This window comes from Ochrobactrum sp. SFR4 (assembly GCF_019730395.1).
Lineage (GTDB): Bacteria > Pseudomonadota > Alphaproteobacteria > Rhizobiales > Rhizobiaceae > Pseudochrobactrum.
In genome coordinates this window covers 173,014-230,684 of record NZ_JAAPBB010000001.1, presented here as the reverse complement: position 1 = coordinate 230,684, position 57,671 = coordinate 173,014, and the positions used below count along the sequence as shown (strand labels likewise).

General features: G+C 53.0%; 50 protein-coding genes and 1 pseudogene (2 of these 51 only partly in view). 36 read left to right on the top strand and 15 right to left on the bottom strand.

All coding sequences use genetic code 11. The annotated features are described in order from the left end of the window. Positions 1–504, top strand: partial view of an ABC transporter ATP-binding protein gene (locus HBA93_RS00975; protein WP_221722023.1) — the 3' portion only. Its footprint begins 576 nt before the window's first position; only the last 504 of its 1,080 coding nucleotides appear in the window; its start codon lies off the left edge, out of view; the stop codon is at positions 502–504. Between the two features lie 65 nt (positions 505–569). On the opposite strand, the gene HBA93_RS00970 is transcribed toward HBA93_RS00975, so the two are convergent. The 9 genes and pseudogenes from HBA93_RS00970 to HBA93_RS00935 form a co-directional block, all read right to left on the bottom strand. Next, positions 570–1,967, bottom strand: a complete 1,398-nt coding sequence (locus tag HBA93_RS00970; protein ID WP_221722022.1) for an alanine/glycine:cation symporter family protein — start codon at positions 1,965–1,967, stop codon at positions 570–572. 261 nt (positions 1,968–2,228) lie between these two features. Next, positions 2,229–3,053, bottom strand: coding sequence for a bifunctional allantoicase/(S)-ureidoglycine aminohydrolase (locus HBA93_RS00965; RefSeq protein WP_113943436.1), 825 nt, complete (start codon positions 3,051–3,053; stop codon positions 2,229–2,231). Positions 3,054–3,212: 159 nt separating this feature from the next. Beyond that, positions 3,213–3,371, bottom strand: coding sequence for a PI-PLC domain-containing protein (locus HBA93_RS24095; RefSeq protein WP_286201687.1), 159 nt, complete (start codon positions 3,369–3,371; stop codon positions 3,213–3,215). A 39-nt stretch (positions 3,372–3,410) separates the two neighbouring features. After that, positions 3,411–3,929: a glycerophosphodiester phosphodiesterase family protein gene (locus HBA93_RS00960; protein ID WP_286201686.1), complete on the bottom strand. Its 519-nt coding sequence runs from the start codon at positions 3,927–3,929 to the stop codon at positions 3,411–3,413. Between the two features lie 14 nt (positions 3,930–3,943). Further along, entirely contained in the window at positions 3,944–4,819 is an 876-nt protein-coding gene (locus tag HBA93_RS00955) for an ABC transporter permease (protein ID WP_221722021.1), read from the bottom strand. A gap of 12 nt (positions 4,820–4,831) precedes the next feature. Further along, complete coding sequence (locus tag HBA93_RS00950) at positions 4,832–5,761, bottom strand: ABC transporter permease (protein ID WP_122005186.1); 930 nt, start codon at positions 5,759–5,761, stop codon at positions 4,832–4,834. Positions 5,762–5,773: 12 nt separating this feature from the next. Beyond that, positions 5,774–6,793 carry an ABC transporter ATP-binding protein gene (locus HBA93_RS00945; RefSeq protein ID WP_221722020.1) on the bottom strand — a complete coding sequence of 340 codons (1,020 nt, stop codon included), beginning with the start codon at positions 6,791–6,793 and terminating at the stop codon, positions 5,774–5,776. Then, positions 6,790–7,824, bottom strand: coding sequence for an ABC transporter ATP-binding protein (locus HBA93_RS00940; protein ID WP_221722019.1), 1,035 nt, complete (start codon positions 7,822–7,824; stop codon positions 6,790–6,792). The genes HBA93_RS00945 and HBA93_RS00940 overlap by 4 nt, the downstream gene beginning before the upstream one ends. A gap of 96 nt (positions 7,825–7,920) precedes the next feature. Then, positions 7,921–9,557: pseudogene (locus HBA93_RS00935) on the bottom strand (ABC transporter substrate-binding protein). 382 nt (positions 9,558–9,939) lie between these two features. On the opposite strand from HBA93_RS00935, the gene HBA93_RS00930 reads away from it, so the two are divergent. The 6 genes from HBA93_RS00930 (at position 9,940) to HBA93_RS00905 (ending at position 16,170) form a co-directional block, all read left to right on the top strand. Then, positions 9,940–10,758, top strand: coding sequence for a sugar phosphate isomerase/epimerase family protein (locus HBA93_RS00930; protein ID WP_121994006.1), 819 nt, complete (start codon positions 9,940–9,942; stop codon positions 10,756–10,758). Positions 10,759–10,838: 80 nt separating this feature from the next. Further along, positions 10,839–11,756 carry a hypothetical protein gene (locus tag HBA93_RS00925; protein ID WP_221722018.1) on the top strand — a complete coding sequence of 306 codons (918 nt, stop codon included), beginning with the start codon at positions 10,839–10,841 and terminating at the stop codon, positions 11,754–11,756. Positions 11,757–11,922: 166 nt separating this feature from the next. Next, on the top strand, positions 11,923–12,738 hold the full coding sequence (locus tag HBA93_RS00920) for a hypothetical protein (protein ID WP_221722017.1): 816 nt from the start codon (positions 11,923–11,925) through the stop codon (positions 12,736–12,738). Positions 12,739–13,009: 271 nt separating this feature from the next. Continuing rightward, positions 13,010–13,708: a response regulator transcription factor gene (locus tag HBA93_RS00915; protein ID WP_022710844.1), complete on the top strand. Its 699-nt coding sequence runs from the start codon at positions 13,010–13,012 to the stop codon at positions 13,706–13,708. Continuing rightward, positions 13,705–14,895 carry an ATP-binding protein gene (locus HBA93_RS00910; protein WP_221722016.1) on the top strand — a complete coding sequence of 397 codons (1,191 nt, stop codon included), beginning with the start codon at positions 13,705–13,707 and terminating at the stop codon, positions 14,893–14,895. The genes HBA93_RS00915 and HBA93_RS00910 overlap by 4 nt, the downstream gene beginning before the upstream one ends. Positions 14,896–15,384: 489 nt before the next feature. Further along, positions 15,385–16,170: a phosphatase PAP2 family protein gene (locus tag HBA93_RS00905; protein ID WP_221722015.1), complete on the top strand. Its 786-nt coding sequence runs from the start codon at positions 15,385–15,387 to the stop codon at positions 16,168–16,170. Positions 16,171–16,180: 10 nt separating this feature from the next. On the opposite strand, the gene HBA93_RS00900 is transcribed toward HBA93_RS00905, so the two are convergent. Beyond that, positions 16,181–17,170 carry an AraC family transcriptional regulator gene (locus tag HBA93_RS00900; protein WP_221722014.1) on the bottom strand — a complete coding sequence of 330 codons (990 nt, stop codon included), beginning with the start codon at positions 17,168–17,170 and terminating at the stop codon, positions 16,181–16,183. 133 nt (positions 17,171–17,303) lie between these two features. On the opposite strand from HBA93_RS00900, the gene HBA93_RS00895 reads away from it, so the two are divergent. The 18 genes from HBA93_RS00895 to lpdA all read left to right on the top strand — a co-directional run bounded on the left by HBA93_RS00895 (position 17,304) and on the right by lpdA (position 38,075). Beyond that, positions 17,304–18,494 carry an acetyl-CoA C-acyltransferase gene (locus tag HBA93_RS00895; protein WP_221722013.1) on the top strand — a complete coding sequence of 397 codons (1,191 nt, stop codon included), beginning with the start codon at positions 17,304–17,306 and terminating at the stop codon, positions 18,492–18,494. A gap of 60 nt (positions 18,495–18,554) precedes the next feature. Further along, on the top strand, positions 18,555–20,330 hold the full coding sequence (locus HBA93_RS00890) for an AMP-binding protein (protein WP_221722012.1): 1,776 nt from the start codon (positions 18,555–18,557) through the stop codon (positions 20,328–20,330). After that, on the top strand, positions 20,320–21,480 hold the full coding sequence (locus HBA93_RS00885) for an isobutyryl-CoA dehydrogenase (protein WP_221722011.1): 1,161 nt from the start codon (positions 20,320–20,322) through the stop codon (positions 21,478–21,480). The genes HBA93_RS00890 and HBA93_RS00885 overlap by 11 nt, the downstream gene beginning before the upstream one ends. A gap of 48 nt (positions 21,481–21,528) precedes the next feature. After that, positions 21,529–22,425, top strand: a complete 897-nt coding sequence (gene mmsB, locus HBA93_RS00880; RefSeq protein WP_221722010.1) for a 3-hydroxyisobutyrate dehydrogenase — start codon at positions 21,529–21,531, stop codon at positions 22,423–22,425. Then, positions 22,422–23,195, top strand: a complete 774-nt coding sequence (locus HBA93_RS00875) for an enoyl-CoA hydratase (RefSeq protein ID WP_221722009.1) — start codon at positions 22,422–22,424, stop codon at positions 23,193–23,195. The genes mmsB and HBA93_RS00875 overlap by 4 nt, the downstream gene beginning before the upstream one ends. A gap of 127 nt (positions 23,196–23,322) precedes the next feature. Then, on the top strand, positions 23,323–24,012 hold the full coding sequence (locus HBA93_RS00870) for a GntR family transcriptional regulator (RefSeq protein ID WP_221722008.1): 690 nt from the start codon (positions 23,323–23,325) through the stop codon (positions 24,010–24,012). Position 24,013: 1 nt separating this feature from the next. After that, positions 24,014–25,477, top strand: coding sequence for an aldehyde dehydrogenase family protein (locus HBA93_RS00865; protein WP_286201684.1), 1,464 nt, complete (start codon positions 24,014–24,016; stop codon positions 25,475–25,477). A 33-nt stretch (positions 25,478–25,510) separates the two neighbouring features. Continuing rightward, positions 25,511–26,263 carry a glucose 1-dehydrogenase gene (locus HBA93_RS00860; protein WP_213596397.1) on the top strand — a complete coding sequence of 251 codons (753 nt, stop codon included), beginning with the start codon at positions 25,511–25,513 and terminating at the stop codon, positions 26,261–26,263. A 179-nt stretch (positions 26,264–26,442) separates the two neighbouring features. Beyond that, on the top strand, positions 26,443–27,909 hold the full coding sequence (locus HBA93_RS00855) for an ABC transporter substrate-binding protein (RefSeq protein WP_221722181.1): 1,467 nt from the start codon (positions 26,443–26,445) through the stop codon (positions 27,907–27,909). A 39-nt stretch (positions 27,910–27,948) separates the two neighbouring features. Next, positions 27,949–28,902: an ABC transporter permease gene (locus HBA93_RS00850; RefSeq protein WP_221722006.1), complete on the top strand. Its 954-nt coding sequence runs from the start codon at positions 27,949–27,951 to the stop codon at positions 28,900–28,902. A gap of 2 nt (positions 28,903–28,904) precedes the next feature. Beyond that, a complete protein-coding gene (locus tag HBA93_RS00845) occupies positions 28,905–29,765 on the top strand; it encodes an ABC transporter permease (protein ID WP_502910008.1) in 861 nt (286 codons plus the stop codon). Continuing rightward, positions 29,762–30,778 (top strand): ABC transporter ATP-binding protein, encoded by a 1,017-nt coding sequence (locus HBA93_RS00840; RefSeq protein ID WP_221722004.1) that lies wholly within the window; start codon positions 29,762–29,764, stop codon positions 30,776–30,778. Before HBA93_RS00845 ends, HBA93_RS00840 begins: the two co-directional genes overlap by 4 nt. After that, positions 30,775–31,599, top strand: a complete 825-nt coding sequence (locus tag HBA93_RS00835; protein WP_221722003.1) for an ATP-binding cassette domain-containing protein — start codon at positions 30,775–30,777, stop codon at positions 31,597–31,599. The genes HBA93_RS00840 and HBA93_RS00835 overlap by 4 nt, the downstream gene beginning before the upstream one ends. Before the next feature lie 74 nt (positions 31,600–31,673). Continuing rightward, positions 31,674–33,059, top strand: a complete 1,386-nt coding sequence (locus HBA93_RS00830) for an amidase (RefSeq protein ID WP_221722002.1) — start codon at positions 31,674–31,676, stop codon at positions 33,057–33,059. A gap of 102 nt (positions 33,060–33,161) precedes the next feature. Beyond that, positions 33,162–34,391 carry a thiamine pyrophosphate-dependent dehydrogenase E1 component subunit alpha gene (locus HBA93_RS00825; protein WP_122092376.1) on the top strand — a complete coding sequence of 410 codons (1,230 nt, stop codon included), beginning with the start codon at positions 33,162–33,164 and terminating at the stop codon, positions 34,389–34,391. 17 nt (positions 34,392–34,408) lie between these two features. Further along, the gene (locus HBA93_RS00820; protein ID WP_075654752.1) at positions 34,409–35,422 is read left to right on the top strand and encodes an alpha-ketoacid dehydrogenase subunit beta; all 1,014 of its coding nucleotides are present in this window, start codon (positions 34,409–34,411) and stop codon (positions 35,420–35,422) included. Next, a complete protein-coding gene (locus HBA93_RS00815; protein WP_221722001.1) occupies positions 35,423–36,676 on the top strand; it encodes a dihydrolipoamide acetyltransferase family protein in 1,254 nt (417 codons plus the stop codon). A gap of 1 nt (position 36,677) precedes the next feature. Next, a complete protein-coding gene (gene lpdA / locus HBA93_RS00810) occupies positions 36,678–38,075 on the top strand; it encodes a dihydrolipoyl dehydrogenase (RefSeq protein WP_221722000.1) in 1,398 nt (465 codons plus the stop codon). A gap of 43 nt (positions 38,076–38,118) precedes the next feature. Here lpdA and HBA93_RS00805 read toward each other — a convergent pair whose 3' ends face one another. Both HBA93_RS00805 and HBA93_RS00800 read right to left on the bottom strand, forming a co-directional pair. Next, a complete protein-coding gene (locus HBA93_RS00805; protein WP_221721999.1) occupies positions 38,119–39,774 on the bottom strand; it encodes an alpha/beta hydrolase in 1,656 nt (551 codons plus the stop codon). 20 nt (positions 39,775–39,794) lie between these two features. Next, entirely contained in the window at positions 39,795–40,580 is a 786-nt protein-coding gene (locus HBA93_RS00800) for a hypothetical protein (RefSeq protein WP_122092371.1), read from the bottom strand. Between the two features lie 269 nt (positions 40,581–40,849). On the opposite strand from HBA93_RS00800, the gene bioB reads away from it, so the two are divergent. The 8 genes from bioB to HBA93_RS00760 all read left to right on the top strand — a co-directional run bounded on the left by bioB (position 40,850) and on the right by HBA93_RS00760 (position 49,391). Then, complete coding sequence (gene bioB / locus HBA93_RS00795; RefSeq protein WP_221721998.1) at positions 40,850–41,842, top strand: biotin synthase BioB; 993 nt, start codon at positions 40,850–40,852, stop codon at positions 41,840–41,842. Continuing rightward, the gene (locus HBA93_RS00790) at positions 41,836–42,951 is read left to right on the top strand and encodes an 8-amino-7-oxononanoate synthase (protein ID WP_221721997.1); all 1,116 of its coding nucleotides are present in this window, start codon (positions 41,836–41,838) and stop codon (positions 42,949–42,951) included. Before bioB ends, HBA93_RS00790 begins: the two co-directional genes overlap by 7 nt. After that, positions 42,944–43,579, top strand: a complete 636-nt coding sequence (gene bioD / locus HBA93_RS00785; RefSeq protein WP_221721996.1) for a dethiobiotin synthase — start codon at positions 42,944–42,946, stop codon at positions 43,577–43,579. Before HBA93_RS00790 ends, bioD begins: the two co-directional genes overlap by 8 nt. Continuing rightward, positions 43,576–44,850 carry an adenosylmethionine--8-amino-7-oxononanoate transaminase gene (locus tag HBA93_RS00780; RefSeq protein ID WP_221721995.1) on the top strand — a complete coding sequence of 425 codons (1,275 nt, stop codon included), beginning with the start codon at positions 43,576–43,578 and terminating at the stop codon, positions 44,848–44,850. Before bioD ends, HBA93_RS00780 begins: the two co-directional genes overlap by 4 nt. Next, positions 44,847–45,797, top strand: a complete 951-nt coding sequence (locus HBA93_RS00775; RefSeq protein ID WP_221721994.1) for a beta-ketoacyl-ACP synthase III — start codon at positions 44,847–44,849, stop codon at positions 45,795–45,797. Before HBA93_RS00780 ends, HBA93_RS00775 begins: the two co-directional genes overlap by 4 nt. A 91-nt stretch (positions 45,798–45,888) precedes the next feature. Next, positions 45,889–47,082 carry a CaiB/BaiF CoA transferase family protein gene (locus tag HBA93_RS00770; protein WP_221721993.1) on the top strand — a complete coding sequence of 398 codons (1,194 nt, stop codon included), beginning with the start codon at positions 45,889–45,891 and terminating at the stop codon, positions 47,080–47,082. A 33-nt stretch (positions 47,083–47,115) separates the two neighbouring features. Beyond that, positions 47,116–48,291 carry an acyl-CoA dehydrogenase family protein gene (locus HBA93_RS00765; RefSeq protein ID WP_221721992.1) on the top strand — a complete coding sequence of 392 codons (1,176 nt, stop codon included), beginning with the start codon at positions 47,116–47,118 and terminating at the stop codon, positions 48,289–48,291. Positions 48,292–48,302: 11 nt separating this feature from the next. Beyond that, positions 48,303–49,391 carry an acyl-CoA dehydrogenase family protein gene (locus HBA93_RS00760; protein WP_221721991.1) on the top strand — a complete coding sequence of 363 codons (1,089 nt, stop codon included), beginning with the start codon at positions 48,303–48,305 and terminating at the stop codon, positions 49,389–49,391. Here the strand turns inward: HBA93_RS00760 and HBA93_RS00755 are convergent. From HBA93_RS00755 to HBA93_RS00745, 3 genes are all read right to left on the bottom strand, one after another. After that, positions 49,376–51,139 carry a LysR family transcriptional regulator gene (locus tag HBA93_RS00755; RefSeq protein WP_221721990.1) on the bottom strand — a complete coding sequence of 588 codons (1,764 nt, stop codon included), beginning with the start codon at positions 51,137–51,139 and terminating at the stop codon, positions 49,376–49,378. The two genes, HBA93_RS00760 and HBA93_RS00755, sit on opposite strands and share 16 nt — an antisense overlap. 146 nt (positions 51,140–51,285) lie before the next feature. Continuing rightward, positions 51,286–52,812 (bottom strand): M81 family metallopeptidase, encoded by a 1,527-nt coding sequence (locus HBA93_RS00750; protein ID WP_221721989.1) that lies wholly within the window; start codon positions 52,810–52,812, stop codon positions 51,286–51,288. A 117-nt stretch (positions 52,813–52,929) separates the two neighbouring features. Beyond that, on the bottom strand, positions 52,930–53,724 hold the full coding sequence (locus HBA93_RS00745) for a transporter substrate-binding domain-containing protein (RefSeq protein WP_286201683.1): 795 nt from the start codon (positions 53,722–53,724) through the stop codon (positions 52,930–52,932). A 240-nt stretch (positions 53,725–53,964) separates the two neighbouring features. Between HBA93_RS00745 and HBA93_RS00740 the strand changes: the two genes are divergently transcribed. The 3 genes from HBA93_RS00740 to HBA93_RS00730 form a co-directional block, all read left to right on the top strand. Then, the gene (locus HBA93_RS00740; RefSeq protein WP_221721988.1) at positions 53,965–54,876 is read left to right on the top strand and encodes a LysR substrate-binding domain-containing protein; all 912 of its coding nucleotides are present in this window, start codon (positions 53,965–53,967) and stop codon (positions 54,874–54,876) included. Between the two features lie 391 nt (positions 54,877–55,267). Beyond that, positions 55,268–55,954, top strand: coding sequence for a GntR family transcriptional regulator (locus HBA93_RS00735; RefSeq protein WP_221721987.1), 687 nt, complete (start codon positions 55,268–55,270; stop codon positions 55,952–55,954). Positions 55,955–56,144: 190 nt separating this feature from the next. Continuing rightward, positions 56,145–57,671: the 5' portion of an ABC transporter substrate-binding protein gene (locus HBA93_RS00730; RefSeq protein ID WP_221721986.1), read on the top strand. 39 nt of this gene lie beyond the right edge of the window; only the first 1,527 of its 1,566 coding nucleotides appear in the window; the start codon lies at positions 56,145–56,147; the stop codon falls past the right edge of the window.

The window sequence follows — 57,671 nt, the reverse complement described above, 5'->3', positions numbered from 1 at the left end:
GCGCAGGTGGTCAATCTGCTCAAAGATTTGCAGAAAGAAATGGGACTGTCCTACCTGTTCATTTCGCACGGGCTGCCGGTGGTCAAACATATGGCTGATCGTGTGGCAGTGATGTATCTCGGACAGGTGGTGGAGATCGCGGACAAGCATCAGCTTTATAACAATCCGCGCCATCCTTATACGCAGGCTTTGCTGTCTGCCGCGCCGCAGCCTGATCCGGCCTCACGCGGTTCGTGGAATGTGCTGGGCGGCGATGTGCCGAGCCCGCTCAATCCGCCGTCCGGTTGCCGTTTTCACACCCGTTGTCCGCTGGCGCAGGATTTGTGCAAACAGCAGGTGCCTGAATTGAAGGATTTAGGAACCGGCCAGCAGGTCGCCTGCCATTTTGAAGCGCAGGTGCCTGTCTTCAAACATGCGGCACATTTCGCTTCCGGTGCGGAGAAGTTGCAGCAGCGTTTAGGGCTTTTCGCCAAGAAACGCGCTGAAAAAGAACAGGCTGCTTAAAAACTATCAGACTAAATAAAAACAGGCCGCTTCAGTTCTGAAGCGGCCTGTTTTTTGATTGGCGGTTATTTCCAGATTTCGCCGTCGACTTTGCCTTTCAGCTCAGGATAGTCCTTGAGCGTGAAATGTGGTGTGCCGAATTTCTGCTGGTCGAAATAATCCTTGGTCACTTTCACAACCGTGCCGGAAAGCAGTGCAATGGCAATCAGGTTGATGGTTGCCATCAGACCCATGGCCGCATCAGCTGCATTGAACACGGTGAGAATGCTTTCGTAAGCACCCCAGACGACCATCAACAATGTGCCGCAACGCAGCAATGATATCCACAAACGTTTACCGGCACCGAGATAAATCATGGCATTTTCCGCATAGGCGTAATTACCGATGATCGAGGTGAAGGCGAAGAAGAAGATTGCAATACTGATGAAATAGCTGCCGAACCAGCCGATATGCACAGTCATGGCTTCCTGTGTCAGAAGCGTGCCGGTGAGACCGGAATTTGGTGCCAGTTTGTGCGACAGCAGGATCATGATCGCTGTTGCAGTACAAATCAGAATTGTATCAATGAACACGCCGAGCGCCTGCACAAAACCCTGTGAGGACGGGTGGTGCGGGTTGGGCGTAGCAGATGCCGCGATATTCGGTGCAGAGCCCATACCGGCTTCATTGGAGAACAGCCCGCGTTTCACGCCATTCATCAGCGCACCGGCGATACCGCCTGCCGCGGCTTCCACACCAAAGGCACTTTTGACAATCAGCGCAAGCAAAGCCGGAACTTCGGTAATATTGGCGATCAGTACGTAGAGCGCAACGCCGAGGTAAATGGCCGCCATAAACGGCACAACCAGTTCGGCCACACGGGCAATCTGACGGATACCACCGAAAATGACGATACCGGCAAGTGCCGCGATCACAATGCCGACCACTATTTTGGAGAAGCCGAAGGAGCCGTTCATGGCATCGGCAATGGCATTAGCCTGCACAGCATTAAACACAAGACCAAAGGCGAGGATCAGACAGACCGAAAAGATGACAGCGATCCACGGGGCTTTCAGACCTTTGGAAATATAATAGGCTGGGCCGCCACGGAACTGGCCATTCGCATCACGGATTTTATAAAGCTGCGCCAGAGTGCTTTCAGAATAGGCTGTTGCCATACCGACGAAAGCGACAATCCACATCCAGAAAATCGCTCCGGCACCGCCGAGATAAAGGGCAACCGCTACGCCGGCAATATTGCCGGTACCGACACGGGAAGCAAGGCTGGTACACAATGCCTGAAACGGGGTAATCCCGCTGTCGTCACGCTTTGGAGCGCGCATGACCGAGCGGAAAAACTCAGGAAAATGCAGAAGCTGAATGAATTTAAGCCTGACCGAGAAGTAAATCCCGACAGCAAGCAACCCGTAAATCAGGACATAGTCCCAGAGGATCGTGTTTATAAAGGCAATAATTGTCGTCATTTGTATGATACGCTCCGGTCACACCTCAGCTGAGGTGACGATGTCGTTTTACGGTAAATATGACTTAATAAATCGTTTTTGCTTATATTCAGATTCATTGCTGAGAGCATTGCATTCAACATGAATGTAAACCGCTCTGGTTCTTTAGCAAGGACTGAAGAGTGGTGCTTTTGCCAATTAAATCCGGCGCTGTCAAAAAATACAGCCGCACGGTCTGTGTAAAACCGGCGGCTGTCGTGTGAAAAATGATTGTTTAGCTGGTCAGATTTTAAGTTTTACATGACGGTTGACGTCTTTGTAGAGCAGGTAGCGGAACTTGCCCGGACCACCGGCATAGCAGGCCTGCGGACAGAAAGCGCGCAGCCACATATAGTCACCGGCCTCAACCTCAACCCAATCCTGATTGAGACGATAAACCGCTTTACCTTCAAGTACATAAAGACCATGCTCCATCACATGGGTCTCGGCAAAAGGAATGATGGCACCCGGTTCAAAAGTGACGATATTGACATGCATATCGTGGCGCAGATCGCTTGGGTCAACAAAGCGGGTGGTTGCCCATTTGCCGTCGGTGTCCGGCATAGCAACCGGTTCAACTTCGGACTCATGTTTGAAGAAGGCTTCCGGTACATCCAGACCGTTCACATATTCAAAACTCTTGCGAATCCAGTGGAAACGGGCAGTGGCATCGCTTTTATTGCGCACGGTCCAGAGGCTTTTCGGCGGCAGAAACGCATAACTTCCTGCGCGCATGGCATGGTCTTTGCCGTCAAGCGTAATGACGATATTGCCCTCGACCACGAAAATACCGGCTTCGGCATCCGGATCAGGTTCAGGCTTGTCACTGCCGCCCTGCGGTTCCAGTTCGACAATATATTGCGCAAAGCTTTCGGCAAAGCCGGATAACGGGCGCGATAAAATCCAGACCCGTGTCTTATCCCAGAATGGCAGACAGGAGGTGACAATATCCATCATCACACCTTTAGGGATAACCGCATAGGCCTCAGTGAATACGGCACGGTCGCTCAGCAATTGTGTCTGCTTGGGTGCGCCGCCGGTTGGCGCGTAATAAGTACGGTCAGTCATAATATCTCCCGTTTCCGTTTTCCTCTGCAACAGTCAGGCCGGTTTTCGGTAATTCTGCAAGAGGGCTTAGCGGGATTATCACCGAAATTTATAAATTGTCGACAATATTGTATATAATTTCCCGTTTATCGGATAAATAAACGGGAAATTGCTCTGCGGTCAGACGAGATCAGGCCGGTCTGTGGTGATCTGACGGATTGGTGTGTTTTTCCAGAACTCCAGTTCAGGCTCAGTATTCGGTACCCAAACGCCAAGACGTTCCGGCGCGATCCGGCTGGTGATGGCGTCCCAGTTATGAGAGAGCAGGGCTTTTTCCACGGCGAGAATATCGGCATGCGTGTCGAAATAATCGAGTGTTTACTGCAAGCCGCCGAGAATAGTGGCGCTGAAAGCATTGAGTGAGGCGAGGCGGCGCATTTCCGGTGCAATATCTTTCACTTGCTCCAATACCTGACGGGTAAAGCCGGTAAGTATGCACTGGTCTTCCATACCCTGTGCGCGGATGATCTGCACAACGGCATCGGTGAGGCCGTCATAGAGATCGCCATTGGCGCGGTTTTTTAGTTCCACATGCAATTCCATGCCGGTCGGTTTGAAGATTTCCAAAACCTCTTCAAACAGCGGAATATGCTCCTCCATGCTTTCGCGCAGAAACGTATTCACTCGCGCTGTTTTGGAAAGCTCTGCGACATCGCCGATACCGTTGGTGGTGCGCTCCAGTGTCGGATCATGCAGCACAATCACTTCACCGGCATTGGTCAGATGCAGATCAAATTCCACACCGGCAATATTGAGATCAGCGGTTTTGCGAAAACCGGAGAGGGAGTTTTCAGGCCAGAGATTGCGCGCACCGCGATGGCCGATAATACGTGTCATGACAGATATTCCTTTTAACGAATGGTCGGATCAAGTTTGTCGCGCAGCCAGTCACCAAGGATGGAAATCGACAGCGTGGTGAACATGATCACAAAGGCCGGTGCCAGCATGATCCATGGCGCGGTGGTCAGATATTCGCGCCCGTAGCCGACCATATTGCCGAGGCTGGATTTGGGTGGCTGCACGCCGAGACCTAAGAAGGACAGGCTGCTTTCCAGAAGAATAATCTCAGGGAAAGTCAGGGTCATGGAGACGATCAGGGTTGAAGCAATATTCGGCAGAATATGGCGCAGATAGACCCATGATTGTTTTGCCCCAAGCTGTGTAACCGCTGCGGCATAGCCCTGCGAACTGGCGGAAATCGCCAGACCACGGGCGATACGCGCATAGCGCTCCCAGCCGTAAAACCCCATCAGGCAAACCAGTAGAACCATGGAATTGCCGAAGAAAGCCAGCACCGACAAAGCGAGGATCAGGAACGGCAATGCCGCCTGAAAATCTGCCAGTGTCAGCACCACTTGTTCCACGGTCTTGCGGAAATTTGCAGCAAGAAAGCCGACTGTGGTGCCGAGCAGGGTGGAAATAATCGTGGCACCAAAAGCGATGAGCAGCGAAACGCGGATGGATTCAATCAGGCGGGACAGCACATCGCGCCCGACCTCATCCGTGCCGAGCCAGTGTTGCGGGTGACCGGGCATCACAAGGCGGCTTTTGAGATCCATCGCGGTAATGCTGTAAGGGCGGATCCAGTCAGCGGTAATGGCAATGATAATCATTGCTGCAAACCAGACAAGCGACAGTACCACTAATAGCGGTATGCGTTTCTTTTTGCGTTTATGGGCATTCACCGCAGGCACAACGGCACTGTCACTGATTGAGAGTTCAGACATTAGCCGGTTCCTTTACGCTTTGGCCTGATTATCGCGCAGGCGCGGATCGAGAAAACCATAGAGCAGGTCAACAATAAGATTGGAGAGCACCATGGTGGAGGCAATCAGCAGCAGAATGCACTGCACCACCGCGAGATCACGGTTGGAGACCGCAACCACCAGCAGGCGGCCGACACCCGGCCATGAGAACAGGGATTCAATCACCACTGCGCCAGCCACCAGTGAGCCGACCATGAAGCCGACCAGTGTCACAATCGGGATAGCCGCGTTGGGCAATGCGTGATTGCGAATCACATCGCCCCAGCGCACGCCTTTGGCACTGGCTGTGCGGATATAGGGTTGGCCGAGAATTTCGATCATCGCACTGCGGGCAAAACGGGCGAGAATAGCGGCACCGGCAATGCTCATGGTGAGCACCGGCAGAATGGCATGCATCCATGTATCACTGCCGCCCGATGGCAGCCATTTGAGTGTCACGGAGAAGATCAGCACCAGCACCAGACCGAGCACGAAATTCGGCAGGGTAAAACCGATAATGGCGGTCATCATCACCAGCCGGTCGATGATACTGTCACGATGGAGTGCTGCATATACACCGGCAGGAATGCCGATTGCCAGATTGAGCAGCAAGGTCGGAATAGTCAGCATCAGCGTGGCCGGAATACGCTCGGCAACCAGATCAATCGCTTTCTGCCCGTCGCGCATGGAGACACCGAGATCGCCCTGAAAGATCGCCCCGAAATAGCTGAAATATTGCACGAGGATCGGCTGATCCAGCCCCCATGCCTTGCGGAAGGCCTCAATCGCCTGCGGCGGTGCATCGGGGCCGAGAATGATTTGTGCCGGATCGCCGGACATGCGCAGCACGATAAAGGCAAAGGTCACAACCAGCATGACTGTAATAAAAGCCCGTAACAGACGGGTTAGGAAAAATGAAATCATCAGTCTGTCCTGTTATCCGGCTAATGCTACGGGTTGCGTTTGGCCATCGTATAAGTGGCTTGTTTGCCTCTTGTCATAGAGATGACAGGCAACACTATTCTCTTTGCCGGTATGCAAGGTTTCCGGCACATCGGTGCGGCAGCGCTCCGAGGCAAAACGGCAACGCGGATGAAAGGCACAGCCGCTTGGTCTGGCTGCCGGATTTGGCGGTTCGCCCTGCAGGATAATACGATTGCTCAGGAGCGTGCCGGGCACCGGAATGCTGGAAACCAGTGCCTGCGTATAAGGATGCTGGGGTGCCTGAAAAATCACATCGGACGGCGCTTCCTCAACAATCCGTCCCAGATACATCACGGCCACGCGGTCGCTGATATTGCGCACTACTTTCAGATCATGGCTGATAAACACCATGGCAATGCCGTTTTTCTCCTGCAGGTCGCGCAGCAGATTGACTACCTGCGCCTGAATGGAAACATCCAATGCAGAGACGGCTTCATCGCAAACCAGCAACTCGGGATTGCAGGCAATGGCACGGGCAATCACCACACGCTGGCGCTGCCCGCCGGAAAGCTCATGCGGGAACCGTGCCGCATGATGCGGCATCAGGCCAACAGACTGCATCAGTTCTTTCACCCGTGCGGCACGGCTTTCTTTGTCGCCAATACCGTGGATCAGCAGCGGTTCTTCAATCTGTGTGGCGATGGTCAGGCGGCGGTCGAGGGCAGCCAGAGGGTCTTGATAAACAAGCTGCATGCGTTTGCGCAAAGCCCGCCATTCATTGGTGCGGGCAGGCGGCAGAACATCGTCGTCAAAACGCACTTCACCGGTACTGGGACGCTCCAAACCGAGCAGCAGGCGACCGGTGGTAGATTTGCCGGAACCGCTTTCACCGACAATGCCCAGCGTTTTGCCTTTTTGTAAGGACAGGCTCACCGCATCAACGGCTTTAACCTCTGTTGGTTTGGCAAACAACCCACGTTTTGACGTATATATTTTGCTTAAATTTTTAGCTTCGAGCAGCGGCTTGTTCATGACAGCACCTGCTGCTGTGTTGCCGGAGCAGGGGCAGTGAATGCGGCAGGCACAACCGGTGCCGCAGGAATAACAGTGTCGCGTATTTCGACAGGACGGAAACAGGCGACATAACGATCATCCTGATTGCCGGTCAAAGGTGGCAGATCACTTTTGCAACGATTTTCCGCACGGTTGCAGCGCGGAGAAAAGGCACAGCCTTTCGGCAGTTTTCCCGGTTCCGGCACCGTGCCTTCAATCGGGATAAGACGCTCGCGGCCACCGTCAATGCGCGGGATCGCATCAAACAGCCCGCGTGTATAGGGATGACGCGGCTGGGCGAACAGAGCTTCTGTCGAGCTTTTCTCGATCATGCGACCGGCATACATAACGCAGACGCGTTCGCAGATTTGCGACACGGCACCCAGATCATGGCTGATAAATACAATCGCCATGCCGGTTTCCTGACGGATACGGGCAAGCAGGTCGAGCACTTGTGCCTGAATAGTGGCGTCCAGTGCCGTGGTTGGCTCATCGGCAATCAGCAAATCCGGCTCACCGGCGAGCGCCATGGCAATCATCAGGCGCTGGTTCTGCCCGCCGGAAAACTCATGCGGAAAATTATCAAGGCGGCGGGCAGCATCCGGAATGCCGACCAGTTCCAGTAGGCGCAGCGCTTCTTTGCGCGCAGCCGTACCGGAAATACCGCGATGCAGTTTCACTGCTTCTTCGATCTGCTTACCGACACGGATCACCGGATTGAGCGAAGAGGACGGGTCCTGAAAAATCATGGCAATGCGTGATCCGCGCACGGATTCCAGTTTACGCCGTGGCGCACCAACCAGATTGGCACCATCGATCATGACAGAGCCGGAGACCGTGGCTTTCTTCGGCAATAGTCCGAGTGCTGCCAGCCATGTCACAGATTTGCCGCAACCGGATTCCCCGACCAGCCCGACGGCTTCGCCTTTTTCGATTTTCAGATTGATACCGTGCAAAACCTGCACGCCGTCAAAAGCCACTTTCAGATCGGCGATCTCGACCAAAGCCATCGACGCGCTCCTGTCATAAATAACGGCATCAGATGCCGAAGCAGAGAATGAAACAAAAAGCCATGCGGATGGTGACACCCGCATGGCTCACAGGGCTTAGCCCCAGTTGTTGCTACGGAATTCCATGGCGAAGGCCGGTGCGGCTTTCCACTTCACGGATTTACGTTTGGCGGTGAAGGTCGCGTTCTGATGCAGCAGCGTATAGGCCGGATCTTCACGCTCACAGATTTCCAGCATCCGCTTGAAGGCTTCACGGCGCTTGGCCTGATCCATGCTGGTTTCAAGGAAACCGGACAATTCGTTCATTTCCTTATTAGTCCATTCGCCGACCTGCTGCTGCTGGCCGTTCGGGCCATGCTGGCTGACAATGGAGGAAACCGGATCATTGAACGGAGCCGAGTTTGACCAGTCACGCACAGCGCGGGTCGGGGTCTGTTCCAGAATCTGTTGCCAGTTTTCCTTCATTTCGATCTCAACATTGAGACCGGCCTGCTGCCACATCTCCACCAGAATCTGACCGGTTGCGGTCTGGTTGGTGTAGTAATTGTTGAGCAGACGATAAGGGATAGGATCGCCTTTATAACCGGCTTCTTTGAGCAGCTGACGGGCGAGGTCCGGATTATATTCCGGTACAGTCCAGTCCTTGATGAACATGTCATCATAATAAGACCATTGCAGCCCGGCCGGAATTTCTGTGCGGCCTGCCCAGAGGCTGTCCACGATAGCCTGGCGGTCAATCGCATGGGTGAAAGCACGACGGATCAGCGGATTGGCAAGCTGCGGATGGTTCTTGTCAAACACAGTCAGACGATGATTGAGCACCGCGCCGCCGAGCACTTCGAATTCCGGATTCTTCTCGATTGTTTCGATCTGATCCGGCGGAATATCGCAGGCGAAATCATATTCACCGGAAAGCAAGCCGTTGACGCGGGAGGCCACTTCCGGCACTTCCACAAAGCGGATGCTTTTCAGCGGCGGGCGACCACCCCAATATTCATATCATGGGCTTCAAGCTGCAGATAATTATCCGGCTTGAATTCAACAATCTTATAAGGGCCGGTTGTTACAGGTTTACGTGCCCAATCGAGATAGCTGCTGGCTTCTTCAAAAGAACGGCGGTTCATAATCTGGCTGCCGTAACGGGAAATGCGGCCTTCCAGCGTGATATCCGGCGTACCGTTTTTGAAGCGGACGGTATATTTGTCAACGATTTCAACACCGAGCAGCGACGGGAAATTGCGGCGCGCTGTGGCCGGCACTTCCGGCGGCAGTTCTTTGCTCTCGCGGTTGGTCGGGTTCATTTCCAGAACGCGTAGCGTCTCGCCGGTATTCGGCTTGGTGTCGCCGAACATACGATCCGTGCTGAAGGTGAAGGCCACATCTTCGGCTGTCATTTCATCGCCGTTGTGGAATTTCACGCCTTGGCGCAGTTTCAGTTCAACAGTCTGATCGTCAATACGTTTCCACTCGGTCGCCAGTGCAGGGGCGCGTACGAGATTATTCATATAATCAAGACCGATGAGCGCTTCCCACAATTGCGAGAAGAAGACACGTTCGCCCACATTGGACTGCTCGCGCAATACATCAAGCGTATTGGAGTTGGATACTTTCTGCACCGCAATAGTGATGGAAGGACGGTCATTGCTCTGCGCAATGGCAAAGCGTGGCAGGGTCAGAGAGGCTGCGCCGAAGCCGATCAGGCCGAGTGCATTACGCCGGTTAATCGAAACCATCAAAGGTCTCCCGTTGTTGACAGAAATGTCATGCCGTCCGGCCGTTAAAAGCAGGGGTAAAGACCATGCCGGCATGGGCTGGCAGCGGAATAGGCTCTCTGTATGACAGGGGTATAAATCTGATTTTATCTTTTCATGACGTTCTGTTGACGGTGGTTCTCTGTGTTGCAACGGCATGAATTATTTATGAAATTTTGATTTTTGAGCAATTTTGCACAAGGCTGTAAAATGCCTGACATATAATGCAGGCAAGAGCGCGCCCATGCGGTTGGCGGCAGAGTTGCCGCGCCGCTCTGTCGATGCATATTATGGAATTGTGCATCGCGTTTTGGCGCCATCCTTCAACGAGTGTGGCTATCTGATTATTATCGAGGACGAGACAATGTCTGAACTGCCGATTATTGGTGCTGCCCTGCTGGTTGAGGAAATGCCTGTTCATCGCGACTGGTATCTGGAAAAGCCGCGTGATCTGGAAATCCAGAGCTTTATCAATGCTGATGTTTTGATCGGCGACTGGAAGCCGATGGCTGAAGAAATCAAGAAACAGCTGGATGGGCATCAGGGGCGTCTGGGCATTCACGGCCCGTTCTGGGGTTTCACTATTGATACACCGGATCCTGATGTGCGTACCGTTGTACAGAAACGTCTCGATCAGGCGCTGGATGTTTGTGAATTCCTCGGCGCCGATCAGGTCGTGATCCACAGCCCGTTCACCACATGGTCGCATAACCATCTGGATGACGGTTTTAAAGGCCGTGAAGAAATCACAGAAAACACCCATCTCACTCTGGCACCGGCTATTCGCCGTGCAGAAAATATGGGCGTGACTTTTGTGATTGAAAATATTGAAGATATCAATCCGTTTGAGCGCCTGAAACTGGCTGACAGTTTCAATTCCTCTGCCGTGGCGGTTTCTATCGATACCGGCCATGCGCATTATGCCCATGGTAATACCGGTGCGGCACCGGTTGACCATTTTGTTCACGCCGCAGCCAACCGTTTGCAGCATGTGCATTTGCAGGATGCGGATGGCTATGCAGACCGCCATTGGGCAACCGGTGACGGTACAGTCAACTGGAAAGCCGTCTTTGCAGCACTCAAGCAATATGACAGCAATCCGCGCCTGATTTTGGAAATGCGCGATCATAATGATATTAAAAAATCGATGAAATATCTGGAAGCAACTGGATTGGGACAGTAAGTTTCATCGACTTAATAGGAATTGTTGTTGAGTCCCGCCGGTGTTACACCGGCGGGATATTGCATTTTTAGGAGCCGCTTATGTCTGTTTTACGCCCGCTGTTATCCGCTTGTGTCATGCTGCCTTTATGGTCAGGTACAGCCCTTGCAGAACAAAGTTCAGCAGAGCCGGTAAAACAGGCGGAAGTTAAAGCGGAGGGTCCTTGTGCAGTGATTTTTTCCGAGCCGTCTTCGCTTTTGAATGATGCAGAAATTACCTATCGTGCAGATGGCTGTACACTGACTAATGTTACATTCAATTCCGGTATGTATCAGAGCTGGACAGCGCAAAAAGTGGAAATCAGCAGTGCTGCGCTGGATGAAAAGGCTCAAACCTTACCGGAATGGGGCGAGGTGCATATTCAGTCTGTCGGCTTCTGGCCGAGCAATCTTCCTGCGATGCGTTATCTGAGTAAGATCAAGGACGATGGTTTTAGTCTCAAAGTGGCCTATCACTGGGATAAAGACAGCAAAATCCTGAATGTGAATGAGGTTCGTTTATACGGCAAATATATTGGTGAGGTTCTGCTATCGGGCAGTGCCGAATTGCCTGAATTGCCAAAATTTGATGCTCTGGATGCGCCAACCCCGCCGGTTGAAAACATCAAACTCCGTGAGATTTCAGCAAAGCTCGACGATCAGGGTTTCTTCGTAAATTACGTGATGATGACCCTTGTCGGGCTGATCGGGTATGATCATGATCCGGAGCCTGAGATTGAAAAATACCGCTCTATGGCGCTGGCTTTCGTGGCTGGTTTATCACCGGATATGATCGCGAAGGATGATAAACAGGCGATCAGCCGGTTCATTACAGATTTGCCGAGACCGAAAACCCCCGCAGAAATCCATCTGAATTTTGATCCGGCCTTTGCTTTGGCGCCTGCCGAGCAGGAGCCGTTGAAGCTGCTGGGTGATATTCAGAAGGTTTTGAAAATTAAGGCGGCTTATGCAGGGCAATAAGCTTTTTAGCATCATTTTCTGAACCGGACCGGCATTAAGATGACCAGGTTCGTCTACACGTTTGGTTACGCGAACTTGTGTTTTGTGAAGCTGTTTTGATGGTTTCAGGAAATGTTTTTCGTTATAGCGGCCAAACTATTTCGCATCAGACAGTAGGAAAATATTTATGCAGGCTCTTGAACAGGCGTTTCCGCGTCGTGCAATTCAGGTTAAAAATTCCGGCCTCTCAGGCGGTATCGTGCTTTCTTTCGCCATGGTGGTTTGTATGGCACTTGGCGCTTTTCTGCTCTGGTATCAGGGGCCGGGCATTCTGCGCGATTATAAAATCAGCCAGAACCCGATTGTGGATGAGAATGCCAGTTTGCGCAAAGGCGAGTGCAAAACCCGCCAGCTAATTATGACCGATTGTAAAGCCGATATTGTTTTCAAGGACAGCACCGGTAAATCTGTTCAGGAGAGCGTCAGCTTCATGTTTTTTGATATGAAAAGTGGCGGTTATGATGTGGAAATCGTTCGCTCTGGTGATGATCCGTCTCTGGTGACACTGGATCTGGGGGTTGAAAAGCTTTGGGATCGTATTTTTACGCTTGCCGTTTTCACTGTGCTTCTGATCGGTGGTGCGATAGCAGTGTTTGTGGCTATGCTAAGAACACGCGGATTGAATAAGAAAATGCGCAAGCCGTTGTCTCTGAAACCTGTTGCTGTCTCCGTGACCGGTATTCAGAAGAATTACGGTATTCGTAACGTATTTTACAGCTACATAAATGAAGCAGGTAAGAAGAAAAAGCGTGCAAGCCGCTTCTCGAAAAAAGAAGAGCCGTTCTATCTGAGCGTTGCAGCTGGTGCCAATGCAAATGAAACACCTGCACTCGCAGTGTTGCCTCAAGGGTGCGATGTACCGGTTTTGCTGGATGAAAATCTTGATCGTCTTGATTTGACTGCAGATGAAAAACAGGCGATCCAGAACGCACTAACAGTCTGAATATGATGCCACAATGCCGGCTGTGAAGAGATCTTGTTCTTTTGGACAAGGTCTCGTTTACTGGTGAAAATCAGGTAATTTGCAGGGCAATAATGTTTCCCGGCAATATGCAGGCACTTTATTAAGAGTGCATCTTTTGATGCTTGGCGTGACGCACACAAAATCTTGACATTCAGCTTATACTGGCAATTGTTTTCCTGTGCAGGCGATGGTTGATGTTGAAAATATCAAACGGTATTGCCTTGGATGAACCCGGTTCAAAAGGTGCGGAATGCTTGACAAAGGCCTGATACTGATTGTTGAAGATGAACCGGCAATTGCCGGTATTCTTGAAGCTTACCTCATCCGTGACGGGTTCCGCACAGTCTGTGCTTCTGACGGCGAAATAGCATTGCGCCATCATGCGATGCTGTCGCCGGATCTTATCCTGCTGGATGTCAAAATGCCCAAATATGACGGTTTCGAAGTCCTGGCACGCATAAGGCGGGAAAGTAATATTCCGGTGATTATGATCAGCGCACTGGCAGAAGATCTGGACCGTCTCTCAGGTTTGCGTCTCGGTGCGGATGATTATGTGATTAAACCGTTCAACCCGCAGGAGGTTGTGGCACGGGTGAATGCCGTGTTGCGCCGTACCCGCAATAATGCGGCCAATGCCGCTATCAGGTTTGAGAATATTCTGGTTGATTTTGATGCCCATGCAGCTTTCACAGACACGGATGAGGAGCGGCAGTTACTGCCGTTAACATTGAGCGAATTTCGTATTCTCGCTCATATGATCCGGCGTCCGACCCATGCATTTCCGCGTAATGATCTGCTGGATGCCTGCCTGCCGCAAAGTGATGCTCTGGTTCGTACCATTGATACGCATATTGCTAATCTGCGCCGTAAAATTGAAGCATCCGGCGGACCGTCCGGCCTGTTTCCGGCGGTGCGCGGTATTGGCTACCGTCTGGCAGAACCACGATGAAAATATCCCGCTTGTCTCTGAGCACAGTTTCGGCCTTGGTAACCGCCGCGATGTTGTTGCTGAGTTTGGGTATTATTTTCTTTGGCATCATGTGGGTACAAAGCCTGTATGAACAGAAATATCTGAGCCAGATCAGTGATAATGCCCGCCTCGCCTATGATATGCTGGACAGGGGAGAGCTTCCGAAAGAGGCAGATTTTCTGGCGCTGGTACAACAGCTGACCCCTTTATACGAAGACGGAGAGGCGGAGCTCTATCTTTTGGTGCTGAAATTCGGGCTTGGAGCTGCTTTGATTTGCAGTCTGATCGGTTTCTGGCTTGCCCGTAAAGTTAGTAGTCCTCTGGAAAAGCTCACACGGGTGGTTAATAACCTGCGTGAGGGTGATTTTTCCGTCCGTGTTCCTGAGGCGTTTAAAGGAACGAGCGAAGTTGTGATGCTTGTTGAGCGTTTCAATGCGCTGGCAGAAGAGCTGGAAAATATGGAGCGCCGTCTGCGCTTCAACACAATGGCTGTTGCCCACGAGTTGCGTACCCCTCTGACCATTGTTCAGGGGGTATTGCAGGGGATGGCTGATAAAATTTTCCCGCGTGATGATGACCGGATTGAAGATCTCCTGATGCAGGTTGAAGGTTTGACCCGTCTGGTCAATGACCTGCGTACATTGTCGCTTGCGGCAAGTCAGAAACTGGTCACCGAACGCTGTAATACAGATATTGCGCTGGCTGCCGAACAGGTCTTGCAGGCTTCACGCTCATTGCTGGCCGAAGCGGGTATGGTGCTGGAAACAAATTTGAAGCGGGCTATTATTCCGGCGGACAATCAGCGTCTGCGTCAGGCCATGCTGGCCGTTCTGGAAAATGCCTGCCGTTATGCTGCATCCGGCAAATATTTGCGCTGTGAAAGCGGATATCTGAATAAAGAAGAGGCTTTCCTGCGTATTATTGACCGCGGACCCGGCTTCGAGCAGGAGTTTTCGGGTTATACGATTGATGTATTCTGGCGTGGTGAGCCGTCCCGTGCAAGGGCAACCGGCGGCTCAGGTTTGGGCCTGTCAATTGTCCATGCAATTGTGACTGCCCATGGCGGCAGGGTGGAACAGACCAGTCTGGCTGAGGGTGGTGCTTGTGTGACGATGATTTTTCCGCGCAAGCTGGCGGAGAATAAGTCGGACGGGGCAGCAGGTTAGACTCAAAATATATCTGAATTTGTTGTTCCTTGTTCTGGAGTAATGTTTTTATGAGCTGGTTATAAAATACAGTTGTCATCTGTGAAGCGCAAAAATATTATTAAATATATTTCCGGACAATAAGTCTTAAACCGGATCACATATTCTTCCGGTTAAATCTTGACAATTCTTCTGCATATCAACGCGTATAATAAACGTGAGTGAGAATTGTTTAGTGTTACATCATGCAGGGTCTCAGTCAGAATTTCACGATAAGCAGAATCTGTCCGTAAAGCCGCGACAGCGATTACAATCGCTTGTGTCTTTATCATTGCCTGCACGGAATACAGAATTTCTGCACTCCGCGAGATACTATCTTCGCAAAATTGAATTTTTACTGGCCGACCGACGCATGATGGCTATCGGACGGAGTGTCGTCACATGAGAAAGCGACCTCATGATTTACATTTATGTTTTGTTTTTATTGTATTTATTCGTGCGTGAATTCTTATGGGTATAAATAATAATCCTTCTGCACTGATACGCAGTTCTGCCGGTACATTGCACGGCAATGCTTCTGCCATTCGTCATGGTAATTACAGTCTTAACACCCTGATAAGACTGGCAGTGATTGTCAGCTTCATCTTCATGGTGATGCCGGTCATTGATATTACGGTTTCCGGTTGGTTTGCAGATCGTGCAGGCCAGTTTCCGCTGCATGAAAACTGGTTTTTACTGACATTGCGTGATCTGCACCGTGCTTTGCCGGCGATTATCGTGCCTGCACTGCTTGCTTGTCTGATGATACAGGTGCTTTTCAACCGGCATTGGCTGCCTGCTCCGCATAAGCTGCTTTATATTCTGTCTGTTTATGCCATTGGCGCAGCTGCTATTGTTCATGGTTTGAAATATCTTGTCGGTCGTGCACGCCCGAATGAAATTATGGAATTCGGCGGCACAATGTTTTTTAGTCCCGCATGGCAAATTGCCAGAAGCTGCCAGAATAGTTGCTCATTTCCATCGGGTGAATCAGCGAGTGCTATGGCAATGCTTGCTATTCCGCTGGTATTAGGCGGAGCTAACCGAAGACCGTTGCTGATTGTGACCGGTTTTGCAGCTTTGGTTTTTTCACTGAACAGGGTTGTTATGGGCGCGCATTTTCTGTCGGATGTAACGCTGTCATGGCTGTTTGTCGCGATTACTATGGCGTGGTTCTGGCCTGTTTTTCAGCGCTATGGTGCCGGTATTGACCGCTTTGTTTTTAAAGCCGGTCAGCGTATCCGTAAGCGCGGATAAGAATTTCTGATTACAGTCGGGATGATCTGTATTGGGCGGGGCTGGTGCCGGTCCATTTTTTAAAGGCACGGTGAAAGGCACTTGGCTCCGTATAGCCGAGCTCCGCCGCAATCATACCGACTGGCTTGTCTGTATCCTGCAACCAGCTCAATGCATATTGGCGGCGTAGCTCTTCCTTGAGACTGCTATAGCTCATGCCGTCTGCACGCAGATGACGACGTAATGTCGGCTCGGATATGTGCAGGTGTTGCGCCGCTTGTGCAAAATCCGGCCAGCTGACAGGGGGCGTTTCACGTAGCAATTTATGGATCGCTGAGGCACTGCCGCGATCATAGCGATAGCGTAGCAGAATATTGGCTGGTGCCTGTGCCAGAAACTGCCGTAAGGCTGTTTTGCTACGGTGGATTTTCAGTGACAACAGAGCAGGATCAAAGGAAAGGCTGGTTTCCTGGCTGAAGAAACGGACTTTGGTGCTGAAAAAATCCAGATAGTCCGGCCGGTCAACGGGTGGCACGCCGCGAAAAGCAATATCGTGAATTGGCAGGCGCCGTTTCACCAGCCAGCACAGCACGCCGTAAAGAATGAGAAAAAAGGTGCGGTAGGCAAAGGCAGGGCGTGCAGGGCTGACCTCACGCAATATAATAACAGCCAGCCCGTCGCGCTGGATCAGTTCCCCCCGCGGCTCGCCGATCAGCAAGGTAAAAAAGCGCAGGGAACGGCGGATGGCATGTTCGAGATTATCGCTGGAAAGTGCTGCATGGCAGAGCATGGCAAAGCTGCCGGGTGGCATCGGGCGCTGACCGAAACGGAAAAACTCACATTGAATTTCCTCGGCAATGGCCAACCAGAGGCGGCTGTAATGTGCAGCATCCAGTTTGAAGTCAGGCTGTTGCAAAGCGCGGGCATCAATACCGGCGGTCGCCAGCACAAGCGGTATTTTTGCAGGCGCATAGTGCTGTAAAGCTGCGAGTGCATCATCAACAAAACCTCTGCCGATCATGGTTTCCTCCTGCTACTGAAAAACAGAATATGGCAAAACCGATCATAAAATAAAGTCCAAACTGTCATTCTGTACCATAGACCTTAGGGCTAGGCTCAAAGTTCTTCATCTGAATTTGCAGTTTTGGGAGGAAGTGCAGATGGCAGATCCGGTGGTTATTGTCGGCATGGCGCGCACACCTTTAGGGGCGTTTCAGGGCAGTTTCAGTACCTTGCAGGCACCGCAACTGGGTGCGGTCGCTATTCAGACGGCTGTTGAGCGGGCGGGTATTTCACAAGCGGATATTGATGAGACTTTGCTCGGCTGTGTCCTGTCTGCGGGACAGGGGCAGGCACCGGCACGTCAGGCCGCTATTGCTGCCGGCATTCCCGTGGCGTCAGGAGCAACGACGATCAATAAAATGTGCGGTTCCGGTATGAAGGCGGTGATGCTGGCGCATGATATGCTGGCCGGTGGCAGTGCGAATATTATCGTGGCCGGTGGCATGGAGAGCATGACCAATGCGCCATATCTGTTGGATAAAGCCCGCGGCGGTTATCGCATGGGGCATGGCAAAATCACGGATCATATGTTTCTCGACGGGCTGGAAGATGCCTATGAGAAAGGCCGCTTGATGGGCAGCTTCGCCGAAGATTGTGCCGAGGCCTTTCAGTTCAGCCGCACCGCACAGGATGAATTTGCACTGCGCTCCCTGAAGCGTGCGCAGACGGCGTTGGAGCGCGGTTATTTCTCGCAGGAGATTGCGCCGGTTGTGACCGGAAACGGCAACTCCGCCCATCTGATTGATATGGATGAACAGCCTGCCAAGGCACGACCGGAGAAAATTCCATTTCTGCGTCCTGCCTTTCGTGAGGACGGCACCGTTACAGCAGCTAATTCCAGCTCGATTTCTGATGGTGCGGCGGCACTGGTGCTGATGCGCATGTCTGAAGCGGAAAAATGCGGGCTGACACCGCTTGCCCGCATTGTTGCACAAACCTCTTATGCCCATGAGCCGCGCCTGTTCGCCACGGCGCCGATTGGGGCAATGCGCAAACTCTATGAGAAAACCGGTTGGACAGCGGATGATGTCGATCTTTTCGAGATCAATGAGGCCTTTGCCGTCGTGACAATGGCTGCAATGCAGGAGCTCAATCTGCCAGCGGAGAAGGTGAATATTCATGGCGGTGCCTGTGCGCTCGGCCATCCGATCGGCGCATCAGGCGCCCGTATTCTGGTGACATTGCTGGCAGCGTTGCAAACCCATGATCTGCAACGTGGCATTGCCAGTATCTGTATCGGTGGCGGTGAGGCAACAGCCATAGGGGTGGAGCGTTTCACCTGATAATCAGCGCGGTTTTATGAAACCGCGGATACAGTGATTTATGCTTTTTGGGAGGATGGCATGAGGCAGCTGAGTACGGAGAATTTCAAGCAGGCACGTGATTTTCTTTTGCAGCATCGCGAGGATTATCAGGCTGCAAAAGCTGGTTTTGTCTGGCCGGAGGCATTGCCCTTTAACTGGGCGCTGGATTGGTTTGATGCCGAGCTTGCCACGAATCCGCAGAGCCGTGATCAGGCTGCTTTATGGATTGTCGATACGGTTTCCCAAACTGATGTGAGACTGAGCTTTGCTGAACTGAGCAAGCGTTCTTCACAGGTCGCCAATTATCTGCGCGGGCTGGGTCTGAAGCGCGGCGATCACCTGTTGGTACTGCTCGGCAATGTGCCAGCTTTGTGGGAGGTGATGCTGGCCGCGATGAAACTGGGCATTATCGTCATTCCCGCGACCACTTTGCTGACACCGGATGAATTGTCTGACCGGTTGGAACGCGGCCATGCCCGCGCTATTCTCGCAACCGGCGATCAGCTTTTAAAATGCGAAGGACTGGCAGGCGCAGATGTGTTGCGCATACAGGTGCCGAATGGTCATGTCGCAGAAAACAGTAACTGGCACGATTATAACGAAGCCTTCAACCAATCTTCCGCGTTTCAGCCGGATAGTGAAACACAGCCGCATGATCCGATGCTGCTTTATTTCACCTCCGGCACCACCGCCAAACCGAAGCTGGTGCGTCATAGCCATCGCAGCTATCCGGTTGGCTCGCTCTCGACCATGTATTGGGTTGGCCTGCAACCGGCAGATATTCATCTCAATGTATCTTCCCCCGGTTGGGCGAAACATGCATGGAGTTCGCTTTTTGCACCGTGGAATGCGGGAGCAACAGTGCTGATTATCAATCAGCCTGCATTCAGCGCCAAAGTGCTGCTGGCAGAAATGCAGCGCTGTGCAGTGACCACGATGTGTGCTCCGCCAACCGTCTGGCGTATGCTGATACAGGAAGACCTCAAAGCCTGTAAAATGAGCTTGCGTGAAGTGGTGGGTGCCGGTGAACCGCTCAACCCTGAAATTATTGAGCAGGTGCGTGAGGCATGGGGGCTGACAATCCGCGATGGTTATGGCCAGACAGAAACCACGGCACAGGTGGCGAATAGTCCCGCGCAGAATGTGAAAAGCGGCGCTATGGGCAGGCCGTTGCCGGGCTATGAGGTGGTGATCCTTGATGCAGATGGCCATCCGGCACAGGAAGGCGAAGTCTGTCTGCTGCTGGGTAACAAACATCCGGCAGGGCTGATGCAGGGCTATCAGGAAACGGACGGCAGTCTCAGCGGCACTGATGGTCGTGTCTATCGTACCGGTGATGTCGCCTATCAGGATGAGGACGGCTATCTGCATTTTGTCGGCCGTGCCGATGATGTGTTTAAATCCTCCGATTATCGTATCAGCCCGTTTGAACTGGAAAGCGTGTTGCTGGAACATGATGCAGTGATTGAGGCCGCGGTTATTCCGGTAGATGACCCTATCCGCTTGTCTGTTCCCAAAGCCTATATTTTGCTGCGCGCCGGTGAAGAGCCTTCCCGTGCGCTCGCGCTTTCAGTTTTGCAATATACCAATGAACGTCTGGCGCCATTCAAACGCATCCGCTCGCTGGAATTTGTGCAAGAATTGCCCAAGACAATCTCCGGAAAAATCCGCCGCGTGCAACTGCGGCGGCTGGAGCGGGAGGGCATCGAGGATGATGTGTTCCGTGGTGTGGCATTTTGTGAAACCGAATTTTCAGAACTGAGTGTCGGGCGCAACCGAACCACACAAAGTGAAGGAGAGAACCATGTCCGGTGAACTCAATGAGGAGCAGGGCAGTATTTTCGCCATGGCTGCGGATTTTGCCGCGCAGGAGCTGGCACCTCATGCTCTGGAATGGGATGAACAGAAGCATTTCCCCGTAGATGTATTGCGCAAGGCGGCAGCTTTGGGCATGGGCGGTATTTATATTCGTGACGATGTGGGTGGCTCCGGCCTGACCCGTATGGATGCAGCATTGATTTTTGAAGCATTGTCGCAAGGCTGTCCGGGGATCGCATCGTTCCTGTCGATCCATAATATGTGCGCATGGGTGATTGATGCCTATGGCTCGGAGGCACAACGGCAAAAATGGTTGCCGCAACTGACACTTATGGAGTTGATCGCCAGCTATTGTCTGACCGAACCGGCCTGTGGTTCTGACGCCGCTAATCTCAGCACCAAAGCCGTGCGCGATGGTGATGATTATCTGATTACAGGACAGAAACAGTTTATCTCTGGTGCCGGTGCGAGTGATATTTATATCGTGATGGCACGAACCGGCGTGGCGGGCGCCAAAGGCATCTCGGCCTTTATCGTGCCGAAGGATGCAGTTGGTTTGTCCTTTGGTGCCAATGAAAAGAAAATGGGCTGGAATGCCCAACCGACCCGCACGGTGATGTTCGATAATGTGCGCGTACAGGCGGAAAACCTGATTGGTCAGGAAGGCATCGGCTTTAAAATTGCCATGTCTGCGTTGGATGGCGGGCGGCTGAATATTGCCGCCTGTTCGCTCGGTGGTGCGCAGGCCGCCTTTGACAAGGCGCTGACCTATATGGATGAGCGTAAGGCTTTCGGCTCGAAACTGCACCAGTTTCAGGCACTGCAATTCCGTCTTGCCGATATGGCCACGGAACTGGAAGTGTCACGTACATTTTTGCACCGTGCCGCCCGTGCGCTCGACCGTCATGATGCCGATGCGGTGAAGCTTTGCGCTATGGCCAAACGTTTTGTCACTGATGCCGGATTTAACGTCGTCAATCAGGCGCTGCAACTGCATGGCGGCTACGGTTATCTGAGCGAATATGGCGTGGAAAAACTAGTGCGCGATCTGCGTGTACACCAGATTCTGGAAGGCACCAATGAGATCATGCGGGTGATTATCGCTCGTGAGCTGCTGAGCGGCCGAGCACTTTCAGGAAAAGTGTGAAACGGTTTTCCGCCCGGAAATGCGATATTTAAAAGAGGAAAGCGGCAAATGAGCACTCAAACTATTGGTTTTGTCGGCCTCGGTCATATGGGCGGGCCTATGGCGGCCAATCTCGTCAAAGGCGGATTTAACGTGCGCGGCTTTGATCTGGTTGAGGCATCAAAACAAGCAGCTAAATCAAACGGCGTTCAGATTACGGATAATATTGCACAGCTTGTGCAGGGTGCGACTGTAATTATCACCATGTTGCCCGCCGGTTCGCATGTTTTGAGCGTCTGGCGCGAATTGGCGGCGCTGGTAGTGCCGGATACATTGCTGATTGATTGCTCGACCATTGATGTCGACAGTGCCCGCAAAGCACATGAAATGGCGGCAGAGCATAAATTATTGAGCATTGATGCGCCGGTTTCCGGCGGTGTGGTTGGTGCAACGGCAGCAACGCTCACCTTTATGGCCGGTGGTGAAAAAGCTGCTTTTGACAAAGCCGAACCTGTGCTGGCTGCAATGGGAAAACGCATTGTGCATTGTGGCGAGGCTGGTGCAGGGCAGGCGGCAAAAATCTGCAACAACATGATCCTCGGCATTTCCATGATCGGGGTGTGCGAGGCTTTCGCTTTGGGTGAAAAACTGGGTCTGTCGCAGCAGGCTTTGTTTGATGTTGCCTCCACTTCATCCGGCCAGTGTTGGGCGCTCACCACCAATTGTCCGGTGCCGGGTCCGGTTCCTGCATCGCCTGCCAACAGGGGGTATCAGCCGGGCTTTGCCGCAAGCTTAATGCTGAAAGATTTGAAACTGGCGCAGGCAGCCGCGGCCTCGGTCGGAGCGACAACACCATTGGGAGCAGAAGCGGCACAGCTCTATAATCTGTTCAATGCACTTGGTTCCGGCGGGGAGGACTTCTCCGCTATTATCCGCCTGTTGCGCGGCAAGGAGGGACAGTCATGACTTATGAAACAATCCTGACAGCAATGCATGGCCGTGTCCGGCTGATAACGCTGAATCGCCCGCAGGCGCTGAATGCATTGAACCGGCAGCTTGCGGCAGAGCTGATCGCGGCGGCGGAGGCCGCAGACAAAGACCCTGCAGTGGGCTGTATTGTTTTGACCGGATCGGCGAAAGCATTTGCTGCCGGTGCGGATATCAAGGAAATGCAGGCGCAGGATTTCAGCACCATGTTCGCGGCAGACTGGTTCGGCGAGTGGGAGCGTTTTACCTCCGTGCGCAAACCGATTATCGCAGCCGTGGCAGGCTATGCGCTGGGCGGCGGCTGTGAACTGGCGATGATGTGCGATTTTATTCTGGCGGCCGATACTGCCCGCTTTGGTCAGCCGGAAATCCGTCTTGGTGTTATTCCGGGTATGGGCGGCTCACAGCGGCTTACCCGTTTTGTTGGTAAATCCAAGGCAATGGATATGTGCCTGACAGGGCGGATGATGGACGCCGAAGAGGCCGAGCGCTGTGGTCTGGTTTCGCGTATCGTGCCAGTGGATCAACTGCTTGAAGCAGCTTTGAGTGTGGCATCCTCCATCGCAGAGAAATCCTTGCCGGTATCCATGATGGCGAAAGAGGCGGTGAATGCGGCCTATGAAACAACCCTGACTCAGGGGGTGAAATTCGAGCGCCGCCTGTTCCATTCGGGCTTCGCCAGTCACGATCAGAAAGAAGGCATGAGCTCCTTTATTGAAAAGCGCGATCCGTTTTTTCTGCACCGCTGAGACCGGAGCACGCATTCAGTTCAGGCGTGAGAAGCCTGTGAAAACAAATATCGGCTGAGAAGATTTTTTGGCTTGATCAATTTTGTATCCTGGATAATCATAGTAAAAAATATAAGGGAACACAGGCTTGTCCAGCTATAAATGGAGCAGCCAAACGAGGCTGCTGGACGAAGTTGCGCAAGCACTTCGTGAGAGCATCTATGCGGGTCAATATGCGCCGGGCACCATTTTGCGGCAGGAGCATATTGCCGCCGAATTCGGTATCAGCCGCACGCCGCTGCGCGAAGCATTACGGATGCTCGAGCGCGATGGTCTGATCGTTCATCTCCCTGGTCGCGGTGTGCGTGTGGCAAGCGTTGATCTGCCGCATCTGCTTGATGCCTATGCCGTGCGCGAGGTGATCGATGGTGTTGCCGCGCGTTTCGCTGCGGAACGCGCCGATGCTGCAGCGATTGCCGCTCTTGAAAAACTCATCATGCATCAGCGCTCGATTATCGAGCCTTGGGATTCAAAAGCCTATACGCAATCCAATGTGGATTTTCATCTGGCAGTGATGGCAGCAGGCGGTAATGTCTCTCTGGAGAATTTTGTGCCTTTGCTGCGCATGACCTCGCAGGTTTTTGCGCCAGCATTTGCGCTCAGTGCAGAGCGGGCAAAAAACGCCATTGAGGAACATGCCCTGATCGTTGAAGCGATTGCGCGCAAAGACGGTGCAGGGGCTGAGGAATTGGCACGACAACATATCCGCAAGACCATCGACAGCCTTCAGCAGATACAAAATAAAAATGAGCAGGAAACATCCTGCGGGAGAGAATGACATGGCACACGGGATAGAGAACGGACAGTGGCGCTACGGCAATTTCATCAATGGTGTGTGGCAGGACGCCGTGCAGGGTGAGGTTTTGGCGCTGAAAAATCCGTCGGATGGTAGTGATCTGGCATTGATCGCCTGTGGTACGCAGGCCGATATTGATCTCGCAGTAACCTCTGCCCGTAATGCTCTGTCCGGTGCATGGGGCAAGCTGACCGCAACCGAGCGTGGCCGTATTCTTCATAAAATCTCAGAAGCAGTATTGCGTGAGATTGATCTTCTGACCGTGCTGGAAGCGCGTGATGTCGGCAAACCTTTAACGCAGGCGCGCGCTGATGTGTTGGCGCTGGCGCGTTATCTGGAATTTTACGGTGCTTCCGCAGATAAGGTGCATGGAGATACGCTGCCTTATCAGAACGGCTTCACGGTTTTTTCGGTCTATGAACCGCACGGTGTGACGGGGCATATTATCCCGTGGAATTATCCGATGCAGATCCTTGGCCGCAGCCTTGGTGCGGCTCTGGCTATGGGCAATGCTGCGGTGGTTAAACCCGCGGAAGAAGCCTGCCTGACTATTCTCGAATTTGCGCGGATTGCCCACGAGGCCGGATTGCCAACCGGTGCGCTGAATGTGGTGACAGGACTGGGGGCGGAAGCCGGAGCGGCTTTGTCTTCGCATCCTGATATCAATCATGTTTCTTTTACCGGTTCTTTGCGTACCGGTGAGGCAGTGCAGGCGGCAGCGGCTAAAAATGCTGTGCCGGTAACTTTGGAACTCGGCGGTAAATCCCCGCAGATTGTGTTCGCTGATGCGGATATTGAGCGTGCATTGCCGTTTTTGGTCAATGCAGGCATTCAGAATGCGGGGCAGACCTGTTCTGCATCCTCACGTATTCTGGTACAGCGCGAAGTCTATGAACAGGTTATCGCCGGTATGAGTGAGCGCTATCGTGCACTTAAAGTTGGCGCGGCGGAAGCTGATCTGTCGCTGGGGCCGGTTGTTTCCGCCCGCCAGAAAGCCATTATCGAAGATTATCTGAAACTGGCAGAACAAGACGGTTTGCAGATTGCCGCGCAAGGCGAGCTGAGCGCTGATGCACCGGAAAATGGCGCCTATGTGCGCCCGACTTTACTGCGTGATGTGCCGCCGAAACACCGGCTGGCGCAGGAAGAAATATTCGGCCCCGTGCAGGTGATCATGCCGTTCGATACGGAAGAGGAAGCTGTGGCTCTGGCCAACAGCACACCTTACGGGCTGGTTTGCGGTGTCTGGACAAAGGACGGTGCACGGCAATTGCGTATGGCGCATGCAGTGCAGGCCGGACAGGTATTTATCAATAATTACGGGGCAGGCGGCGGTATTGAGCTGCCTTTCGGCGGGGTGAAACGCTCCGGCCACGGTCGTGAGAAAGGTTTTGAGGCGCTTTATGGCTTTGCTTCGCTGAAAACCATTTCGGTCTATCACGGCTGATCTGCAGAAAATCGCATGGGAGAATACCGCATAATGACTGGTTCGCTTGAGAATAAAACCGCAATCATCACCGGCGCAGGTTCGGGTTTTGGTGAGGCTATGGCGCGTAAATTTGCCCGCGAAGGTGCAAATGTGGTCGTCGTTGATCGCGATGCTGCGGGTGCAAAGCGCGTGGCAGGAGAGCTTGGAGGCAAGGGACTGGCGGTTGAAGCGGACATTGCATCGGAAAATGGTGTGGCGGAAGCGGTACGTCAGGCGCAGATGCAGTTCGGGCGGATTGATATTCTCATCAACAATGCCGGTATCGGTCATAAACCACAACCGGCGGAAAATGTGCAGCCCGATGAATTTGACCGCATTGTCGGGGTAAATATTCGCGGTATTTATCTGATGAGCCGCGCTTTGATCCCGCATTTTAAAGACAATGGCGGCGGCGTTATTCTCAATATTGCTTCGACGGGCGCTGCCCGTCCGCGCCCTAATCTGACATGGTATAATGCCACTAAGGGCTGGGTTGTTTCCGCCACTAAGGCGCTGGCAATTGAGCTGGCACCGGAGAATATCCGCGTCAATGCGCTCAATCCGGTTGCCGGTGAAACCCCGTTGCTCACGACATTCATGGGTGAGGATACGGAAGAAATACGACAGAAATTCCGCGCTTCCATCCCGCTTGGCCGCTTGCTGAAACCGGAAGATCTGGCAGAAAGTGCTGCATTCCTGTGCTCACCGGCAGCCAGTATGATCACGGGGGTTGCATTGGATGTGGATGGCGGCCGTTCAATCTGAAATGATGGCTTCGGACAAGATATGCGTAAAAACAAAAAGATAGAGCATTTTCTAAGGTTCAAGATAAGCTGAAAATGCTCTAAAGTTGGCCAGCTCTATTCCGGTAATTCCTGAGCATGATCAGGATGTGATAAATAAGGGGACAGGCAATGCGATATAAATATTTGACCGGACAGCTCATGCTGGCAGCAATGACGGGGATTGCTGTTGTGGCTACGAGCGGTTCAGGGCTGGCAAAAGATACATTGGCAATCGGCGAAGTTCTGGAGCCTCCGGGTATGGATCCGACAGCAAATGCTGCGGCTTCTATCCGCCGGCTGACCTATAATAATCTCTATGAAGGTCTGGTGCGTATTGATGAAGAGGGCGCTGTTAAGCCGAACCTCGCAGAAAGCTGGACGATTTCGCCGGATAATCTGACCTATACATTCAAGCTGCGTCAGGGCGTGAAATTTCATAACGGCACGGCATTCGACTGTTCCGTGGTGAAATTCACCTATGATCGCGCCATAGCGCCGGATTCCACCAATGCGCAAAAGGCACTGTTTGCGCCGATTGAAAAGACCGAATGTCCTGATCCGGCGACCGCGGTTGTGACACTCAAGCGTCCGTCTTCCACCTTCCTGTTCGGGATGGGCTGGGGCGATGCGGTGATGATGGCGCCGGATACGATTGCCACCAACAAGACCAATCCGGTTGGCACTGGGCCGTTCAAATTCAAACGCTGGCTGCAGGGTGACCGGATCGAGTTCGAGCGCAATCCTGATTACTGGGGTGAGCCTGCGAAACTCTCCGCTGTGACTTTCCGCTTTATCAGTGATCCGTCAGCGGCTGCCGCTGCGGTTATGGCCGGTGACGTCGATGCATTTCCTGAATTTCCGGCACCGGAGCTGATCAGCCGCCTGCAAAGCGATGAACGTCTTAGCGTTGAAATCGGCTCGACAGCTGGCAAAGTGATTATGTCACTTAACAACGCACGCAAGCCATTTGATGATGTGCGGGTGCGCCGTGCGCTTGCCCATGCCATCGATCGCAATGTCGTGCAGGAAGCGATCACCACTGGTCTCGCCAAGACCATCGGTGCCCATTACACGCCTGCCGAACCGGGCTATGTCGATCTGAGCGATACCTATCCTTATGATGTGGCTAAGGCCAAAGCATTGCTGGCAGAAGCCGGTGTCGCTGCCGGTACATCGATCACCATCATGTTGCCGCCGCCTGCTTATGCACGTCGTGGCGGTGAGGTGATTGCGGCAATGCTGGCAGAAGTTGGCATTGAGGTGAAGCTGGTGCCGGTTGAATTCGCGCAATGGCTGGATCAGGTCTTCGCCCGTAGCGATTTCGACGCGACGATCATCGCTCATGTGGAAACCCGCGACCTCGATATCTATGCACGGGACAAATACTACTTCAACTATAACAGCCCTGAATATAAGGCGATCTACAAGCAGTTCGCAGAAGCGACAGACGACAAGCAGCAGCTTGAATTGCTTGGCCAGTTGCAGCGCAAACTCGCTGAAGACGAGCCGAATGTGTTTCTCTATGCCCTGCCGAAAATCGGTGTCTGGGACAAGAAGCTCAAAGGTATGTGGAAAAATCAGACCATTCCGGCCAATGACCTGACCAGTGTGTACTGGGCAGACTGACCCTGTTGATGCTGAAATGAAGATTGAAGGAGGCCGCATTTGCTGCGTTATTTTACAGGGCGTCTGATCTCTCTGATCCTGACGACGCTGGCGGCCTCAGTCATCGTTTTCTTGCTGATGCAGGTGCTTCCGGGTGATCCGGCCGCGATTATGCTCGGCATTAATGCGCAACCGGACACTTTGGCGGCTTTGCAAAAACAACTCGGTCTCGATGCCCCGCTGATTGTCCGTTACTTCAACTGGATTACCGGCTTTCCGGTTGGTGATTTCGGCGCCAGCTATACTTATTCTGTGCCAATCAGTGAACTGATCGGGCCACGCTTGCAGGTGACTTTGCCACTTGCTGTGCTGGCAATGATCCTCTCGGTGGTGATTGCTATTCCTCTTGGTGTGATCGCCGCTTCAAAGCGCGGCAGTGCGACCGATGTGGTGGGGATGGGCGTTGCACAGATCGGTGTGGCAATTCCGAATTTTTGGCTCGGTTTGCTACTGATCTTGTTTTTCGCCCTTACGCTTGGCTGGTTTCCGGCTTCCGGTTTTGCCGGTTGGGAAAATGGTCTGTGGGCAGGCACCCGCTCGCTGATCCTGCCAGCCGTGGCGCTGGCCTTGCCGCTGGCTGCCATTCTGGCGCGCGTTACCCGTTCCGCAGTGTTGGAAACCCTGAGCGAAGATTTTGTGCGTACAGCCCGCGCCAAAGGTTTGAGCCGCAATGCAGCCTTGTGGAAACATGCGACGCCCAATGCCCTGATCCCTGTGGTGACGATCTTGGGTCTGCAATTCTCATTCCTGCTGGCCGGTACGATCATTATAGAAAACGTGTTCAATTTGCCGGGGCTTGGCCGTCTGATTTTCCAGTCAATTGCGCAGCGCGATTTGGTCACGGTGCAGTCGCTGGTGACTTTACTGGCAGCCAGTGTGATTGCGGTGAATTTCTTGGTGGATATGGCCTATGGCTTTCTTGATCCGCGCCTGTCGACAGGAGTGCGGGCATGAGCATGGCAGAGAATTTCTCCCGTCGCAGCCGGATGGTCTTGCTGTCTTTCGGACTGAGCCGAAGCCTGATGATCGGGACAATCATTACCGGCCTTCTGATCGGGCTGGCCGTGCTGTCACTGGTCTGGACGCCTTACAGTCCCACGGGCATGAATATCCTGCGCAAATTGCAGGGGCCGTCGATGCAGCATTGGCTGGGCACCGATGCGCTTGGCCGTGATGTGCTGTCGATGGTCATGGTTGGTGCGCGCAACTCTTTGTCAGTGGCTTTAATTGCCGTTGCGGTTGGTATGGGGCTTGGCGTGCCGCTCGGTGCCTATGCGGCTGCACGGGGCGGTATGATTGACGGTTTTGTCATGCGCATGACTGATCTGGCTTTTGCTTTTCCGGCACTGCTGACAGCCGTGATTATCACTGCCGTTTTCGGCCCTGGTGCGGTTAATGCAATGATCGCTATTGGTATTTTCAACATTCCGGTTTTCGCCCGTATTACCCGTGGCGCATCGATGGGGCTGTGGAAGCGCGATTATGTGCTGGCAGCCCGCTGTGCGGGGCGTGGTGATGTGGCGATTACGCTGGATCACATTCTGCCGAATATCGGCCACGTGCTGATCGTACAGGCGACCATTCAGTTTGCCTTGGCGATCGTTGCGGAAGCCGGTTTGTCCTATGTCGGCCTTGGTACGCAGCCGCCGATGCCAAGCTGGGGCAAGATGCTCAATGATGCGCAGACCTATATTTATGATGCACCACATCTGGCGATTTTTCCGGGGCTGGCCATTACTTTTGCGGTTCTCGGACTGAATATGCTGGGGGATGGTTTGCGTGATATACTCGACCCGCGTGTCAGGAGAGAGAGATGACTACACCGCTTCTCGAAATCCGTGATTTGGGCGTGCATTTGCAAGCCGGAGGCAGACAAGCTGAAATCCTGTCCGGCATCACACTGACACTGAACCGTGGTGAACGTCTGGGCATTGTCGGGGAATCCGGCTCAGGCAAATCAATCACTGCATTGGCGGTGATGGGTTTACTGCCGCATCGTATGGCTTTAAGCGGAACCTTGCGCTTTGACGGGCAGGATCTGACGACGATTTCAGAGGCTGCCCATTGCACTATGCGCGGCCGGCAGATGGCGATGATATTTCAGGAGCCGATGACGGCACTGAACCCGATCAAAACCATCGGTGCGCAGATCAGTGAAGGCCGTCGCCTGCATCTGAGAGAAAACCGCGCCGATGCTGACAAAACCGCACGGCGTTTGCTGGATCGCGTCGGTCTTGCTGCCCCGCGTTTTGATCTGGAGCTTTATCCGCACCAATTATCCGGCGGTCAGCGCCAGCGCGTGATGATTGCTATGGCACTGGCCTGCGAGCCGGAATTGCTGATCGCTGACGAGCCGACCACGGCACTGGACGTGACCGTTCAGGCGCAAATTCTTGATCTGCTGGATGAGCTGATCGACGAGAGCGGCACAGCACTGCTGCTGATTACCCATGATCTCGGTGTAGTCTCGGAAATGACAGATCGCATTGCAGTGATGTATGCAGGACGCGTGGTTGAAACCGGCGATACGCAGGATGTTTTCCGTCACATGGCGCATCCCTATGCGCGCGGGCTTTTTGCAGCCTCTCCCCATAGTCTGACAATGCGGCCAAAGCCGGAAAACACGGATAAACGCCAGCGTCTGACCACGATTGCCGGTGTGGTGCCCGATCCGTTCAGTCGTTTGCCACAATGTGGCTTTGCTGACCGCTGTCGTTTTGTACAGGCGGATTGCCGTGCAACTGTCCCGCCATTAGGCAATACGGATTTTCTCGACGTGACACATCGGGTCGCCTGTTTTCATCCGCTGACAGATGAGGTGATGGTATGACCGCTCTTCTGGAAGTGCGTGATCTGGTGCGTGATTATACGCTGCCAAAACAATCCTTGCTTTCCAAGCCGCAAAATTTGCGGGTGCTGCATGGTGTCAGCCTCAGCCTGAAGCAGGGTGAAAGTCTCGGCATTGTCGGCGAGTCCGGTTCCGGCAAATCCACATTGGCACGTTCAGTGATGGGGCTGGAAAAGCCGCAATCCGGTAGTGTGACCATCAATGGTAAGGATATTTACAGTCTGGGACGGGGAGAGCTGAAAGCCGCCCGCAAAGAGTTTCAGGCGATTTTTCAGGATCCTTACGGTTCGCTCGATCCGCGTCATTCTGTGCGCCGTATTCTGGCAGAGCCGGTTGTATCACTGGAGGATGCCACAACGGCAGAAAGCCGCGAGGAGCGTATCCGTCAGGTACTGGAGGCGGTTGGCCTGCCCGCATCTGCAGCGGATAAATATCCGCATGAATTTTCCGGTGGACAGCGCCAGCGTATTGCGATTGCCCGCGCACTGATCACGCGTCCAAAACTGATTGTTGCCGATGAGCCGGTTTCGGCACTGGATGTTTCCATTCAGGCGCAGGTGCTCAACCTGATGATGGATTTACAGGAGCAATTCGGACTGTCTTATTTGTTTATCAGCCACGATCTGGGCGTGATGCGGGTGATTACAGACCGTGTGGCAGTGATCCATCTGGGCAGAATTGTTGAGGAAGGGCCGACCAATGAAGTCTTTGACAATCCGCAGCATCCATACACACAAGCACTGGTGAATGCTGTGCCAAAACCGTTTTCAGGTCGCCGTAAAATGCGGGTGAAAACTTTGTAATGAAAAACTGAATGTCTGCCTGACCATCAAAGCCCGTTAAGAGGTTTGCGTCAGACAGGGAAATGGGAGCAGATATGTCCGAGCTTGCTGATTTAAGCGCTGTGGAAATGGTCGCCGGTTATAAGGCGGGTACGCTGTCGCCGGTGGAAGTGGCAGAATCCGTGATCGACCGGGTTGAGCGCTGCGAGCCGCAGCTTCATGCGATGTGGGCTTTTGAGCCGGAGGCGGCACTGGCTGCGGCAACCTTGTCGGAAGGTCGCTGGAGGCGGAAAGAAGAACGCGGGCCGATTGACGGCGTGCCGCTGACAATCAAAGAAAATATCGCCACAAAAGGTCTGCCAGTGCCGCTCGGCTGCGCCGCAATAGCATTGAACCCCGCTGCAAAAGATGCGCCGCCAGCTGCCCGTTCCCGTGAGAGCGGCGGTATTATTTTGGGTAAAACGACCATGCCTGATCTCGGCATGTTGTCGTCCGGCTTGTCGAGTTTCCATGAGCTGGCACGCAATCCGTGGGATCTGGCCACCAATCCCGGCGGTTCCAGTGCAGGGGCGGGAACGGCAGCTGCTGCCGGTTACGGCCCTTTGCATATCGGTACAGATATTGGCGGTTCTATTCGCCTGCCTGCCGGTTGGTGCGGTGTGGTCGGGCTCAAACCGTCTTTTGGACGTATCCCGATTGATCCGCCTTTTATCGGTCGCGTTGCGGGGCCGATGACACGGACAGTTGCAGATGCTGCGCTCTATATGTCGGTTCTGTCCAAGCCGGATCGCCGCGATCCGATGAGCCTGCCTTACAGCCGTATTGACTGGATGAATCTGGGCCGCGATGTCAAAGGTCTGCGTATTGGTCTGTGGCTGGATGCCGGTTTTGGCTCTGCTGTTGAACCTGAGGTCCAAGCGGCGGTAGAAGCCGCAGCAAAAGCCTTTGCCGATGCCGGTGCAATTGTTGAGGAAGTGCCAAGCTATCTCACTCGTGAGATGATTGACGGGTTGGATCATTTCTGGCGTGTGCGCTCATGGGGCGATATTTCTAAAATGACACCGGATAATCAGGCAAAAATCCTGCCTTATATTTATCAGTGGGCAGAAGGCGGCAAGGATTTGAACGGTGCGCAGGTCTATCAGGGCTTTGCGCAGATCGAGGCTATGCGCAATGCGGCTCTGGCGGCAATCAGTTCTTATGATTTTATCATTTCGCCAACATCACCGATGCCGACTTATCCGGCAGAATGGGCATCGCCGCTGAATGATCCGCAACGCCCGTTCGAGCATATCGCTTTTACCGTTGCCATGAATATGTCGGAACAACCTGCTGTCTCTGTGAATTGCGGGTACACGGAAAAAGGTTTGCCGATCGGTTTGCAGATTATCGGTCCGCGTTTTGATGATCTGGGGGTGTTGCAACTTGCCCATGCCTATGAGCAGCTTCGTCCGCAGCAAAGGCCTTGGCCGAAAATATAGATAACAGAGGTTAAGGGGACAAACGGAATACATTCTGCCGTTCGGGGGAGAACGGCAGAAACAGCATGCAGTATCAGTTCCAGCCAATGGAGAAATGCAGTCATGTCATATCCGCCACTCTCATTACATATGCCCCGTACGATGCGGGGAGAAAGTGTGCCGCCGCCTAATCCGCATTTACGTTTTGCAGGAGCGGGCGAAATGCGCCGCCCGCCGGTTGATTCCGATCCTTATGATATGCATGATCTGGCCTATAATCTGGTACGGGTGCTGGATGATAATGGTGAGGCTAAAGGCGAGTGGGTGCCGGATCTGACGGCCGAGCAACTGCGCCACGGTCTGCGTTCCATGCTCAAAACCCGCGCCTATGACCGGCGCATGATGCGCATGCAGCGTCAGGGGCAAACCTCTTTCTATATGCAATGTACCGGTGAAGAAGCGATTGCCTGCGCTTTTCAGATGGTGATGCAAAAAGGGGATATGAATTTCCCCACCTATCGCCAGCAGGGGCTGTTGATAGCACAAGGCTTCCCGCTGACAGATATGATTTGTCAGGTGCTTTCCAACGAAAAAGACCATCTCAAAGGGCGGCAATTGCCGGTTATGTATTCGGCACCGGAGGCCGGATTTTTCTCGATCTCCGGTAATCTCGGCACGCAATTTGTACAAGCCGTTGGCTGGGCCATGGCTTCTGCTATGCGCAGTGATACAAAAATCGCTGCCGGATGGATTGGTGATGGTTCCACTGCCGAGAGTGACTTTCACGCGGCGCTGGTTTTTGCCTCGGTCTACCGTCCGCCGGTGGTTCTCAATATCGTTAATAATCAATGGGCGATTTCATCACCGCAATCGGTGGCAGGTGGCGAGAATATCAGCTTTGCCTCACGTGCCCATGGTTTTGCTATTCCGTCTTTGCGGGTGGATGGTAATGATTATCTGGCAGTCTATGCGGCGGCAAGCTGGGCTGCGGAACGGGCACGGCGCAATCTGGGGCCGACGCTGATCGAATGGGTGACCTATCGCGTGGCGCCCCATTCTACCTCCGATGACCCGAGCAAATACCGGCCAAAAGAGGAGGAACTGAACTGGCCGCTGGGCGATCCGGTGGAGCGGCTCAAACAACATCTGATCCGCAAAGGTGAATGGAGTGAGGAGCGCAATGTGCAGCTACTTGCGGGCATTGATGCGGAGATTAATGATGCCGCCCGCGAGGCTCTGAAATACGGTACTTTGCATGAAGGGCCGAAAGCCAGCCCCGCAACCATGTTCGAAGATGTCTATAAGGACATGCCGCAGCATTTGCGCGAGCAGCGCCAGCAGATGGGGTATTGATCATGTCAAAACCTGTATTGCCAAGACGCACAATGATTGAGGCCATCCGCGAAGCGATGGATGTGATGATGGAACGCGATGATAAGGTTGTTGTGTTCGGTCAGGATGTCGGCTTTTTCGGCGGCGTATTCCGCTGCACAGAAGGGCTGCAACGCAAATATGGTGAGGCGCGCTGTTTCGACACACCGATTTCCGAAACCGGTATTGTCGGTGTGGCGGTCGGCATGGGCGCCTATGGCCTGCGTCCTGTGGCGGAAATCCAGTTCGCTGATTATGTCTATCCGGCCTATGACCAGATTGTCTCTGAGGCTGCCCGTCTGCGGTTTCGTTCTGCCGGTGATTATACTGCGCCGATGGTGATCCGTATGCCCTGCGGTGGCGGTATTTTCGGTGCGCAGACCCATAGCCAGAGCCCTGAGGCACTGTTTACCCATGTGGCGGGGTTACAGACCATTATCCCGTCCAATCCTTATGATGCCAAGGGCCTGCTGATCTCGGCCATCGAGAATGATGACCCGGTGATCTTTCTGGAGCCGAAACGGCTTTATAACGGGCCGTTCAACGGACATTACGATCAGCCGGTCGTACCGTGGTCAAAACATGTTTTGAGTGAAACGCCGGAAGGCTATTACTCTGTACCGATCGGTAAAGCAGCTATTCGGCGCAAAGGCTCCGCTGTTACAGTGCTGGCCTATGGCACTATGGTGCATGTGGCGGAAGCGGCTGTCACCGAGACAGGCATTGATGCTGAGGTGATTGATCTTCGCTCACTGGTGCCGCTGGATATTGAGACGATTACGGCTTCTGTCGCCAAGACCGGACGTTGTGTGATCGTTCATGAAGCCACGCGGCTGTCCGGCTTCGGCACACAACTGGCGGCAGAAGTACAGGAGCGTTGTTTCTATCAACTGGAGGCGCCGATCCTGCGTGTGACCGGCTGGGACACGCCTTATCCTCATGCCCATGAATGGGATTATTTTCCGGGGCCGGAACGGGTTGGTCGGGCGCTCATGCAAGTGATGGAGGCATAAATGGTGAAAAAGATCATTAAAATGCCGGATATCGGTGAAGGTGTTGCCGAGGCTGAAATTGTTGAATGGCATGTTAAAGCCGGTGATGTCATTGCAGAGGATCAGTTGCTGGCTGCGGTAATGACCGATAAGGCAACGGTAGAGGTGCCGTCGCCTGTGGCGGGTACAGTCCTGCAGATCGGTGCGGAGGCCGGAACTGTGATGGCTGTTGGTGCAATGCTGGTTGAGATTGAGGTGGAAGGCACGGGTGCCGATGATGTATTGCCACATCAGGCCGTGCAGACATCCGCCGTGCCTGAAAGACAGATTCCCGCACAAATAGTGCCGGAAATGCCGGTTTTGACGCCGGTTCAGCAGGTGCAGTCCGTTCCGTCAAGCATCCCACATGACAAACCGCTTGCATCACCTGCGGTCAGGGCATTGGCACGGGAACTGGGGATTGATCTCTCCCATGTAAAGGGGAGCGGGCCGGCAGGGCGCATTACCCGCGATGATCTTGATCATTTTACGGCCAGCGGCGGCAGTGCTCAGAGTTCGGCCTATCAACGTCGCGACGGTACAGAGCAGATCAAAATCACCGGACTACGCCGTAAAATAGCCGAGCGCATGGCCAAATCCTCCCGCGAGGTGGCACATTTTTCCTATGTGGAAGAGGTGGATGTAACCGATCTGGAAATTCTTCGCAGTACGCTCAATGCAAGCCATGCGGAGCGGCGCGGAAAACTGACGGTATTGCCGTTCATTCTCCGTGCGCTGGTTGTGGCATTGCGGGATTTTCCGCAGATGAATGCGCTCTATGATGAGGAAGCGCAGGTACTGACCCGTCATCAGGCCGCCCATATCGGCATGGCAACACAAACACCATCCGGCTTAATGGTGCCGGTGCTGCATCATGCAGAAGCGATGGATCTCTGGGCAATGGCCGCAGAAATCACACGGCTTGCTGCTGCCGCGCGCGAAGGCGTGGCAAAACGTGAAGAACTCTCCGGCTCCACCATTACTGTTACCAGCCTCGGTGATCTCGGCGGGCTGGTGACAACGCCGGTGATCAACCAGCCGGAAGTGGCGATTATCGGTGTGAACCGCATCGCGATACGTCCTCAATGGCAGGAGAACCAGTTTGTGCCGCGCAAAATGATGAACCTGTCATCCTCTTTCGATCACCGGATGGTCGATGGTTATGAGGCCGCCGCTTTTATCCGCCGCATCAGGCAATTGCTTGAAGTGCCCGCAACACTTTTCATTGAGGTGTGAGATGGAAGATATTGCAACACATGTGCTGATTATTGGTGGCGGACCTGCCGGTTATGTCGCTGCCATCCGTGCCGGACAATTAGGACTGCCGGTGATATTGGTTGAGAAGGAGCAGCTGGGCGGCACTTGTCTGAATATTGGCTGTATCCCTTCCAAGGCACTGATCCATGCGGCTGATGCCTATCATCATGCACTTGCTCAGCAATCCGGTTCTGCGCTGGGCTTGCGTGTTGGAGATGTGTCGCTGGATTGGGGCAAAACGCTCAGCTGGAAAGGTGCCATTGTGCGGCGGTTGACCGGTGGTGTTGAAGGTCTGCTGAAAAAGCACAAGGTGACTGTGCTAAAGGGCACTGCAGAGATCATTGACGGTAAAACTGTTGTGGTCCATGGCAAGGCCGGTACAACCCGTATCCGCACCAAGCATCTGGTTCTGGCAACCGGATCTCTGCCGATGCAGATCGGGGCTTTGCCTTTCGGTGGCAATGTTATTTCCTCAACAGATGCTCTGGCGCTGGAGCAGGTGCCGAAACGTTTAGCTGTGATCGGTGCTGGTTATATCGGTATGGAACTGAGTACCGCTTTTGCCAAACTCGGCTCGCAGGTGACGATTATCGAAGCGGCTGACCGCATTTTGCCGCTCTGGGATGCAGATCTGACTACGCCGGTGCGCAAGCGGCTGACGACGTTGGGCGTTACTGTGATGACGCGCAGTGAAGCACGGGGATTAAGCGCAGACGGCGGCTCTTTGCTGGTGCACCAGCATGGAAACAGCGCGCCGGTTGTTGTGGCAGCTGACAAATTTCTGGTGGCAGTCGGACGGCGACCAAATATCAGCGGTTTCGGGCTGGAAAGTCTTGATCTGGCGATGAATGGTGCCTTCATCCGCATTGACAAATATTGCGCGACCTCGATGCTCAATGTCTGGGCAGTCGGCGATGTGACCGGCGAACCGATGCTGGCGCATCGGGCAATGGCGCAGGGAGCAATGCTGGCAGAACATCTGGCAGGACATAAAGCAGCGCTGGATGAGCCCGTGATACCGTCCGTTTGTTTCACCGATCCTGAGGTGGTAAGCGTCGGATTGTTACCGGATCAGGCAAAATTACAGGGCTATGAAATTGTCACCGGAAGTTTTCCGTTTATGGCCAATGGCCGTGCCATGACCCAGCAGGATGAAACGGGTTTTGTCCGTGTTGTCGCGCGGGCAGATAATCATTTGGTGTTGGGTATTCAGGCCGTCGGCCATGACGTATCCGAGCTGGTCAATGGTTTCGCTCTGGCATTGGAAATGGGCACTGTGCTGGAGGATGTGGCGCAAACCATTCATGCGCATCCGACACGCGGCGAGGCTTTTCAGGAGGCCGCTTTTACGGCGCTTGGCCGCAATCTGCATAGTTAAAATTATGGCGGGCTTTGCCGTGGCAGAACCCGCCATATCGTAATTATTGTTTCGGCAGCTTGGCGATGAAATGTTCTTTCAGCCGGTCAATATCTGTCTGTGACCAGTTGACATTGGTCACCTCTACCCATGCATCAATATAATGTTGGGGTGCATAGACATGACCGTGACCGATCGGCGTGGTGGTAGCCAGCATCAGGTCAATAGCCAGTTGTAACATACTGACTACCGGATACCATTTCAGCTGCGGTGACACATCAGGGCCACGCGGTGCTTTCATCCAGTCCGGCTCGCGGTAGAAGTCTTTCGGATCAAAGAACACAATCGGATCACTGGCATATTGCAGATAGACAATCCGCATTGGTCCCCAATGGCTGTTTGGCAGCTTCAGCGCATTATTCTGATTGGTAAAGCGCGCATAGGAGCCATCGCGGAATTCCGGCAGCCATTCCGGTGTGCCTTCATTGCGGTTATTGGTAATAGAGCGCCACAGACGGCTGGTGAATGGCGGGCCGCTCCACAAAGCACCCTGATACGGATCGCCCAGCACCTGAAACAACTCGGATGAAAGCTGCGAGTTCATCGCGCCAAGGCTCAAACCGTAGAGATAGAGTTTCGGACGTGTGTCTTTCGGCAGCTTTGTCCAATAATCGTAAACCTCGTCAAACAGAGCCGTTGCGGTTTCGCTGCCATAGCCCGGCTCAACGAGCAGCGAGAGCCAGCTGGCGAGGTAGGAATATTGCACGGCAACACTGGCAATATCACCGTCATGGAGATATTCCACCGGATCAATGCCCATTTCATCGACCCATCCGGTGCCGGTCGGAATGGTCACCAGCAGCAGAGAGCGGTCAAATGCGCCGACGCGGATCATCTCCTGTAACGCAAGTTTGGCGCGTTCTTTAGCGGTTTCAGCGGAGCGTAAACCTACATAGATGCGCAGCGGATTTTGCGCCGGACGGCCGGTGAAATTGCTGATCTGCTGTGCATCAGGGCCGGAGCTGACATAGCTGCGTCCCATGCGCCCTAACTCATCCCATTTTACCAGCGAGGCAGCACTGCCGCTTTTCAGCGGGTCTTGCGGTTGCGGGACTTCCGCTTCCATCAGCGCGTCAAATTGACGGTAGGAAGAATCCATCACATGCAGGCCAAAGCGGAACAGCACACCATTGATTGCCATGCTGAAAATAATGGCAGCAACCAGAAAGCCGGTAAAGCGTGACAGGCGTGGCGGGATATAGCGGTCGAGCCAGCGGCTGGAGCTGCGATAAATCAGCTGAAACAGGCGGGCAAGGGCGATCAGAATAACAAAAGTGATCAGCGCAATCAGGCCGGTTTTAAACGGATGTGCACTTTCAACCTTTTCCAGCCCCATCAGATTGCGGATGGAATTTTGTCCGTCTGCCGCATGCCACAGAAACACCATCGCGGTGATGATGGTCACGGCCATGGCAGTAATCTTGATGATAGTGGAAATCCGGCCTTTGGGTTTCGGCAGCTCCAGATAGTTCCATAGCCAGAACAGAAAAACACCGATCCCGTAACCGATGGCGAAACAGGCGCCTGACAGCACGCCCTGTATCAGAAACGGGCGCGGCACCAGCGATGGTGTGAGCGAGGCTGCAAAGAAAAGTGTGCCGAGCAACATCCCGATCAGCGACAGGGAATTCCAGAATTTTTCCAGCCAGAGAGGCTTCATCAGTTACTTCCCTTTTAATTTCAGTGTAGTGCACAAAGACCAGTGCAGTCTTTATTTGCCATCGCTGAGATGAACCGGTCCGCAGATTGGCGTGCAGTATCGCGTAAAACCGGTTTGGCTCGTTCTGTAATATTGCTTAGCATTTTGCGGTCTTGCAAGGAGATAGAGCTGGCAATGACGGCGGCATTGTCGGCCAGTGCCTGCGCCAGTCTTTCCTGATTATGCGCATTGAGTTCAGGATTGCTCAACATCAGTGCGGAGCCGTTGATAACCTGTTGAAGACCAAGGCGTAATTTCAGGATTGTATCCGTCTGTGCCTTGCTGTTGCTGTCATTTTTGACTGTATCAGCATAGTCAGAGGCAGCTTCCAGAGCCGCTGCAATAAAACTGATCATCGCTGCGGAAGAACGGGTAATTTCATCCTGAAAGGCAATATTGTTGTTTTTGATATCCGCCTGCTTCTGCGGATCCGGTGAGAACAGCACATATGCTTTTGTCACTTGTGCCTGTTGCTGAATAATATCCATCAGAACCGGCAGGTCACTTGCTTTGTAAGGCGCCTGTCCGATGATCGCGGAAACATTCCACAATGCCTCAAGCGCTTTAGCGTCTTCTGTATTGGAGAGGCGTGGCGGGAGTTTGGTGCGTTTGGTTTCTTCCAGACGCACAATAAATTCCTGCAAAGCTTTATTCAGGTGCTCAGTGCCGGTGGCGGGTACAGTTGCCTGTAGCGGGCTGCTGAAAGCAACAGATATGCCCAGCGCCAAAATGGCGAGTGAAAGGCGTTTGAAATGTACCGGCACCATGAAATCTCTCTTACGGTTCTGATCTGAACTGCCTGCATAATACAAAAATTGCAGCAAAAGACACTGAATTCATGAGGCTGACGAAGTTTTGATAGGGGAAGATTACGTTAAAATTATAGATAAAATTCAATATTGATTTTATTGAGAGGTAAAATTATAGATTTTTTTATGTAGACATATCAATATTGACGCTTTAACTGAAATGAAAATTCCGAATCTCGTAAAATTATCTATAATTTATAGCGAGTATCATTTTATAAGGATATTTCATGTCTCAGTCTGTTTCTCATCAGAATGCTCAGCAAACTCACTGGACAGCAGAAGAAGCACGCCGCATCTATGATCTGCCGTTTAATGATCTGATGTTTCAGGCGCATGTCATCCACCGGCAGAATTTTGACCCGAACCGTTTACAGATGAGCAAATTGCTGAGCATCAAAACCGGCGGCTGTCCTGAGGATTGTTTTTACTGCAACCAGTCAGCGCATAATCCGACAGGGCTTAAAGCGTCCAAATTGATGGAAGTCGAGCGTGTGCTGGCTGAAGCGCAGCAGGCAAAAGCTGCCGGTGCCACCCGTTATTGCATGGGGGCGGCATGGCGCAGTCCGAAAGAGCGCGACATGGATATGGTTGTCGCGATGGTTGAGGGCGTCAAAGCTATGGGCATGGAAACCTGCATGACGCTTGGCATGTTGTCACTGCCGCAGGCGCAGCGTCTTGGTGCCGCGGGGCTCGATTACTACAACCATAATATTGATACGTCTGAGGAGTTTTACCCGCAGATTATCACCACCCGTACTTTCGCAGACCGGCTGGATACGCTGGATAATGTGCGGATGGCCGGTATAAATGTCTGCTCCGGCGGTATTCTCGGCATGGGGGAGAGTGAGCAGGATCGCATCAATATGCTGGTGACGCTGGCCAATCTTGAAGAAGTACCGCAAAGCGTACCGATCAATATGCTGATCCCGATTGAAGGTTCTAAACTCGCTAATGCCAGGCCGGTGGATTCCATTGCTTTCATCCGCATTATCGCCTTGGCACGGATTATGATGCCGACATCTCATGTGCGGCTTACCGCAGGACGCAGCAATATGAGCGATGAAATGCAGGCGATGTGTTTCTTCGCTGGTGCTAATTCGATTTTCATCGGCGATGTTCTGCTCACTGCCGCCAATGCCGGCGATGACCGCGATGCGGATTTGCTGAAGCGTCTGGGCATGCAGGCTGAAACTGTGGCCGAGGAAAGCTGCGCATGCTGATGCAGCCTTATAATGGAATATTGCAACGGCTTGAAAGCAAGGGGCGGTTGCGCAATCTCAACGTGGCGCAAGGTGCAGATTTTTCATCCAATGATTATCTGGCGCTGGCTGGCTCGGACTATTTGCGCAATATTGCCTGTGACGCGCTGGAGCGTGGCGTGCCGGTTGGCTCCGGTGGCTCGCGTTTGTTGTGCGGCAATCATCATGAGCATGAAGCGCTGGAGGCGGAAGCGGCTGCTTTTTTCAAAGCACCGCAAGTTTTGTACTTCGCCAGCGGGTTCGATGCCAATCAGGCAGTGTTTGCAACGCTCCCCCAAGCGGGTGATCTGGTGCTTTATGATACGTTGATCCATGCCAGTATTCATACAGGGTTACAGGCAGGCAAAGCGAAGACCAAAAACGTGCCGCACAATGATATTGCGGCATTTGAAGCGGCCATCCGGCAGTTTCGTGCGATTGAGAAAAGCGGCAATCTCTGGCTGGTGGTTGAGAGCCTCTATTCTATGGATGGTGATTTTGCTCCGCTCGCAGAGCTGAGTGCTTTGGCAGATCGTTACGGGTGTTTTCTTTATATTGACGAGGCACATGCGACCGGCGTGTTTGGCGCAGACGGGCGGGGCTTGGCGGCGGATTTGGCAGGACGGGACAATGTTCTGATCCTGCATACCTGCGGCAAGGCACTTGGTGCTTCCGGTGCGCTACTCTGCGCGGCAAAACCTTTGATTGATGTGCTGGTTAATCGGGCACGGGGCTTTATTTTCTCGACCGCGCCATCGCCTTTGCAGGCATCTATTGTGCGTGGCGGCCTGAAGATGTTGGCTGCAGAACCACAGCGACGTGAGAAGTTACACGCACTTATTCGCCATGCTGAGCAACATTTGCAGCCAAGCGGATCACAAATCATTCCGTTTATCGTGGGTGATAATGAACGCGCCGTTGCAATGGCTGAGGCTATGCAAAATCATGGTTTTGATATTCGCGCCATTCGCCCGCCGACAGTGCCTTTCGGTACTGCGCGGCTGCGTATTTCCATCACCTTAAATGTTGATGAGGCACAGATCACCCGTATGGCTGAAGTGCTGAAACAGATTGTAAATTCCTATGAATAGTCCCGTATTTATTGTCAGCGGTACTGATACCGGTATCGGCAAAACCATTTTCAGCGCAGCGCTGACCCAAGCCCTGCAAGGCAGCTATTGGAAGCCGGTGCAATCCGGTCTGGAGGACGAAACGGATAGCGAGGTCGTGCGCCGATTAGTGCCGGATTGTCCTGTGCTGCCGGAGCAGTGGCGCTTGCAATTACCTGCTTCACCGCATCTTTCCGCTGAGACGGAGGGGGTGGAAATCGAACCCATAGCATTGAATATCCCGCATTGCGACCGGCCGCTGGTGGTGGAAGGTGCAGGTGGCCTGATGGTGCCGCTGACACGCAGCCTGACTTATCTCGATATTTTCACCCGCTGGCAGCATCCACTCATTCTCTGCGCACGCACGCAGCTCGGCACGATCAATCATAGTCTGCTGTCTTTGGAAGCGTTACGCAGTCGCAATATTCCGGTGCTTGGTGTGGCCTTTATCGGCCATGCGTATGAGGACAGCGAAGGGATCATTTGTGAACTGGGCAAAGTGCGCAGCCTTGGTCGCCTGCCGGTGATGGATGATCTGAACCCGCAGACATTGGTGCAAGCATTTGCAGAGAATTTTAATCTGAATGATTTTACCGGAGGTGCCCGATGAACTATTCTTCATCACCGGTCTGGCATCCGTTTACCCAGCATCTGCTGGAGCCTGTTACGAAAAAGATTACCCGCACGGAAGGTGCCTATCTGATTGATGAGGACGGGCGTCAAATTCTGGATCTGATCTCGTCCTGGTGGGTGATTACCCATGGTCATCGTACACCACAGATCATGCAGGCAATTCGTGAAGCAACGGAACAATATGACCAGATTATTTTTGCGGAATACAGCCATGAACCGGCGGAGCAGCTGGCACGGGAACTGATCCGCATTGCGCCGCATGGCCTGTCGCATGTGTTCTATTCCGATAGTGGTTCGACTTGCGTGGAAGTGGCACTGAAAATGGCACTGGGCTATTTCCATAATCGCGGTGAGCCGCGCTCCAAAATTGCGGTGATGGCCGGTAGTTATCACGGGGACACAATCGGCACCATGTCTGCCGGTGAGCGCGGCGTGTTCAATGCGGCCTATGGTGCGCTGCTTTATGATGTGGCGACAATTCCGTTTCCTGCCGAGGGGCGCGAACAGCAAACGCTGGATGCGTTTGAACAGCTCTGCCGTGGCGGACAACTGGCTGCATTAATCGTCGAACCGCTGGTGCTTGGCTCAGGCGGCATGAAAATCTATCCGGCTTTTGTGTTGCGGCAGTTGAAAGCCATTGCTGAAGCGCATAGTGTCTTACTGATCTGCGATGAAGTGATGACCGGCTGGGGACGCACCGGCACTTTATTCGCGAGTGAACAGGCCGGTATCACACCGGATATTTTGTGCCTCTCTAAGGGTATTACCGGCGGTGCACTGCCTTTGGCGGTGGCACTTTGTGTGCCGGAAATATTTGAAGCGCATCTTTCAACCGATCGCAGCCGCACTTTCTATCATTCAAGCTCCTATACGGCGAACCCGATTGCCTGTGCGGCTGGTCTGGCTAATTTGCAAATCTGGCGTGATGAGCCGGTTCTGCAACGCGTACAAAATTTGCAGGTGATGCAGAGCCGTGAGTTGCTACGTTTCAACAATGACCCGCGTTTTGAGAATGTCCGGCAATGCGGAACCATCACAGCACTGGATGTTAAATCGCAAAGCAGCGGTTATCTCTCGAATGTGGCTTTGCGGCTGAAAGCGTTTTTCCGTGCGCATGACATGCTGCTCCGGCCACTTGGCAATGTGCTCTATCTGATGCCGCCTTATTGTGTCACCGAGCAGGAATTGCAGCGCAGTTATCGGCTGATTGATGAGGCGGCAGACCTGTTGCAAAGCGGCAAATTATGAGCGGCTCTTATCCGTCTTCCATCATCGGTTTTGGTCATGCCGTGCCGAAGCGTCAGGTTTTCAGCGCAGAGATCGAAGCCGAGCTTGGGCTTGAGAGCGGTTGGATTGAACGCCGCACCGGTATCCGCAGCCGTTATTGGGTTGAGGATGGTGAGACACTGACGGATCTGGCAGCAGAAGCCGGACGCATGGCGCTGGCAAATGCTGGTATAGCTCAGTCTGAAATCGGCATGGTGCTGCTGGCGACATCAACGCCCGATCATCTTTTGCCGCCTTCTGCACCATTGTTGGCACATAAATTAGGGCTGTCAGGTGCCGGTGCTGTCGATCTTGCCGGTGCCTGTTCCGGTTTTCTCTATGCGCTGGTGATGGGGGATGCATTGGTGCGTATGCAGGGAAAAGCCGTGCTGATTGTTGCGGCCAATATTCTCTCCCGTCGTATCAACAGGCAGGAGCGGGCGTCTGCCGTGATGTTTGGTGATGCGGCCGGAGCCGTTGTTCTGGCACCATCCCAAGGCGGGCTTTGCAGTCTGGTCAGTTCCACACTCACCAGTGATGGTAGTCATTATGATTTGATCGGCATTCCGGCAGGTGAAACATTGATGACTATGCGCGATGGCCGCTCCATGTTTGCGCAAGCGGTGAAGACCATGGCCGAATGCGGCAAAATAGTTTTTCAACAGGCAGATGTTGAACCAGCTGCGATTGGTCATTTTGTGCCGCATCAGGCCAATGTACGGATTTTCGATGCGGTGGCAGGGCAGTTGCAACTGAGTAATGCGGTAACTGCCCGCACGATTACTGATTATGGCAACTCATCGGCGGCGACTATTCCGCTCAGCCTGTCTCTGGGGCAGAGTGCCTATCGTAAAGGCGATCTGATCCTGCTGACGGCGGCAGGCGCAGGACTGACAGGCGGTGCTGCACTGCTGAGTTACACGGGATAATTCGGTAAATTTTATAGCCTGATTGCCGTATCACTATTTCACAAGGCATAGCGCGGTTTCTTATTCTTATCTCCGGTATGGAGGAATTGGAATGGTGAAGCAGCAGAAGCCTTTTGCGGGTATTACGGTGCTGGATTTTTCCCGCGTTTTGGCAGGCCCGTTTTGCTCTGCCATTCTGGCGGATCAGGGCGCGCAGATCATTAAGGTTGAACCGCCGCAGGGCGACGATCAGCGCTATATGGGCGCGGTGCGTAATAATCAAAGCATCAATTTTCAGCTGTTTAACCGCAATAAACGCAGCCTGAAACTCGACCTGCGCCAGCCGGAAGCTGTGAAGATCGCGCAGGAATTGGCACTGAAAGCTGATGTGGTGCTGGAAAATTTCCGCCCGGGGGTGGCAGACCGTTTAGGCATTGGTGCAGAACAGTTGCAGACACTAAAACCTGATCTGGTCTATTGCTCCGTCTCCGGCTTTGGCCAGCAAGGGCCGATGGCCGCTATGCCGAGTTATGATGTGGTGGCGCAGGCGCTGTCCGGCATGATGAGCGTGACCGGTGAGGCAGCCGGTGCACCGACGCTGGTTGGCGACTCCATCGGAGATATTGTTTCCGGTATTTATGCCGCGCAGGCGATTTCAGCTGCACTTTACCGTCGCTCGGTCACCGGACAGGGCGCACGGATTGATGTGGCTATGTTTGATGCGCTGTTCAGCCTGCTGCCGACGGTTCTCGCCGGATGGCAGGGCAGTGGTAACCGGCCTGCACGCTTCGGCAATCAGCATCCGTTGTCTGCGCCTTTTGGTGCTTTTGCTGCATCGGATGCGCCTTTCATTCTCGCGGTAGCCAACAAGGCTTTGTTCGCTCGTCTCGCAGAGGCGCTGGGCAAGCCGCATCTGGCAGATGATCCACGCTTTGCCTCCGATCAGTTGCGCAGTCAGAACCGTGATGCTTTGCAGGCCGAGATTGAAGACTGGTCACGGCACTACACTGCTGCCGAAGTGGTGGAGAGGCTCGGTAAAGCCGGTTTGCCCGTGTCAAAAATCTGGTCGGTGGATGAGGCCGCACAAAGCGCCCATGCGCAGCATCGCCAATTACTGCATGAAGTTGAACACCCGCAACTGGGCAAACTTCTGGTGCCGGAACAGCCGGTGCATTTTGATGGCATGCAGCGCGGTGACATCCGGCAGGCACCGGAGCTTGGCGCTGACGGTGCGGATATTCTGCGGGAATTTCTGGATATGGATGAGACGCAGATCAGTGCGCTGACAAGCGCCGGAATTATCTGATTATCCTTGTGATTTAAGGGACGGAGTACAAGAATGGGACTACAGATTACGGATGCCGACCGCGCATTCGCGGCGGATGCACGCGCTTATTTGCGTGCTAATCTGCCGGAAGCGCTGGCCTATAAGGTCCGGCACAATATTCGCCTGACCAAAGAAGACCTGACCGGCTGGCAGGAAGTGCTGTCAGCACGCAACTGGTATGCAATCGGTTGGAGCAAAGAGATGGGCGGTGCCGGTCTGACGCCGGTGCAACGTTATTTGTTTGAGCAGGAATATGGTGCGATCTGTGCACCGCATCCGTGTCAGTTCGGCATTGCCATGGCAGGACCTGTTATTCACTCCTTTGGGAATGAGGAACAACGGGCACGCTTTCTGCCGGACATTCGCGAGAACCGGACATTCTGGTGTCAGGGCTATTCCGAACCGGGGGCAGGGTCTGATCTGGCTTCGCTGACAACTTCCGCTGTGCGGGATGGTGATCATTATGTGGTCAATGGTCAGAAAATCTGGACGACATGGGCGCAATGGGCAGACTGGATTTTCTGTCTGGTACGGACGCATAAAGGCGAACGTCCGCAGCAGGGCATTTCCTTTTTGCTGATTGATATGCGCACTCCCGGCATTACAGTCCGCCCGATCCGTACATTGGATGGTGAGGCCGAGTTTAACGAGGTGTTCTTCAATGATGTGCGTGTGCCGGTTGAAAACCTGATCGGTACTGAAGGTGAAGGCTGGGGCTATGGCAAATATCTGCTCGAATATGAGCGTTTTTCCATGTCCGGTGCTGCGCGTTCCAAGCGTATTCTCGGTGAATTGAAAGAAGATGCCGCACGTCTTGGTGTAGCGAATGATCCGCTGTTGCAGGATCGTATGACGCGGCTTGAAATTCAGCGTCTGGCGCTGGAGCATATGGAGCTGAAACTACTGTCGCAGAGTGAAGCGGGTGAAAATCCGGGCCCTGAAGCCTCGAAGCTCAAAATCCGCGGTACAGAAATTGCACAGGCATTGGCACAATTGCGGCTGGATATTTTCGGTTCGCAGGTGCTGCCTTACAGCGAGGTATTCCTTGATGGTGAGGCGGATGCGGAAAATCCGGCGGCTGCCGGTGCCGCTGCTGCATGGCTCAATTTGCGCAAGCTGACGATCTGGGGCGGGTCAAATGAAATTCAGCGCATGATCCTTGCCAAGCAGGTTTTGGGTTTAAGGTGAGGAGAGCGGATATGCAGAAAACACGTGAAGAAAAAGCAGACGAATTGCGGATGCTGACGGATTTTGTGAGCCGCTTTGCTGCTGATCACACACCGGAAAACGGTTTGCCACAGACTGATCTGGATCTGTGGCCGCAGATTGCGGAAATGGGGCTGATTGGTCTTGCACTGCCGGAAGCGTCAGGGGGTGCGGAGCTGGGTGCAGAAGGTCTGGCGGCAGTTGCACAGGCTCTGGGTAGTGTTGCCTTGCCGGTGGATTTTGCCTGCGGTGCAGCACTGGCAGCAAGACTGTTATGTGAAGCACAAAAGAGCAATCCGGATGTTGAGCCATTGCTGAAAGCCTTCCTCACAGGTGAGGTGCGCTTAGGCATTGCCGGTCAGCTGGCGACCGCTGCGCAGGGGATCAAGCATTCTAACTTGCCGGAACTGACCGGCAATGGTCTGGCACTCACCAAACAGCTAGTCTTTGGTGCGCGGGAGCCGGAAAAACTATTGTGTCCGGTGCAACAAGGCGCTGGCCTTGCTCTGTGTCTGATCTCTCCGGAAAAGGCACAGTTCCGTCAATTATCAATGATTGACGGCCGGATGATGAGTGAAATCACGGCAGATATTGCGCCGGAGAATATTCAGGTGCTGCTATCAGGTGCTGATGCACAACAGCGCATTGAGGCTTGCGTCGCAGATATTCTGATTGCCGTTGCCGCAGACAGTCTTGGCGCAATGGATAATCTTTATCGTCAGACGCTGGATTATATGCGGATGCGTAAGCAATTCGGCAAAGCGCTTGGCTCGTTTCAGACCATTCAGTTCCGGCTTGTGGATATGTCTGTGGCATTGGATGAGGCTAAAGCCTTGGTTGAAGCCGCAGCGGAAGCGCAGGACAATGGTGCGGAAGATGCCCGCGCACTGACCCTTGCCGCATGGGTGCAGACATTGTGGTCAGCCCGTCATATCGCACAGGAGGCAGTTCAGCTTCACGGTGGTATCGGCATGACTGAAGAATGCGCGATTTCCCCGCTGGTCAAGCGCTTGCTGGTAAATGAACATAGTTTCGGTCAGGCAGAAGCCTATATGGCAGCCTATCGTCAGTTGGCTGCCTGAAACGCCTTGCGCAAACAAGCGAGCAGAATATGCTCCGGCTCATTGAGATTGCGGGTACCGCTGGTGCCCGCAGTCAGATAAAAATGCGGCGCATCCGGCAAAGTATACTGTAACAAGGGTTTCGCGGAGCTGATATTGTCTGCCAAAGCCGCAGGGATAATTGTGCTATAGCCGTTGCCCGCGAGTGCCAGACATAATTGTAAAGACTGGGTTTCCAGCGCCGGTTGATACTCGGCTGCTTCCGGCATTTGCATCAAAGCGTTGCGGATACTGTCACCGGTAGCAGACAAAGCCAGCGGCGCGTCCTCCGCATCAATATCGGAAATATATTGCAGCGGCCCCAGATCGGTTAAAAATGCAGCATTTTCAGGATGTGTCGTGCTCTCCATAAGTGCAATGGAGTACTCTCCCTGCTTCAAACGTTCTTGCAGATTATGCGCCGGTGCCTCACTCACTTTCAAAAGCACATGCGGGCACAGGTGCTGCCATTCACGCATCGCATTGCTGATGGCAGTGGCGCTGATCGGACTGAGCAAGACCATCGGGCTGAGGCCGAAAGAAATCACCGGCTCGTCCATCACCGCAATTTGCTGCGCACCCTGACGGATCGCATCAGCCAGATTGAGCACGCTTTGCAGCAAAGGCGCTTTATGGACTGCGGTCGGCAGCGGATGCAGGCCTTTATAATGGCGGGCAAACAGAGCCGTACCCATCAGTTGCTCTGTCTTGCGCAATTGTGCAGACAGGGCAGGCTGAGTTTGATTGAGCCTGCGGGCAGCTTCGCTCATATTACGGCAATGATAGAGCGTCAGAATACTCTGAATATCGCGCAGCGACACCGGCGGATTATAGAGCGTTACGGTCTGTTTGCTGAGTTCTTCGCGCACCAGCTTGATGAAATCTTGTGCGACGACAGTCAGTTTTTCATCTTTCGTGGTGATTTTCGCTGTGACGGGGCTATGCAACGGGTTTTCCAATTGCAGCACAGCAAGATCATTGCGGCTGATGCCGCTGGCAAGCAGACTATGCGGTGCCAGCAAGAGTACCGGCTGCTTTGCTTGTTTCAGACGGGTGAAAATCCCCACATCTTCCGATGTCATTTCCGGCGCAGGCAGATCATGCTGGCGGCAATAGGCGCGGATACGGGCTTCTTCGGCTGGTAGTAGCGGTGGCAGCCACAGGCTGTAATTGCGCAAATCTTCTGACCTGAGCGGAGCCTGATCTTCATCGGGCACAAGGCCGCCTGCAACGGCAATCCACTCATCATCAAACAGAAATTGTTCCTGCTCGCTGCCATTTTGCGAAGCATAGCCCAATAGGATATCTGTATTCTCAGTGCTGCTGGTGTTGAAGGCGCTGATCAGTGGTGAACGGAAATGCACTTGTGCGTAATATTCAGGATGGGAAAGCCGGAAAGGACGTACGGCCGCTGTCGCCGCACGGGACAATTTTCCGAACATGAAATGCAGCGGCGAGCTGACTTTCAACGCAGTAGAAATGGCCTTTCCGGAGAAGGCGGTTTCCACCGCCTGCAAGGTCGCAGTCGCTTGCTGAAACAACCAGCGTCCGGCTTCGCTTGGCACCAGACCATTGGGGCCGCGTACAAAAAGCTCCAGCCCCAATTCCGTCTCAAGCGCAGAAATTGCGGTGCTGAGTGTGGAAGGTGAAATCTGCTCGGCTTTCGCCGCTTCTGCATGATTATAATACTGGCAGGCCAGAACAAAATAGGCGAGGGAGCGAAGTTCCATGGTCTGTGCAGCTTTATGTTTTTAAAGGACAGTTTTCTATAACTGTTCCTCAATGCAAATGACCAGCTTTAAAACAGGATTGAAGCAGACAAAACAAAACCGGCCATGCAATGCAGAGCCAGTCTTGTTGTTATGCGATGTATTGCTCAGGCGCTGAAAGTGGTTTCAGTATTCAGCGGATAGATCGGACGGCGCAGCTTTTTATAATCGCGAGCGCTGAGATTGGCTGTACTTAACCCATCGGCATCCACTTCGATAATCGCTGATGCGATAGGCCCGAAAGCCGCGCGGAAATGCTGCTGGGACTTCACCACCACAATATCATAGTCGGTAGGCTCGATACCGACGCTGCGGAACAGGTTTTTATCCAGCATTTGCTGGCGTTCCGATGAAATCAGCATATCGGTATTGCCGACACGGAAACAGACGCTTTTGCCTAGCGAAGCAGGCAGTCCCTGAAACATCGGACCTTCGAATGTGATATTGCCGTCTGAAATGGCGATCACTTCGCCGGTCAGAGTAATCGCACCGCCACCGATTTTCGGGTCAATTTTCCCGCCAAGGCTAACCGTGTATTGTGCACCGATACCCGCCGCTGCCAGTTCCTCAACGGCCTGCGGATCACAGAACGCACCAAAGGCGCTACGCCCGACATTGGTTTCCAGTAAACCTTTCAACACGGTTATAGCATCACTATAAGCGCCGCAGCCCGGATTGTCGGAAAAGTCGGCAATCACCAGCGGGCCATTTGGGGTGTTACTGGCAAAATGTGCACGAATTGCCTCGGGCATATCCGGTGCCTGCAGACGACTGTCTTCATCCGCGCGGCGGTTCCAGATTTCCTGACACAGATGCTCGGCATGGCTGATAGCCTGAGCTTCATTCACCTTATTGCGGTCATAGCAAATTACAGCAGAAGGGCCGGTATTGAACACATCAGCATCATAAAAACCGGCATTGATCGAGGTGGCGAGAATACCGTCCTGTGCTGCAATCTGATCTGCAATTTCCAGAATTTCTGTCATGGCGCAGGCATGGGTGGTGCGGCCGTCATTGCAGCCATTGAGCATTGGCGGTTGACGCACGGCAATCGCAGGGCTGATCTGACCGCGCATCGCATCTTCAAGCAGTTTACCAGCCTTACGGCCGCATTCGGCCATATCCACATGCGGATAAGTGCGGAAAGAAACGGCAATATCCAGCAGTGCACTCATTTCCGGTGCGCTATTGGCGTGCAAGTCGAATGTACCGGCAATGGGTATGTCGTGGCCAACGATACTGCGGATGAATTGCAGTAATTCGATCTGGGCATCATCCGCGCTTTCCGAGCACATAGCACCATGAAAAACAATAAACACGCCGTCCAGCTTCTGCCCCTCAAGAGTTTCTCTGACATCGCGCTGAAAATGCTCAATCATAGACTTTTCAACCAGACCGCCGGGCTCTGCGCGGGCGGCAACCGTATAGACCGGCTGCCAGCCATAGGTCTCGCAACACTCGATAAAGCCGCCGATCTCGGAATTGGTGCCTCGGCAATGGGTTTCGATCTCCTGACCTTTAAAATAATGGCAGAGATGGAAGTCCTTCAAAGTGGTTTTCAGTTTGGAAAACGTATTGGTTTCCTGATTGAGTTCAAGAACAGCAACTTTGAAGCTCATAGGGGTATCTTTCATTTATACGCAATGCGTTTGGCAGGCGAACGGGTATTCTGTCCTGCCATTGGTTTTGGCAGGACAGAAGGACAGAGCCTGTAAAAGGAACGCTGCTTCAGGCTTCGGGGGAGGCGGGGATTATTTTAGATAGGCGCTGGCATTGACCGGACGCGCCATAATGTCGAAGTCGAAATATTGCTGGCGGATCTTGTCATAAGTGCCGTTTTTCATAATTGCATCAAGCGCTGTGTTCAGGCGATCCGCCAGATCGCCGCTGTCTAAGCGGACAGCCATGGCATTGCCCTGTGCCGCATCGAGAATGAAAGGCTTACCGGTAAATTCGCAGCAATTGCCGCTGTCCTGTGCCAGCCAGTCGCTCAGCGCCATCTGACTTTCCAGCACCATGTCAAGACGGCCGCTGTCCATATCGAGGAACGCTTCGCTGAGAGAATTATAGAGTTTCACTTCATTATCGGGGAAATATTCTCTGAGAGTCTCAACGGCTACAGACCCGGACTGCGTGCCGATGATTTTGCCTTCCAGAGCCGCTTTAGAGACATCCTGAATACCGAGATCTTTGCGGGCGATGAAATGCATCGCATTGAAATAATAAGGCTTGCTGAAGCCGACTTGCTTTTTGCGCTCGTCATTGATGGCCATGGAAGCAATCATGACATCAAATTTGCCGGATTGCAGGGCAGGGATAATCCCTGACCATTCATGGGTGCTCCATTCACACTCAATTTTCATTTCTGCGCAGACGGCCTGACCGATATCATAGTCGAAACCTTTGATTTCGCCACTGCCGGATACGTAGTTAAAAGGCTTGTAATCGCCTTCAGTACCGATGCGCAGTTTTTCCGCGGCCATTGATGGTGCCGTGAACAAGCCGAACAGCAGGTAGCCTGCCGCTGTTACAGATAAAGCTTTCATGAGAGTTCCCCTGATTATATTCTTTTAATATCCGGAACGATTTTAAAGCTGAATGCGTCGTGCTTCCTCACACTGGCGCAATGTGCTTTTTATCAATTAAAATATTGATATTAATTGATAATTTTATTTTCATATTTTGTTTATGGTTGGAGCATGATGGATTTTATAACCGTATGCAATGTGAAAGAATTGACGTAAGGTATCGAAATAATTCATATCTGAGTATGAAACGGGGAAGAGATGCGCGATTTGCCGGGGCTGAAATCATTACGGGCATTTGAGGCGGCAGCGCGTGGCGGCAGTCTGACGGCGGCGGCTGATGAATTATGCGTCGGGCAGGGCGCAATCAGCCATCAGATCCGGTTGCTTGAGGATTATCTCGGCTTGCGGGTGTTTATCCGCAGGCAACATGGTGTGGAACTGACACAAGAAGGCACCCTGCTTTTCACCTCCTGTCAGCGGGCATTCGACGATCTGGCCGGAACCATCCGGCATATCAGTCCGCGCACTGCGCAGAAGATCTTGCGCGTCAAAGTCGGGCCGTTCTTTTCAATGAAAATTATTGCACCGCGCATTTCCGAATTTTTGGCGCAGCATCCGGGTTTGCAGCTGCATCTGTCCCATCTTGATACTAATGTTCCCGCATCGGGGCAGCCGGATATTGTGATTGATTATCGTCTGGGTGCGGTTACCGGAAAATTCTCCCGTCAATTGCTGCGGGAAAGGCTGGTGCCGGTCTGCGGTGCATCAATCCGTAATCAATATGACAGCGTGGGGGAATTACTATGCAGCAACCGGCTGCATTATCGTTCTGTTTCTGAATGGCAGAGCTGGATTGCTACTTCCGGCCTGATGCTCGGGCATAGCCAGCAGGATCTGATTTTTGATGACCAGCATATTATTCTGGAAGCGGTGAAAGAGGGGCAGGGCGTGGCACTGATTGATCAGGCGCTGGTCGAACAGGAATTACGCACCGGTCAGATGGTCTTGGTGTCAGAACATAGTTTTGAACCGCAGGAAACCTACCAGTTTGTCTGTCAGGAGGATTTGTTCCGTTCAAAGCCGGTAACAAAAGACTTTCTCGACTGGTTGTTGCGGGAAGTGGCATTGCGTCGGAAACAACAGGATTCCACCGCGCTCTTTCTTGATTAGCTTGTCATTTATCGCGGCAGTGCCTTGCGCTGGATCATGGCAATATTATTCCGTCCAAGGTCAATGCCAAGCTGACTGCTTTCCGTGGCTATATGGAAACCGCAAAAGTTCTGGATTGAGATGCGGTCAACAAAAAACCGCCAGATATGGAGCCGCCGCTGGAACCGCACTATCGAGCGTTAATCAGCTGTTTTCTGTTTAAAATATACATGGCTTGCGATCTCTGATTGCTGGCTTTTATTTTACCTTCTTGATATTTACGCCTATTTGTCAGACATTCAGCATCAATATTCAGAACAATCATGTCGACATTCTCTTGAAAATAATTAAACAGGCAGGATTATGCATGCCTGATACGAATTGAGAGATAAGTGAAATAACGGGAGTTTTCATGTCCAAGGCAGAAAGTGCCCAGGCTACACCGGCAAATCAGATATTTGACAGGATATGGCTCTCAATTGCCGAGCGGAAACTGAAGCCAGGCACACGGCTGAAAGAAGAAGAGCTGGCGGAAATCTTTGATGTCAGCCGTGCGCGTATCCGTCAGGCTTTGGCGACGCTTGAGCGTGAAGGGCTGGTGACAATTCAGGCTAATCGCGGCGCATTCGTCTCTGAACCATCGGTGGAAGAAGCGCGGGACGTATTTTATGCCCGTCGCGCTATTGAACATCGTGTGGTTGAGCGTCTGTGCGAACGTATCAGTAAAGATCATGTTGCGCGCCTCAATGCCCATGTGGAAGAAGAGCGCAATGCGGACCGGCAGGGTAATCGCACGGATATTATCCGTTTGTCCGGTGGTTTCCATCTGTTGTTGGCAGAGCTTGCAGGATCTTCATTCCTCTACGGTATTGTTAAAGACCTTATTTCACGCACATCGTTGATTACAGCTGTTTACCGTTCACGCCATTTGCATAATTGCGGACCGGATGAGCATCAGGCGATTGTTGAACATATTGCCCGCGGTGATACGGAAGTGGCAATCAAAGCCGTGATTGAGCATCTCGATCGCGTGGAATGCGAACTGGAACTGGAAGATGATAAAGACCAGTCCTATAATCTGCGTGCTGCCTTGCTCTGATTATCGTTTCTGATTTCAAAATCTTAACTCCGGAAGCCTGATGGTTTGCCGGAGTTTTTTATGTCATTTAGAATATTTGATGACAAATATGTTGACAATTATGCCTACATAAAACATCGTTCTGATATGCAATTTACTTTGCCGCCCCGAGGATGGAGGGCGGCTGCATATGTCGGCGAGAGGGGCGACCATGACTTCATTACTCAAAAAACTATTATTCTGTACGGTTGCGACTTGTATCAGCACGGCAGCTTTTGCTGAGACACTGCGCTGGGGCGGTGCACGCGATATTTTCTCGCTTGATCCGTATTCCTATGGCAGCACGTCCAATCTGGCGTTTCTGAACCATATTTACGAAGGTCTGGTACGCTATACGCCTGAATTCGTTGTCGAACCTGCGCTGGCGACAAGCTGGGAACTGATCGATAACAAAGTCTGGCGCTTCAAACTGCGCGAAGGTGTGAAATTTCAGGACGGTTCCGATTTCACCTCGGCAGATGTTGTCGCTTCGATGAAGCGCGTCAGCCATCCGTCTTCACCGTTGCGTGGTAATATTCCGCTTTTCGTTGGTGCGACGGCCGTTGATGATTATACGGTTGATATTGAAGTCTCTTCGCCGAGCCCGCTGTTCCTCAACGATATGACTAATATTTTCATGTTCGATGCGGATTGGCTGGTGAAGAACAATTCCGAGATGCCGACTGATGTCGGCGGTCAGGTTGAAGGCTATACCACTTTCCACACCAATGGTACGGGGCCGTTCAAACTGGAAAGCCGTGTACCGGACAGCAAGACTATTCTTGTGAAGTATGACGGCTGGTGGGATAATGCAAAGCATAATCTCGATCGTATCGAATTCACGCCGATTGCTTCGCCTGCAACTCGTGTTGCCGCACTGCTCTCCGGTGAAATTGATTTGGTAGACGGCGTGCCGCTGCAGGATGTAAAGCGTCTGGAAAGCACGCCGAATATCCGTGTGGAACAACGTCCTGATCTGCGTACCATCAATCTGGTGTTCAACCGCAAGGAAAAGCTGAACGACGGCCGCGATAATTTTTTCAATGATATTCGGGTACGTCAGGCGATTGACCATGCGATTGACCGTGAACTGATTGCCAAACGCGTGATGCGCGGCATGACCCATACAGCAGGTACAGTGGTTGCACCTGAAATTCCGGGCTATACAAAAGAGCTGGATATTCCGACAAAATATGATCCGGAACTGTCCAAGAAACTGCTGGAAGAAGCCGGTGCTGTCGGTTCTGAATTTACTTATCTCTGCATGAATGATGAGAGCGTGAATGAAGAAGATGTCTGCTCGGTGATTGTGACTATGCTCAGCCGTGTTGGTCTGAAACCGAAGATCGATATTGCGCCGCGTGCTGTGCAGGCACCGAAACGTTCCAGCGGTAAATCCGATATGTTCATGATCGGCTGGGCGAATGAGCCGACACTGGATGCCTATTCCATTCTGGTTCAGGTTCTCTCAACCCGCAAAGGTGCTGCCGGTGTAGCCAATTATGGCGGCTGGTCTTATCCGGAGCTTGATGCGCTGACTGAAAAAGCGGCTCTTGAGATGGATCGTGACAAGCGTCTGGCACTGGAATCCGAGGCGCTCGGTATCGTCAAGTCTGAAGTGATTATGATCCCGTTGCATCAGCAGCCTATGGCATGGGGTATGACCAAAAAAGTGGAAGATGTCACCATTCGTGCCGAC

What these genes read in the sequence shown, in the direction of transcription:
- HBA93_RS00845 (WP_502910008.1), top strand. Translation starts at nt 28,905, where the DNA reads ATGGCAGAGAATTTCTCCCGTCGCAGCCGGATGGTCTTGCTGTCTTTC.
- HBA93_RS00830 (WP_221722002.1), top strand. Translation starts at nt 31,674, where the DNA reads ATGTCCGAGCTTGCTGATTTAAGCGCTGTGGAAATGGTCGCCGGTTAT.
- HBA93_RS00865 (WP_286201684.1), top strand. Translation starts at nt 24,014, where the DNA reads ATGGCACACGGGATAGAGAACGGACAGTGGCGCTACGGCAATTTCATC.
- HBA93_RS00800 (WP_122092371.1), bottom strand. Translation starts at nt 40,580, where the DNA reads ATGGTGCCGGTACATTTCAAACGCCTTTCACTCGCCATTTTGGCGCTG.
- HBA93_RS00960 (WP_286201686.1), bottom strand. Translation starts at nt 3,929, where the DNA reads ATGACACGTATTATCGGCCATCGCGGTGCGCGCAATCTCTGGCCTGAA.
- lpdA (WP_221722000.1), top strand. Translation starts at nt 36,678, where the DNA reads ATGGAAGATATTGCAACACATGTGCTGATTATTGGTGGCGGACCTGCC.
- bioD (WP_221721996.1), top strand. Translation starts at nt 42,944, where the DNA reads ATGAATAGTCCCGTATTTATTGTCAGCGGTACTGATACCGGTATCGGC.
- HBA93_RS00765 (WP_221721992.1), top strand. Translation starts at nt 47,116, where the DNA reads ATGGGACTACAGATTACGGATGCCGACCGCGCATTCGCGGCGGATGCA.
- HBA93_RS00925 (WP_221722018.1), top strand. Translation starts at nt 10,839, where the DNA reads ATGTCTGTTTTACGCCCGCTGTTATCCGCTTGTGTCATGCTGCCTTTA.
- HBA93_RS00805 (WP_221721999.1), bottom strand. Translation starts at nt 39,774, where the DNA reads ATGAAGCCTCTCTGGCTGGAAAAATTCTGGAATTCCCTGTCGCTGATC.
- HBA93_RS00770 (WP_221721993.1), top strand. Translation starts at nt 45,889, where the DNA reads ATGGTGAAGCAGCAGAAGCCTTTTGCGGGTATTACGGTGCTGGATTTT.
- HBA93_RS00920 (WP_221722017.1), top strand. Translation starts at nt 11,923, where the DNA reads ATGCAGGCTCTTGAACAGGCGTTTCCGCGTCGTGCAATTCAGGTTAAA.
- HBA93_RS00755 (WP_221721990.1), bottom strand. Translation starts at nt 51,139, where the DNA reads ATGGAACTTCGCTCCCTCGCCTATTTTGTTCTGGCCTGCCAGTATTAT.
- HBA93_RS00780 (WP_221721995.1), top strand. Translation starts at nt 43,576, where the DNA reads ATGAACTATTCTTCATCACCGGTCTGGCATCCGTTTACCCAGCATCTG.
- bioB (WP_221721998.1), top strand. Translation starts at nt 40,850, where the DNA reads ATGTCTCAGTCTGTTTCTCATCAGAATGCTCAGCAAACTCACTGGACA.
- HBA93_RS00855 (WP_221722181.1), top strand. Translation starts at nt 26,443, where the DNA reads ATGCTGGCAGCAATGACGGGGATTGCTGTTGTGGCTACGAGCGGTTCA.
- HBA93_RS00890 (WP_221722012.1), top strand. Translation starts at nt 18,555, where the DNA reads ATGAGGCAGCTGAGTACGGAGAATTTCAAGCAGGCACGTGATTTTCTT.
- HBA93_RS00930 (WP_121994006.1), top strand. Translation starts at nt 9,940, where the DNA reads ATGTCTGAACTGCCGATTATTGGTGCTGCCCTGCTGGTTGAGGAAATG.
- HBA93_RS00940 (WP_221722019.1), bottom strand. Translation starts at nt 7,824, where the DNA reads ATGGCTTTGGTCGAGATCGCCGATCTGAAAGTGGCTTTTGACGGCGTG.
- HBA93_RS00760 (WP_221721991.1), top strand. Translation starts at nt 48,303, where the DNA reads ATGCAGAAAACACGTGAAGAAAAAGCAGACGAATTGCGGATGCTGACG.
- HBA93_RS00815 (WP_221722001.1), top strand. Translation starts at nt 35,423, where the DNA reads ATGGTGAAAAAGATCATTAAAATGCCGGATATCGGTGAAGGTGTTGCC.
- HBA93_RS00965 (WP_113943436.1), bottom strand. Translation starts at nt 3,053, where the DNA reads ATGACTGACCGTACTTATTACGCGCCAACCGGCGGCGCACCCAAGCAG.
- HBA93_RS00750 (WP_221721989.1), bottom strand. Translation starts at nt 52,812, where the DNA reads ATGAAAGATACCCCTATGAGCTTCAAAGTTGCTGTTCTTGAACTCAAT.
- HBA93_RS00955 (WP_221722021.1), bottom strand. Translation starts at nt 4,819, where the DNA reads ATGTCTGAACTCTCAATCAGTGACAGTGCCGTTGTGCCTGCGGTGAAT.
- HBA93_RS00790 (WP_221721997.1), top strand. Translation starts at nt 41,836, where the DNA reads ATGCTGATGCAGCCTTATAATGGAATATTGCAACGGCTTGAAAGCAAG.
- HBA93_RS00745 (WP_286201683.1), bottom strand. Translation starts at nt 53,724, where the DNA reads ATGAAAGCTTTATCTGTAACAGCGGCAGGCTACCTGCTGTTCGGCTTG.
- HBA93_RS00835 (WP_221722003.1), top strand. Translation starts at nt 30,775, where the DNA reads ATGACCGCTCTTCTGGAAGTGCGTGATCTGGTGCGTGATTATACGCTG.
- HBA93_RS00900 (WP_221722014.1), bottom strand. Translation starts at nt 17,170, where the DNA reads ATGATCGGCAGAGGTTTTGTTGATGATGCACTCGCAGCTTTACAGCAC.
- HBA93_RS00740 (WP_221721988.1), top strand. Translation starts at nt 53,965, where the DNA reads ATGCGCGATTTGCCGGGGCTGAAATCATTACGGGCATTTGAGGCGGCA.
- HBA93_RS00970 (WP_221722022.1), bottom strand. Translation starts at nt 1,967, where the DNA reads ATGACGACAATTATTGCCTTTATAAACACGATCCTCTGGGACTATGTC.
- HBA93_RS00825 (WP_122092376.1), top strand. Translation starts at nt 33,162, where the DNA reads ATGTCATATCCGCCACTCTCATTACATATGCCCCGTACGATGCGGGGA.
- HBA93_RS00915 (WP_022710844.1), top strand. Translation starts at nt 13,010, where the DNA reads ATGCTTGACAAAGGCCTGATACTGATTGTTGAAGATGAACCGGCAATT.
- HBA93_RS00840 (WP_221722004.1), top strand. Translation starts at nt 29,762, where the DNA reads ATGACTACACCGCTTCTCGAAATCCGTGATTTGGGCGTGCATTTGCAA.
- HBA93_RS00910 (WP_221722016.1), top strand. Translation starts at nt 13,705, where the DNA reads ATGAAAATATCCCGCTTGTCTCTGAGCACAGTTTCGGCCTTGGTAACC.
- mmsB (WP_221722010.1), top strand. Translation starts at nt 21,529, where the DNA reads ATGAGCACTCAAACTATTGGTTTTGTCGGCCTCGGTCATATGGGCGGG.
- HBA93_RS00950 (WP_122005186.1), bottom strand. Translation starts at nt 5,761, where the DNA reads ATGATTTCATTTTTCCTAACCCGTCTGTTACGGGCTTTTATTACAGTC.
- HBA93_RS00885 (WP_221722011.1), top strand. Translation starts at nt 20,320, where the DNA reads ATGTCCGGTGAACTCAATGAGGAGCAGGGCAGTATTTTCGCCATGGCT.
- HBA93_RS00875 (WP_221722009.1), top strand. Translation starts at nt 22,422, where the DNA reads ATGACTTATGAAACAATCCTGACAGCAATGCATGGCCGTGTCCGGCTG.
- HBA93_RS00860 (WP_213596397.1), top strand. Translation starts at nt 25,511, where the DNA reads ATGACTGGTTCGCTTGAGAATAAAACCGCAATCATCACCGGCGCAGGT.
- HBA93_RS00735 (WP_221721987.1), top strand. Translation starts at nt 55,268, where the DNA reads ATGTCCAAGGCAGAAAGTGCCCAGGCTACACCGGCAAATCAGATATTT.
- HBA93_RS00775 (WP_221721994.1), top strand. Translation starts at nt 44,847, where the DNA reads ATGAGCGGCTCTTATCCGTCTTCCATCATCGGTTTTGGTCATGCCGTG.
- HBA93_RS00945 (WP_221722020.1), bottom strand. Translation starts at nt 6,793, where the DNA reads ATGAACAAGCCGCTGCTCGAAGCTAAAAATTTAAGCAAAATATATACG.
- HBA93_RS00905 (WP_221722015.1), top strand. Translation starts at nt 15,385, where the DNA reads ATGGGTATAAATAATAATCCTTCTGCACTGATACGCAGTTCTGCCGGT.